52 protein-coding genes and 1 pseudogene (1 of these 53 only partly in view) are annotated in these 56,127 nt (G+C 61.3%); 20 read left to right on the top strand and 33 right to left on the bottom strand.

Annotation, left to right across the window (positions count from 1 at the left end; genetic code table 11):
* The 3 genes in view from folX to HDC32_RS31100 are tightly spaced (at most 23 nt apart) and all read left to right on the top strand, a layout consistent with a single transcriptional unit that may run on beyond the window.
* Positions 1 to 356, top strand: the 3' portion of a protein-coding gene (gene folX, locus HDC32_RS31110; RefSeq protein ID WP_003194073.1) for a dihydroneopterin triphosphate 2'-epimerase. It extends 16 nt beyond the left edge of the window; 356 of the gene's 372 nt are visible here — the last part of the coding sequence; its start codon lies beyond the left edge, outside the window; it ends in the stop codon at positions 354 to 356.
* Positions 357 to 379: 23 nt separating this feature from the next.
* Complete coding sequence (locus HDC32_RS31105; RefSeq protein WP_139237772.1) at positions 380 to 676, top strand: DUF1244 domain-containing protein; 297 nt, start codon at positions 380 to 382, stop codon at positions 674 to 676.
* Positions 669 to 1,010, top strand: coding sequence for a HopJ type III effector protein (locus HDC32_RS31100; protein ID WP_131700250.1), 342 nt, complete (start codon positions 669 to 671; stop codon positions 1,008 to 1,010). The genes HDC32_RS31105 and HDC32_RS31100 overlap by 8 nt, the downstream gene beginning before the upstream one ends.
* 60 nt (positions 1,011 to 1,070) lie before the next feature.
* On the opposite strand, the gene trxB is transcribed toward HDC32_RS31100, so the two are convergent.
* Positions 1,071 to 2,033 carry a thioredoxin-disulfide reductase gene (gene trxB, locus HDC32_RS31095; RefSeq protein ID WP_003194076.1) on the bottom strand — a complete coding sequence of 321 codons (963 nt, stop codon included), beginning with the start codon at positions 2,031 to 2,033 and terminating at the stop codon, positions 1,071 to 1,073.
* A 294-nt stretch (positions 2,034 to 2,327) separates the two neighbouring features.
* On the opposite strand from trxB, the gene cysZ reads away from it, so the two are divergent.
* The gene (gene cysZ, locus HDC32_RS31090) at positions 2,328 to 3,092 is read left to right on the top strand and encodes a sulfate transporter CysZ (RefSeq protein ID WP_131700249.1); all 765 of its coding nucleotides are present in this window, start codon (positions 2,328 to 2,330) and stop codon (positions 3,090 to 3,092) included.
* 54 nt (positions 3,093 to 3,146) lie between these two features.
* Positions 3,147 to 4,349, top strand: coding sequence for a glycosyltransferase family 1 protein (locus HDC32_RS31085; protein ID WP_184746629.1), 1,203 nt, complete (start codon positions 3,147 to 3,149; stop codon positions 4,347 to 4,349).
* On the opposite strand, the gene HDC32_RS31080 is transcribed toward HDC32_RS31085, so the two are convergent.
* The 7 genes from HDC32_RS31080 to rplU form a co-directional block, all read right to left on the bottom strand.
* Positions 4,318 to 5,421: an NADH:flavin oxidoreductase gene (locus HDC32_RS31080; protein WP_131700247.1), complete on the bottom strand. Its 1,104-nt coding sequence runs from the start codon at positions 5,419 to 5,421 to the stop codon at positions 4,318 to 4,320. The two genes, HDC32_RS31085 and HDC32_RS31080, sit on opposite strands and share 32 nt — an antisense overlap.
* 195 nt (positions 5,422 to 5,616) lie before the next feature.
* A complete protein-coding gene (locus HDC32_RS31075; protein ID WP_027607649.1) occupies positions 5,617 to 6,099 on the bottom strand; it encodes a glutathione peroxidase in 483 nt (160 codons plus the stop codon).
* Between the two features lie 101 nt (positions 6,100 to 6,200).
* Positions 6,201 to 6,665: a CreA family protein gene (locus tag HDC32_RS31070; protein WP_131700246.1), complete on the bottom strand. Its 465-nt coding sequence runs from the start codon at positions 6,663 to 6,665 to the stop codon at positions 6,201 to 6,203.
* A 16-nt stretch (positions 6,666 to 6,681) separates the two neighbouring features.
* Entirely contained in the window at positions 6,682 to 7,800 is a 1,119-nt protein-coding gene (gene proB / locus HDC32_RS31065; RefSeq protein WP_026013771.1) for a glutamate 5-kinase, read from the bottom strand.
* Between the two features lie 109 nt (positions 7,801 to 7,909).
* Positions 7,910 to 9,133: an Obg family GTPase CgtA gene (gene cgtA / locus HDC32_RS31060; protein WP_015885843.1), complete on the bottom strand. Its 1,224-nt coding sequence runs from the start codon at positions 9,131 to 9,133 to the stop codon at positions 7,910 to 7,912.
* A 194-nt stretch (positions 9,134 to 9,327) separates the two neighbouring features.
* Positions 9,328 to 9,585: a 50S ribosomal protein L27 gene (rpmA, locus tag HDC32_RS31055; protein ID WP_003176049.1), complete on the bottom strand. Its 258-nt coding sequence runs from the start codon at positions 9,583 to 9,585 to the stop codon at positions 9,328 to 9,330.
* Positions 9,586 to 9,619: 34 nt separating this feature from the next.
* Positions 9,620 to 9,934: a 50S ribosomal protein L21 gene (rplU, locus tag HDC32_RS31050; RefSeq protein WP_003176051.1), complete on the bottom strand. Its 315-nt coding sequence runs from the start codon at positions 9,932 to 9,934 to the stop codon at positions 9,620 to 9,622.
* Between the two features lie 239 nt (positions 9,935 to 10,173).
* Here rplU and HDC32_RS31045 point away from each other — a divergent pair, with 239 nt between their 5' ends.
* The 3 genes from HDC32_RS31045 to HDC32_RS31035 all read left to right on the top strand — a co-directional run bounded on the left by HDC32_RS31045 (position 10,174) and on the right by HDC32_RS31035 (position 12,035).
* Positions 10,174 to 11,142 carry a polyprenyl synthetase family protein gene (locus HDC32_RS31045; protein WP_053132020.1) on the top strand — a complete coding sequence of 323 codons (969 nt, stop codon included), beginning with the start codon at positions 10,174 to 10,176 and terminating at the stop codon, positions 11,140 to 11,142.
* A 134-nt stretch (positions 11,143 to 11,276) separates the two neighbouring features.
* Complete coding sequence (locus HDC32_RS31040; protein ID WP_003230858.1) at positions 11,277 to 11,618, top strand: zinc ribbon domain-containing protein YjdM; 342 nt, start codon at positions 11,277 to 11,279, stop codon at positions 11,616 to 11,618.
* Positions 11,619 to 11,777: 159 nt separating this feature from the next.
* Positions 11,778 to 12,035: a hypothetical protein gene (locus HDC32_RS31035; RefSeq protein WP_057724031.1), complete on the top strand. Its 258-nt coding sequence runs from the start codon at positions 11,778 to 11,780 to the stop codon at positions 12,033 to 12,035.
* A 135-nt stretch (positions 12,036 to 12,170) separates the two neighbouring features.
* Here the strand turns inward: HDC32_RS31035 and HDC32_RS31030 are convergent, their stop codons facing one another.
* Positions 12,171 to 12,788 (bottom strand): FKBP-type peptidyl-prolyl cis-trans isomerase, encoded by a 618-nt coding sequence (locus HDC32_RS31030; RefSeq protein WP_003176055.1) that lies wholly within the window; start codon positions 12,786 to 12,788, stop codon positions 12,171 to 12,173.
* A 262-nt stretch (positions 12,789 to 13,050) separates the two neighbouring features.
* Between HDC32_RS31030 and HDC32_RS32640 the strand changes: the two are divergent.
* Together HDC32_RS32640 and HDC32_RS32635 are read left to right on the top strand one after the other, a co-directional pair.
* Positions 13,051 to 14,115, top strand: a pseudogene (locus HDC32_RS32640) (methyl-accepting chemotaxis protein); the annotation flags it as partial.
* On the top strand, positions 14,107 to 14,970 hold the full coding sequence (locus tag HDC32_RS32635; protein WP_370671263.1) for a methyl-accepting chemotaxis protein: 864 nt from the start codon (positions 14,107 to 14,109) through the stop codon (positions 14,968 to 14,970). The pseudogene HDC32_RS32640 and the gene HDC32_RS32635, both read left to right, overlap by 9 nt.
* A gap of 639 nt (positions 14,971 to 15,609) precedes the next feature.
* Here the strand turns inward: HDC32_RS32635 and HDC32_RS31020 are convergent.
* Genes HDC32_RS31020 through HDC32_RS31005 form a run of 4 tightly spaced genes read right to left on the bottom strand, consistent with a single transcriptional unit; the run spans position 15,610 to position 19,695 of the window.
* Entirely contained in the window at positions 15,610 to 15,978 is a 369-nt protein-coding gene (locus HDC32_RS31020) for a glyoxalase superfamily protein (RefSeq protein WP_131700244.1), read from the bottom strand.
* 29 nt (positions 15,979 to 16,007) lie between these two features.
* Positions 16,008 to 17,471: an N-acyl-D-amino-acid deacylase family protein gene (locus HDC32_RS31015; protein WP_131700243.1), complete on the bottom strand. Its 1,464-nt coding sequence runs from the start codon at positions 17,469 to 17,471 to the stop codon at positions 16,008 to 16,010.
* A 1-nt stretch (position 17,472) separates the two neighbouring features.
* The gene (locus tag HDC32_RS31010; RefSeq protein ID WP_065925967.1) at positions 17,473 to 18,333 is read right to left on the bottom strand and encodes a MurR/RpiR family transcriptional regulator; all 861 of its coding nucleotides are present in this window, start codon (positions 18,331 to 18,333) and stop codon (positions 17,473 to 17,475) included.
* 12 nt (positions 18,334 to 18,345) lie between these two features.
* Positions 18,346 to 19,695: a gluconate:H+ symporter gene (locus tag HDC32_RS31005; protein WP_256243895.1), complete on the bottom strand. Its 1,350-nt coding sequence runs from the start codon at positions 19,693 to 19,695 to the stop codon at positions 18,346 to 18,348.
* Between the two features lie 247 nt (positions 19,696 to 19,942).
* Between HDC32_RS31005 and HDC32_RS31000 the strand changes: the two genes are divergently transcribed.
* The gene (locus HDC32_RS31000; protein WP_184746627.1) at positions 19,943 to 20,323 is read left to right on the top strand and encodes a lysozyme inhibitor LprI family protein; all 381 of its coding nucleotides are present in this window, start codon (positions 19,943 to 19,945) and stop codon (positions 20,321 to 20,323) included.
* Positions 20,324 to 20,326: 3 nt separating this feature from the next.
* Here HDC32_RS31000 and HDC32_RS30995 read toward each other — a convergent pair whose 3' ends face one another.
* The 4 genes from HDC32_RS30995 to HDC32_RS30980 form a co-directional block, all read right to left on the bottom strand.
* Positions 20,327 to 21,772 (bottom strand): SulP family inorganic anion transporter, encoded by a 1,446-nt coding sequence (locus HDC32_RS30995; protein WP_145338515.1) that lies wholly within the window; start codon positions 21,770 to 21,772, stop codon positions 20,327 to 20,329.
* 210 nt (positions 21,773 to 21,982) lie between these two features.
* Complete coding sequence (locus HDC32_RS30990) at positions 21,983 to 22,876, bottom strand: NAD-dependent epimerase/dehydratase family protein (protein WP_184746625.1); 894 nt, start codon at positions 22,874 to 22,876, stop codon at positions 21,983 to 21,985.
* A 103-nt stretch (positions 22,877 to 22,979) separates the two neighbouring features.
* On the bottom strand, positions 22,980 to 23,876 hold the full coding sequence (locus tag HDC32_RS30985) for a LysR family transcriptional regulator (RefSeq protein WP_167656689.1): 897 nt from the start codon (positions 23,874 to 23,876) through the stop codon (positions 22,980 to 22,982).
* A gap of 46 nt (positions 23,877 to 23,922) precedes the next feature.
* Positions 23,923 to 24,687 carry a sulfite exporter TauE/SafE family protein gene (locus HDC32_RS30980; RefSeq protein WP_184746622.1) on the bottom strand — a complete coding sequence of 255 codons (765 nt, stop codon included), beginning with the start codon at positions 24,685 to 24,687 and terminating at the stop codon, positions 23,923 to 23,925.
* Positions 24,688 to 24,797: 110 nt separating this feature from the next.
* Here HDC32_RS30980 and HDC32_RS30975 point away from each other — a divergent pair, with 110 nt between their 5' ends.
* A complete protein-coding gene (locus tag HDC32_RS30975; protein WP_184746620.1) occupies positions 24,798 to 25,694 on the top strand; it encodes a LysR substrate-binding domain-containing protein in 897 nt (298 codons plus the stop codon).
* On the opposite strand, the gene HDC32_RS30970 is transcribed toward HDC32_RS30975, so the two are convergent.
* Together HDC32_RS30970 and kynU are read right to left on the bottom strand one after the other, a co-directional pair.
* Positions 25,640 to 27,046: an amino acid permease gene (locus HDC32_RS30970; RefSeq protein ID WP_167656691.1), complete on the bottom strand. Its 1,407-nt coding sequence runs from the start codon at positions 27,044 to 27,046 to the stop codon at positions 25,640 to 25,642. The genes HDC32_RS30975 and HDC32_RS30970 overlap by 55 nt on opposite strands.
* A gap of 164 nt (positions 27,047 to 27,210) precedes the next feature.
* A complete protein-coding gene (gene kynU, locus HDC32_RS30965; protein WP_184746618.1) occupies positions 27,211 to 28,461 on the bottom strand; it encodes a kynureninase in 1,251 nt (416 codons plus the stop codon).
* A gap of 144 nt (positions 28,462 to 28,605) precedes the next feature.
* Between kynU and HDC32_RS30960 the strand changes: the two genes are divergently transcribed.
* Entirely contained in the window at positions 28,606 to 29,079 is a 474-nt protein-coding gene (locus tag HDC32_RS30960; RefSeq protein WP_003176072.1) for an Lrp/AsnC family transcriptional regulator, read from the top strand.
* A gap of 79 nt (positions 29,080 to 29,158) precedes the next feature.
* Here HDC32_RS30960 and catA read toward each other — a convergent pair whose 3' ends face one another.
* The 3 genes from catA to HDC32_RS30945 are packed head-to-tail and all read right to left on the bottom strand — an operon-like array spanning position 29,159 to position 31,559.
* Positions 29,159 to 30,088, bottom strand: a complete 930-nt coding sequence (gene catA, locus HDC32_RS30955) for a catechol 1,2-dioxygenase (RefSeq protein ID WP_167656693.1) — start codon at positions 30,086 to 30,088, stop codon at positions 29,159 to 29,161.
* Positions 30,089 to 30,129: 41 nt separating this feature from the next.
* Positions 30,130 to 30,420, bottom strand: coding sequence for a muconolactone Delta-isomerase (gene catC / locus HDC32_RS30950; RefSeq protein ID WP_131700233.1), 291 nt, complete (start codon positions 30,418 to 30,420; stop codon positions 30,130 to 30,132).
* A gap of 11 nt (positions 30,421 to 30,431) precedes the next feature.
* Positions 30,432 to 31,559 (bottom strand): muconate cycloisomerase family protein, encoded by a 1,128-nt coding sequence (locus HDC32_RS30945; protein WP_184746616.1) that lies wholly within the window; start codon positions 31,557 to 31,559, stop codon positions 30,432 to 30,434.
* Between the two features lie 114 nt (positions 31,560 to 31,673).
* On the opposite strand from HDC32_RS30945, the gene HDC32_RS30940 reads away from it, so the two are divergent.
* Positions 31,674 to 32,549, top strand: coding sequence for a LysR family transcriptional regulator (locus HDC32_RS30940; RefSeq protein ID WP_131700231.1), 876 nt, complete (start codon positions 31,674 to 31,676; stop codon positions 32,547 to 32,549).
* Positions 32,550 to 32,579: 30 nt separating this feature from the next.
* On the opposite strand, the gene HDC32_RS30935 is transcribed toward HDC32_RS30940, so the two are convergent.
* Positions 32,580 to 33,572: a helix-turn-helix domain-containing protein gene (locus HDC32_RS30935; RefSeq protein ID WP_131700230.1), complete on the bottom strand. Its 993-nt coding sequence runs from the start codon at positions 33,570 to 33,572 to the stop codon at positions 32,580 to 32,582.
* A gap of 311 nt (positions 33,573 to 33,883) precedes the next feature.
* Here HDC32_RS30935 and antA point away from each other — a divergent pair, with 311 nt between their 5' ends.
* The 4 genes from antA to HDC32_RS30915 all read left to right on the top strand — a co-directional run bounded on the left by antA (position 33,884) and on the right by HDC32_RS30915 (position 38,302).
* Positions 33,884 to 35,275, top strand: coding sequence for an anthranilate 1,2-dioxygenase large subunit (gene antA / locus HDC32_RS30930; protein WP_131700229.1), 1,392 nt, complete (start codon positions 33,884 to 33,886; stop codon positions 35,273 to 35,275).
* The gene (gene antB / locus HDC32_RS30925; protein ID WP_053131958.1) at positions 35,275 to 35,766 is read left to right on the top strand and encodes an anthranilate 1,2-dioxygenase small subunit; all 492 of its coding nucleotides are present in this window, start codon (positions 35,275 to 35,277) and stop codon (positions 35,764 to 35,766) included. Before antA ends, antB begins: the two co-directional genes overlap by 1 nt.
* A 67-nt stretch (positions 35,767 to 35,833) precedes the next feature.
* Positions 35,834 to 36,841 carry an anthranilate 1,2-dioxygenase electron transfer component AntC gene (gene antC, locus HDC32_RS30920; RefSeq protein ID WP_145338521.1) on the top strand — a complete coding sequence of 336 codons (1,008 nt, stop codon included), beginning with the start codon at positions 35,834 to 35,836 and terminating at the stop codon, positions 36,839 to 36,841.
* A gap of 57 nt (positions 36,842 to 36,898) precedes the next feature.
* Positions 36,899 to 38,302: an amino acid permease gene (locus tag HDC32_RS30915; protein ID WP_184746614.1), complete on the top strand. Its 1,404-nt coding sequence runs from the start codon at positions 36,899 to 36,901 to the stop codon at positions 38,300 to 38,302.
* Between the two features lie 106 nt (positions 38,303 to 38,408).
* On the opposite strand, the gene kynA is transcribed toward HDC32_RS30915, so the two are convergent.
* The gene (gene kynA, locus HDC32_RS30910) at positions 38,409 to 39,266 is read right to left on the bottom strand and encodes a tryptophan 2,3-dioxygenase (protein ID WP_184746612.1); all 858 of its coding nucleotides are present in this window, start codon (positions 39,264 to 39,266) and stop codon (positions 38,409 to 38,411) included.
* Positions 39,263 to 39,913, bottom strand: a complete 651-nt coding sequence (kynB, locus tag HDC32_RS30905; RefSeq protein WP_167656697.1) for an arylformamidase — start codon at positions 39,911 to 39,913, stop codon at positions 39,263 to 39,265. Before kynB ends, kynA begins: the two co-directional genes overlap by 4 nt.
* A 384-nt stretch (positions 39,914 to 40,297) precedes the next feature.
* On the opposite strand from kynB, the gene HDC32_RS30900 reads away from it, so the two are divergent.
* Positions 40,298 to 40,642: a cupin domain-containing protein gene (locus HDC32_RS30900; RefSeq protein WP_003230905.1), complete on the top strand. Its 345-nt coding sequence runs from the start codon at positions 40,298 to 40,300 to the stop codon at positions 40,640 to 40,642.
* A gap of 81 nt (positions 40,643 to 40,723) precedes the next feature.
* On the opposite strand, the gene mmsB is transcribed toward HDC32_RS30900, so the two are convergent.
* Positions 40,724 to 41,611: a 3-hydroxyisobutyrate dehydrogenase gene (gene mmsB, locus HDC32_RS30895; protein ID WP_184746610.1), complete on the bottom strand. Its 888-nt coding sequence runs from the start codon at positions 41,609 to 41,611 to the stop codon at positions 40,724 to 40,726.
* 14 nt (positions 41,612 to 41,625) lie between these two features.
* Positions 41,626 to 43,143 carry a CoA-acylating methylmalonate-semialdehyde dehydrogenase gene (locus tag HDC32_RS30890; protein WP_131700223.1) on the bottom strand — a complete coding sequence of 506 codons (1,518 nt, stop codon included), beginning with the start codon at positions 43,141 to 43,143 and terminating at the stop codon, positions 41,626 to 41,628.
* 131 nt (positions 43,144 to 43,274) lie between these two features.
* On the opposite strand from HDC32_RS30890, the gene HDC32_RS30885 reads away from it, so the two are divergent.
* Positions 43,275 to 44,222 (top strand): LysR family transcriptional regulator, encoded by a 948-nt coding sequence (locus HDC32_RS30885; protein ID WP_053134031.1) that lies wholly within the window; start codon positions 43,275 to 43,277, stop codon positions 44,220 to 44,222.
* Between the two features lie 164 nt (positions 44,223 to 44,386).
* On the opposite strand, the gene HDC32_RS30880 is transcribed toward HDC32_RS30885, so the two are convergent.
* From HDC32_RS30880 to recC, 6 genes are read right to left on the bottom strand one after another with little or no spacing between them, the layout of a single operon-like run.
* A complete protein-coding gene (locus HDC32_RS30880) occupies positions 44,387 to 44,878 on the bottom strand; it encodes an OmpA family protein (protein WP_145338526.1) in 492 nt (163 codons plus the stop codon).
* Positions 44,879 to 44,882: 4 nt separating this feature from the next.
* Positions 44,883 to 46,145, bottom strand: a complete 1,263-nt coding sequence (locus tag HDC32_RS30875; protein ID WP_184746607.1) for a diguanylate cyclase domain-containing protein — start codon at positions 46,143 to 46,145, stop codon at positions 44,883 to 44,885.
* A complete protein-coding gene (locus tag HDC32_RS30870; protein WP_184746598.1) occupies positions 46,142 to 46,708 on the bottom strand; it encodes a YfiR family protein in 567 nt (188 codons plus the stop codon). The genes HDC32_RS30875 and HDC32_RS30870 overlap by 4 nt, the downstream gene beginning before the upstream one ends.
* Positions 46,709 to 46,720: 12 nt before the next feature.
* Positions 46,721 to 48,826 (bottom strand): exodeoxyribonuclease V subunit alpha, encoded by a 2,106-nt coding sequence (recD, locus tag HDC32_RS30865; protein ID WP_184746596.1) that lies wholly within the window; start codon positions 48,824 to 48,826, stop codon positions 46,721 to 46,723.
* Positions 48,823 to 52,497 carry an exodeoxyribonuclease V subunit beta gene (gene recB / locus HDC32_RS30860; protein ID WP_184746594.1) on the bottom strand — a complete coding sequence of 1,225 codons (3,675 nt, stop codon included), beginning with the start codon at positions 52,495 to 52,497 and terminating at the stop codon, positions 48,823 to 48,825. The genes recD and recB overlap by 4 nt, the downstream gene beginning before the upstream one ends.
* Complete coding sequence (gene recC / locus HDC32_RS30855; protein ID WP_184746592.1) at positions 52,494 to 55,943, bottom strand: exodeoxyribonuclease V subunit gamma; 3,450 nt, start codon at positions 55,941 to 55,943, stop codon at positions 52,494 to 52,496. Before recC ends, recB begins: the two co-directional genes overlap by 4 nt.
* Positions 55,944 to 56,127 lie beyond the last annotated feature (184 nt).

Here is a 56,127-nt window from a genome sequence, read left to right as displayed (position 1 = left end):
CAGGCATGGCGCGCATCCGGGTCAAGGACCTGTGCCTGCGCACCTTCATCGGTATCAATGAGGACGAAATCCTCAACAAGCAGGATGTGCTGATCAACCTGACCATCCTGTATGCCGCCCAGGAAGCCGTGCGCGACAACGACATCGACCACGCGCTGAACTACCGCACCATCACCAAGGCCATCATCGCCCACGTGGAAGGCAACCGCTTTGCCTTGCTGGAGCGCCTGACCCAGGAACTGCTGGACCTGGTGATGAGCAACGAATCGGTGCTGTACGCCGAAGTCGAAGTGGATAAGCCCCATGCCCTGCGCTTTGCCGAGTCGGTGTCGATTACCCTGGCGGCCAGCCGCTAACCCCTGAATTGTCAGTGAGCCCTATGAACGATCAACAACGCCTCGAACTCGAAGCCGCCGCCTTCCGCCGGCTGGTGGCGCATCTGGACAGCCGCAAGGATGTGCAGAACATTGACCTGATGAACCTCGCCGGCTTCTGCCGCAACTGCCTGTCCAAGTGGTACAAGGCCGAGGCCGACGAGCGCCAGATCGAGCTGAGCCTCGATGACGCCCGCGAAGTGGTGTACGGCATGCCGTATGCCGAGTGGAAAGCCCAATACCAGCAAGAAGCCAGCGCCGAGCAGCAGGCGGCGTTCGCCAAAGGAAAACCCCATGACTGATTTGAACACCCTGCGCGCCAGCCTCAACAGCGGCACGCATGTTTTTGCCGACACCCTGGCGTTTGTCGCTGCCGGTTACGATTACCAGCCGCAAGCTTTCACCAATGGCGATGTGGAAAACGCTGCCGGGCAAAACGAAGGTTCGTGCAAGACCCTGGGCTTGGCGCTGTTGGAAGGCTTGAGCGACCAGGAAGCGCTGTTGGCGTTTGGTGAGCATTACCGCTCGGTGGTGGCGACGCCTGAGGGCAGTGACCATGGCAATATCCGGGCGTTGATTGCCCATGGGTTGGCAGGTGTGACATTCACCGCCCAGCCACTGACTCGCAAATCCTGAGTCAGTTAAATTGCACGCATAAAAAACCGGCCTCGCAGCCGGTTTTTTTATTTCAACAATTTAGAAGGAAGCGTCCTTCAAACCGTCGAGGTAACGCTCGGCGTCCAAGGCCGCCATGCAACCGGCGCCGGCCGAAGTGATGGCCTGGCGGTAGACGTGGTCGGCCACGTCGCCGGCAGCGAAGATGCCTTCGATGTTGGTCGCGGTAGCGTTGCCTTCACGGCCGCCTTGCACCACCAGGTAACCGTCTTTAGCTTCCAGCACGCCTTCGAACAACGAGGTGTTCGGGGTGTGACCGATGGCGATGAACACGCCGTCGACTTTCAGCTCGTCGAAGCTGCCATCGTTGTTTTTCAGGCGGGCACCGGTCACGCCCATGTTGTCGCCCAGGACTTCGTCCAGGGTGGCGTTGAGCTTGAGGATGATCTTGCCCTCAGCCACACGGGCGTGGAGCTTGTCGATCAGGATCTTCTCGGCGCGGAAAGTCTCGCGGCGGTGAACCAGGGTCACGGTGCTGGCGATGTTGGCCAGGTACAGCGCCTCTTCCACGGCAGTGTTGCCACCACCGACCACGGCGACCGGCTTGTTGCGGTAGAAGAAACCGTCACAGGTGGCGCAAGCGGAAACGCCTTTGCCCATGAACGCTTCTTCCGATGGCAGGCCTAGGTAGCGAGCACTGGCGCCGGTGGCGATGATCAGCGCGTCACAGGTGTAGACGCCGCTGTCGCCGGTCAGGCTGTAAGGCTTCTTGGAGAAGTCGACCTTGTTGATGTGATCAAACACGATCTCGGTTTCAAAGCGCTCGGCGTGTTCTTTCATGCGCTCCATCAGCACCGGACCGGTCAGGCCGTGGACATCACCCGGCCAGTTGTCGACTTCAGTGGTGGTGGTCAACTGACCGCCCGCCTGCATGCCGGTGATCAGCAGCGGCTTGAGGTTGGCCCGGGCAGCGTAGACGGCAGCGCTGTAACCGGCAGGGCCGGAACCGAGAATAATCACTCGCGAATGACGGGTATCAGACATGACTCACTCCTATCGACCGCCCGGACTACAAGACGGCTGGAATAAAAAAGGGACCACGAAGCACTTGGGGAAGGCTTTAACTCGCAGGCCCTGAAAAATAATGGGTGCAGCGTATCGAGGGGGGCAAGATTAAGGAAATACGGAATAACAATCCAGCTCATAGGTGGTCTCTATGCAGTCAGGCCGATTAATCGACGCCTTTGTTACCGTTGATGTCGTCACACCGACCACGCTTTCGCCTTGAAGGCAAAGCCGGTAAGGTCGGCGCGTTCGTCATCCTGCTCGGAGTTCTCCATGCCCGCCCCTGCCCTTTCCGGCCCGCAATACCTGCGCGAAGGCCTCAGACTGGTGCTAAGCCCCGGCCTGCGCCTGTTTGTGCTGCTGCCGCTGGCAATCAACCTGGTGCTGTTCGTCGGCTTGATCTATTTTGCCGGCCATCAGTTCAGCCTGTGGGTCGACCACTTGATGCCGACCCTGCCCGGCTGGCTGAGCTTTCTGAATTACCTGCTATGGCCGCTGTTTGTGGTGCTGGTGGTGCTGATGGTGTTTTTCACTTTCACCATGCTCGCCAATATCATCGCGGCACCGTTCAACGGCTTTCTCTCCGAGAAAGTGGAAGTGGTGGTACGTGGCACTGATGACTTCCCGGCATTCAGTTGGGGCGAGCTGATTGAAATGGTCCCGCGTACCCTGGCCCGGGAAATGCGCAAGCTGGGCTACTTCCTGCCTCGGGCCATCGGCCTGTTTATCCTGTCGTTCATTCCGGTGGTCAACCTGATCGCCGCGCCGCTGTGGTTGCTGTTCGGCGTGTGGATGATGGCGATCCAATACATCGACTACCCGGCGGATAACCACAAGCTGGGCTGGAACGAAATGCTCGCCTGGCTGCGCCAGAAACGCTGGCAGAGCATGAGTTTCGGCGGCATTGTTTACCTGGTGCTGCTGGTGCCGGTGGTCAACCTCCTGATGATGCCGGCCGCAGTGGCTGGGGCGACGTTGTTCTGGGTGCGTGAACAGGGCGCTGAGGCGATGGCGACGTCGAAAGTGGTCAAGTCATAAATCCATCATCTGCATGACACAATGGCGACATGGCCCATAGCGACACTGTGGGTCATGACGACAGCTTCGCTTCACATCACCCTGATCACCGAAACCTTCCCGCCAGAGATCAACGGGGTGGCCAATACCCTTGGCCGCCTGTGCGAAGGTTTACGCGCGCGCGGCCATCAGGTCGAGCTGGTACGCCCGCGCCAGGGCGCCGACGAGAGCCGGCCCAGCGATGATGGTTTACTGCTCTGCCGTGGCTGGCCGCTGCCGGGTTACCCCGGCCTGCAATGGGGCCAGTCGTCGATGCACAAGTTGCTGCGCCGCTGGACCCGCCAGCGCCCGGACGTGCTGTATATCGCCACTGAAGGGCCGCTGGGGCTGTCGGCGCTGCGGGCGGCGCGGCGTTTGGGCATCAGCGTGGTCAGCGGGTTTCATACCAATTTCCAGCAGTACTCCAACCAGTACGGCTTGAGCCTGTTGAGCCGCATGGTCACGCACTACCTGCGTTGGTTTCATAACCGCTCGAGCTTGACCCTGGTGCCCAGCGCCAGCCAGCGTCTGGAACTGGAGCGCAGGCATTTCGAGCGCCTGGGGATGCTGGCGCGCGGAGTGGATAGCCAACTGTTCCACCCGGCCAAGCGCGACAATGCCCTGCGCGAAAGCTGGGGCCTGGAAAACGACGATATTGCCGTACTGCACGTGGGGCGCCTGGCCCAGGAGAAAAACCTCGGGCTGCTCAAGCGATGCTTTGATGGGCTGCAGGCTACTTATCCACAGCGTCGGCTGAAGCTGATCATCGTCGGTGATGGCCCGCAACGCCCGATGCTTGAGCGCGACCTGCCCGAGGCGGTGTTCTGCGGCACCCAACGCGGTGAAGAACTGGCCAGGCATTACGCATCAGGGGACTTGTTCCTGTTCCCCAGCCTGACCGAAACCTTCGGCAATGTGGTGCTGGAGGCAATGGCCTCTGGCCTGGGCGTGGTGGCGTACGACCAGGCCGCCGCCACCCAGCATATTCGCCATGGCTACAACGGCGTGCTGGCGATGCCGGGAGATGAAAACGCATTTTGCGATGCTGCTACCTGGCTGCTGGAAGAGCGCGAGACCTTGCGCAGGGCCCGACTGAATGCTCGCCAGCATGCCAGTCGCCAGGGCTGGCCGGCGATTATCGAGCAATTCGAGCGCCAGTTACGCGGTGTGTGCGAGGACGGGCAACCGGTGCCCGTCCTGGCGCCGCTTACACCAGGGTCGTCAACGCCTCACGACTGAACGGCAGAATGTCGCCTTCGCGGCCTTCACGCACCTTCACGGCCCAGTCCGGATCTACCAGCAGCGCACGGCCCACAGCAACCAGATCAAACTCGTTGTTATTCAACCGCTCCAGCAGTTTCTCCAGGCTGGCCGGTTGTGCAACCTTGTCGGTGTTGACCATAAACTGCAGGAATTCGCCATCCAGGCCGACACTGCCCACGGTGATCGTCGGTTTGCCAGTGAGTTGGCGGGTCCAGCCGGCGAGGTTGAGGTCGGAGCCTTCGAACTCCGGCTCCCAGAAGCGACGGGTAGAGCAGTGGAAAATATCCACACCTGCCTCAGACAGCGGCTTGAGGAACTCACCCAATGCCTCGGGGGTTTGCACCAGGCGCGCGGTGTAGTCCTGCTGTTTCCACTGGGAGAAACGCAAGATGATCGGGAAGTCCGGGCCGACCGCAGCGCGGGTGGCCTGGATCAGTTCGATGGCAAAGCGCGAGCGGTTGGCCAGGTTGCCGCCGTATTCGTCGGTGCGCTGGTTGCTGCCTTCCCAGAAGAACTGGTCAACCAGATAGCCATGGGCGCCATGGATTTCCACACCGTCCATGCCGATGCGCTGGGCATCCTTGGCGGCTTGGGCGAATGCGGCGATCACCTCCTTGATGTCCTGGGAGGTCATGCCGTGGACCACCACGTTGCCATCCTTGAGTTTTTCCATCGGGCCGTAGGCCGGCACACTGGCGTCAGGCTCGGTACCGATGCGGCGCACACTGCCCACGTGCCAGAGCTGCGGAACAATCTTGCCACCTTCGGCGTGCACGGCATCTACGACCTTCTTCCAGCCGGCCAGCGCCGCCTCGCCGTAGAAATGCGGGACATTCGGGTAGCCGTTGGAGGCTGGGTGACCGACCACGGTGCCTTCGGTAATGATCAGGCCCACGCCGGCAGCGGCTCGGCGGCGGTAGTACTCGATGACCTTGGAATTCGGCACGCCACCCGGGGAAAACGAACGGGTCATCGGCGCCATGACCACACGGGTCGACAGCTGCAGTGCACCGAGCTGGAACGGTTTGAACAAGGCTTGGACAGGCATGGGAGCACTCCACGGAAGACGAGGTTTATGATGTGGATAATATGGGGGAGTGCAGCGTGCTGAATAGCACTATTGATTTGGGTGATTAAGGGGTATGAAGGTAGCGGGTAGCTGCAATTTTAAAGCTGCAAGAGGACCCTTTGTGCTTCTACTTGCAGCTTCAAGCTTAGAACTTGAAGCTGCACCGGCAGGTGTTCAACTCAGGGCTTTTTCGATGGCCTGGACGACCGTCGGATCATCCGGTGCAGTACGCGGCGAGAATCGCGCGAGGACCCGGCCATCCTTGCCCAGCAGGAATTTCTCGAAATTCCAGGTGATATCCCCAGGAAACTCCGCGCCCTCGCCCGCCAGCAAACGGTACAGTTGGTGACGCTCAGGACCGTTCACATCGAGTTTGCTGCCCAGGGGGAAGGTCACGCCGTAGTTCAGGCTGCAGAACTCGCGGATTTCTTCCTCGGTGCCCGGTTCCTGGCCTGCAAACTGGTTGCACGGCAAGCCAAGCACGGTAAATCCCTGGTCCTTGTACTGCTGATAAAGGTTTTCCAACGCCGCGTACTGCGGGGTCAAGCCACATTTGGAGGCGACATTGACCACCAGCACAACGTGCCCCTTGAAGGGCGCCAACGGCAGCTCTTGTCCGTCCAAAGCTTTGAGTTTCAGGTCGTGGAAAGCACTCATGACGAACTCCAGATTTTCCATGTACTTTGCGTTGCAGCGCTTCGAGATTACAACCCGCAAGCCTGCAATCATAGACGCCGATTGCAAAATCCGCCTGCGAATTACTGAGCGGTCGGCCACGGCAGAACAGGAATCGCCGTCACCGCATTCTGCGGGCTGCCTTCGATCAAGCGGTCGCTGTAGACCAGGTACACCAGGGTATTGCGCTTCTTGTCGAGGAAGCGCACCACCTGCATGGTCTTGAACACCAGCGAGGTGCGCTCCTTGAACACTTCGTCGCCGTCCTTGAGTTCGCCCTTGAAGCGGATCGGGCCGACCTGGCGGCAAGCGATAGATGCTTCAGCACGGTCTTCGGCCAGGCCCAGGCCGCCTTTCACGCCGCCGGTCTTGGCGCGCGACAAATAGCAGGTCACGCCGTCGACCTTGGGGTCATCGAACGCTTCGACCACAATCCGGTCGTTGGGGCCGACAAACTTGAACACCGTCGACACCTGGCCAATTTCTTCGGCCGAAGCCAGCAGCGGCATGGCCAGCAGCAGGCCGAGCAATCCCTTCATCACGCGCATCGTGTATTCCCTTTGTTTAGACCAGGATCAGGTTATCGCGGTGAACCAGTTCCGGTTCTGCCATGTAACCCAATAGTCCGACAATCGCGTCAGACGATTGTCCAATGATTTTCTGCGCTTCCAGGGCACTGTAGTTGGCCAGGCCGCGGGCGATCTCACGACCGTCGGGCGCTACGCACACAACCATCTCGCCACGGCGAAAGCTGCCCTGCACCAACTTGACGCCCACCGGCAGCAGGCTCTTGTTGCCTTGAGACAACGCCGACACCGCGCCATCGTCGAGCACCAGGGTGCCACGGGTTTGCAGGTGCCCGGCCAGCCATTGCTTGCGCGCCGCGAGCATGCCGCGCTCGGGCGACAGCAACGTACCGATGCGCTCACCGGCCTTGAGGCGATCCAACACACGCTCCAGGCGCCCACCGACGATGATGGTGTGAGCCCCGGAACGTGCGGCCAAGCGTGCTGCGCGCAGCTTGGTCTGCATGCCGCCACGGCCCAGGGCACCGCCAACGCTGCCGGCCACGGCGTCGAGCGCCGGGTCATCGGCGCGCGCTTCGTAGATCAGTTGGGCATCGGGGTTATTGCGTGGGTCGGCGTCGAACATGCCGTCGCGGTCGGTGAGGATCACCAGCAGGTCGGCCTCCACCAGGTTGGCCACCAGCGCGGCCAGGGTGTCGTTGTCGCCGAAACGAATTTCGTCGGTGACCACGGTGTCATTCTCGTTGATCACCGGGATAACCTTGAGCTCCACCAGCGCACGCAAAGTACTGCGGGCGTTTAGGTAGCGCTTACGGTCGGACAGGTCATCGTGGGTCAGCAGGATCTGCGCCGTATGACGGCCGTGCTCTGCAAAGCTGGACTCCCAGGCTTGCACCAGGCCCATCTGACCGATGGCGGCGGCGGCTTGCAGTTCGTGCATCGCGCTGGGTCGCGCGGTCCAACCGAGGCGGCTCATCCCGGCGGCAACCGCCCCGGACGACACCAGCACCAACTCCACACCCGCCTCATGCAAGGCCACCATCTGCTCGACCCAGACGCTCATGGCTGCGCGATCCAGGCCTTTGCCGTCTGCCGTCAGCAGCGCACTTCCGATCTTTACGACCCAGCGCTGCGCACCTGTCACTTTGCTCCGCATCATCTTCAACCTTAGATTGAGGGCCACGCGACCCAGCGCCGCCCATAACGTTATACCCGGATACCAAAACGCCGCTCCAGGGAGCGGCGTTCAAGTTTATCGCAACGGATCAGTCGCGCACGTAAATGATTTCCGGACCGTCTTCATCATCCACGTCTTCTTCGTCCCAATCATCGTCGCCGATGTCATGGACCGACTTCACGCCGCTGCGGCGCAGGGCACGCTGGTCGTCCAGGGCTTGCAACTGGGCACGGGCTTCGTCTTCGATCTGCTGGTCGAGTTCGGCGAGTTCGGCCTTGAATACCGGGTCGGCCGCCAGGCGGTCGGCGCGGTCTTCCAGGTAGCGCATGATGTCGCGGGTCAGGCGCTCGGTGCCTTCTTTGGCGATGGCCGAGATCACGTAGACAGGACCCGTCCACTCCAGGCGATCGACGATTTCCTTGACGCGCTCCTCGTGCTCTTCCTCGAGGATCTGGTCGCACTTGTTCAGCACCAACCAGCGATCACGCTCGGCCAGGGCCGGGCTGAACTTGGTCAGCTCGCTGACGATCACTTCGGCGGCGTCCGGTGCACTGGTGTCATCCAATGGCGCCATGTCGACGAGGTGCAGCAGCAAACGGGTACGGGACAAATGCTTGAGGAAGCGAATCCCCAGGCCTGCGCCGTCGGAAGCGCCTTCGATCAGGCCGGGAATGTCGGCGATCACGAAGCTTTTCCAGCGGTCGACGCTGACCACGCCCAGGTTTGGCACCAGGGTGGTGAACGGGTAGTCGGCGACTTTCGGCTTGGCGGCCGATACCGAGCGGATGAAGGTACTCTTGCCGGCGTTCGGCAGGCCCAGCAGGCCCACGTCAGCCAGTACTTTCATTTCCAGCTTCAGGTCGCGCTGCTCGCCCGGCTTGCCCGGCGTGGTCTGGCGCGGCGCACGGTTGGTACTGGACTTGAATCGGGTGTTACCCAGACCGTGCCAGCCGCCCTGGACAACCATCAGCTTCTGGCCGGCCTTGGTCAGGTCGCCGATCACTTCCTGGGTCGCGGAGTCGATGATCGTGGTGCCGACCGGTACACGCAGTACCAGGTCTTCGCCTTTTTTACCGGTGCAGTCGGTGCTGCCGCCGTTGGAGCCACGCTCGGCATCGAAGTGCCGGGTGTAACGGTAGTCGACCAGGGTGTTGAGGTTTTCGTCGGCCATCATGTAGATGGAACCGCCATCACCGCCGTCACCGCCGTTGGGGCCACCGTTTTCGATGAATTTTTCGCGACGGAAACTCATGCAACCGTTACCGCCGTCGCCTGCTTTTACTCGGATGGAAACTTCATCAACGAACTTCATAACAAAACGCCTCTCGCCGCACGGACGAGCTTAAGAAACCAAGACATAAGACTCTTGCAAAAATGAGCGCAGCGACCTCAATCAACAGCCGCAAATCCAGCTGCTCGAGCCCATTACAAACAGCTTTGCAAGAGACTCACTCCACAAACGAAAAAGCCCCGTCGCAAGACAGGGCTTTTCCAGCGATCGCGCAATTAAGCGGCGACAACGCTCACGTAACGGCGGTTGAACGCGCCTTTTACTTCAAACTTGATCACGCCTTCGATTTTCGCGAAGAGGGTGTGATCTTTACCCATGCCAACACCGTAACCGGCGTGGAATTGGGTGCCGCGCTGACGCACGATGATGTTGCCCGGAATGATTTTCTGGCCGCCATACATCTTCACGCCAAGGCGTTTGGCTTCTGAGTCGCGACCGTTACGGGTACTACCACCAGCTTTTTTGTGTGCCATGAGTCAATTCTCCTAGTGAGGAATTAGGCTGAAATTAAGCCTGAATACCGGTGATTTTGATCTCGGTGTACCACTGGCGGTGGCCCATACGCTTCATGTGGTGCTTACGACGACGGAACTTGATGATGCGGACTTTATCGTGACGACCTTGGGAGATCACTTCAGCCACAACGGTAGCGCCAGCAACAACTGGAGCGCCGATGTTCACGTCATCGCCATTGGCGACCAACAGAACGCGATCAAAGGTAACGGATTCGCCGGTAGCGATTTCCAGTTTTTCGATCTTCAGGTATTCACCTGGGGCGACCTTGTATTGCTTGCCACCAGTAACAATTACTGCGTACGACATGGTATTTCTCCGATAATCCTGCTCACCCAGCGCTTTATAAGAAGAGGTATTGGCTGGCATGGCTGCATGGGATGGACGTCCCGAATGCAATTGCGTAAGGCAGGTGCTGCCCAGGAAGTTCAGGGTGCGCGATTGTACGCAAGGTAAATGGGTGTTGCAAGTGGCTGTCTATCGCGCCTTGACACTACGGGGTCAGGGTCCTAGCATGCCGCGCAACCCTTCTGGAGCGACTGTCGCTGATGCAACCCCAAGCTTTCTACCGCGCGGTCGCGGACGATTTTAGCGCCGTCGACGGCATCATCAAGCAGCAGCTGACGTCTAAGGTGCCGCTGGTCTCAAAAATTGGCGACTACATTACGTCGGCAGGCGGTAAACGCCTGCGTCCTTTATTAGTGCTGCTGTGTGGCAAGGCCCTGGGCCGCGAAGGCGATGACCTGCGCCTGCTGGCTGCCACCATCGAATTCCTGCACACCGCCACCCTGCTGCATGACGACGTGGTCGACATGTCCGGCATGCGCCGTGGCCGCGAGACCGCCAATGCGATGTGGGGCAATGCCCCGAGCGTGCTGGTCGGCGACTTCCTGTACTCGCGCTCGTTCGAAATGATGGTCGAGCTGGGCTCGATGCCGGTGATGAAGATTCTTTCCCAGGCCACGCGCATCATCGCTGAAGGCGAAGTGCTGCAGCTGTCCAAGGTCCGCGACGCCAGCACCACCGAAGAAACCTATATGGAAGTGATTCGCGGTAAGACCGCGATGCTCTTCGAAGCCTCCACACACAGTGCCGCCGCGCTCTGTGGCGCGACCGCCGAACAGGCCGAAGCCCTGCGTACCTTTGGCGACCATCTGGGCGTGGCGTTCCAACTGGTGGACGACCTGCTCGACTACCGCGGCGATGCAGAGACCCTGGGCAAGAACGTCGGTGACGACCTGGCCGAAGGCAAACCGACCTTGCCGCTGATCTACACCATGCGCGAAGGCACGCCGGAACAGGCGGCCCTGGTGCGCAAGGCGATCCAGAAAGGCGGGATCGAGGACCTGGAAAGCATCCGTGAGGCTGTGGAAGCCTCGGGCTCGCTGGACTACACCGCGCAACTGGCACGTGACTACGTGGCCCGTGCGATCAAGTGCCTGGAAGCCCTTCCGGCCAGCGAGTACCGGGATGCCTTGGTTGAGCTGAGTGAATTTGCGGTCGCGCGGACGCACTAGGTCCTACCTGCAAACGCATACCCATGTGGGATGGGGGCTTGCCCCCCCCACATTCGGATTTGATAAAACCTGCAAGACCACAATTCCCTATATAATGTGCGACTTTTAGCCATCCTGACCGTTAAGGAGCTTTAGTGAGCACGTTGCCACCCTGCCCGAAATGCAATTCCGAATACACCTACGAAGACGGCGCCCAGCTGATCTGCCCGGAATGCGCCCATGAGTGGTCCGCCAATGGCGAGGCCGAAGTGGCCGGCGATGAAACCGTGAAGAAAGACTCTGTGGGCAACGTCCTGCAGGACGGCGACACCATCACCGTGATCAAAGACCTCAAGGTCAAGGGTACGTCCTTGGTCGTGAAGGTCGGCACCAAGGTCAAGAACATCCGCCTGTGCGACGGCGACCACGATATCGATTGCAAGATCGACGGTATCGGCCCGATGAAACTCAAGTCCGAATTCGTGCGCAAAGTCTGAACCTGCTGCATCCATCCCGCGCCCGCGCGGGATGGCGTTTTGCCCTCCCCGTTGACCCCTCTCAATATCCACACAGAAAAACCAGGAAACTGCCAATAGGCACTTGCTATTCTACGAATAAGAATTATTCTCATTGAAACCCATCAAGGAGATGCAACCATGACTTATTTGATAGATGCCTGGCTCGACCGCCCACACCCTTACCTACGCATCCTCCATCGGGAAACCGGTGAAGTCTGTGCTGTGCTGGAAGAAGAAGCGTTGAATGAGCTGCAGGACCAGGGCGACCTGGACGTCAACGGCCTGAGTTCGAGTGAACCTGGAGTACTGAAGGAGGTTGTGCGCAATCTGTTTCTGTTCTGCTATGCCCGAGCGTTGCGCCCGGCCACGGAGCTCAGTGGCAAGTTCCATCCATGAGAAAACCAGCAAAACACTGTAGGAGCGAGCTTGCTCGCGAAGACCGCATAAACAACGCGCTCATCCAGGATGCCCGCGTCATCGTTGACGTTTTTCGCGAGCAAGCTCGCTCCTACAGGTAATCAAAAGCAGGTCTTACAGAACGTCGAGCAGTTCGACGTCAAATACCAGCACGCTGTGCGGCGGAATGCTGCCAACGCCTTGAGCGCCATAAGCCAACTCGCTCGGCACGTACAGGCGCCATTTGCTGCCGGCATTCATCAGTTGCAGGGCTTCGGTCCAGCCGGCGATCACGCCGCCCACCGGGAATTCTGCAGGCTGGCCACGCTCGTAGGAGCTGTCGAACACAGTGCCGTCGATCAGGGTGCCGTGGTAGTGGGTGCGAACCTGGTCTTCACGGGTCGGCTTGGCGCCGTCACCGGCGGTCAGCACTTCAAATTGCAGGCCGGAAGCCAGGGTGGTGATGCCATCACGCTTGGCGTTTTCAGCCAGGAAAGCCAGGCCAGCGCCTGCAGCCGCTTCAGCCTTGGCAGCCGCTTCGGCTTGCATGATTTCGCGAATGACCTTGAAGCTGGCAGCCATTTGCTCTTGATCAACACGGCTTGGTTTGCCGGCGAACGCGTCGGTCAGGCCAGCCAGGATCGCATCCAGGCTCACACCTGGCGGTGGGTTGTCGCGCAGTTGGTCGCCCAACTGACGGCCGATACCGTAGCTGACGCGGGTTTCGTCGGTGGACAGATTAACTTCGGACATGAAGAGGCTCCGCTATAGGGCAGCGCTGAAAACACCGGTTTCCCGCACCGCCCAGAACTAAAAGGGCCAGCAGACTAGCACACAAGACCTGCTCGTGATGAGCCCTGCACGGCAGCGCGGCACCGGGATCGCGACCCTTCGTCGCACACGCAATAAAAGCACTTCAGATTCACAGCCCGTCGCCGATACAGCGCTACACACTTTGGCTGGCTCAAATAACAACACCGTCCAGCAGACAGACATCACCTTTGCGGAGCATTAGATGAACAGCTGGTTCGGTAACATCAGCGTCAACCTCAAACTGGGCCTGGGCTTCGGCCTGGTACTGGTCCTCACCTCGATCCTGGCCCTCACCGGCTGGACCAGCCTGGGCGGTCTGATCGACCGCAGTAACTGGATGAGCGACATCACCCAGCTCAATGCCTCACTGACCAAACTGCGTATCGTGCGTCTGCAATACATGCTGGCCAACGGCGACGAAGCCGTGGCACAAAACGTACAGACCAACCTGGACGCCTTTACTGCCCAGCAACAGAAACTCCTGAACAGCTTCAAGAGCCCGGAAAACGTCAAGCTGCTCAACGAGCAGAAAGCCATCATCACGGCTTATCAGCAATCCCTGAACAAAATGCGCGAGGCTTACCGAAACGGTAATGCCTCTCGCCAAGTGATGGGCGACAAGGCCGATATCGCCAATGCCCAAATCGACGCGCTGGACGCCAGCGTGAGGCAAATGCCCGACAGCGCGGAGCACCTTGCACAGTTCCAGGCCGTGGCCGACGCCAAGATGCAGTTCCAGTTGGCCCGCTACGAAGTGCGCGGCTACACCGGCAACGTCAACCCGGACACCGAAGCCCGCGCTGCCGCACAAATCGAAAAAGCCATCAGTGGCTTGAAAGGCCTCAGCGCCGCCTTCGGCGCCAGCCAGCAAAGCGCCCTGAGCTCCTTGGAAACCGCCCTTGGCGCCTATCGCAGCGCCGTGCAGAACTACAAGGCCGCCAACGCCAATATCGTGGCTGCCCGTGCCGAAATGACCACCCAAGGCGCCGATATCGTCACGATCAGTGACAAGCTGTACGACATCCAGCTGGATCGTCGCGACGCTGAAAGCGCCCAGGCCCGCAGCCTGCAGTTGATCAGCACCTTGCTGGCACTGCTGGTCGGTATCATTGCGGCACTGGTGATCACCCGCCAGATCACGCGTCCACTGCAGGAAACCCTGGCCGTGGTTGAACGCATCGCTTCCGGCGACCTGAGCCACAATATCCAGGTCACCCGTCGCGATGAGCTGGGCGTATTGCAACAAGGTATTCAGCGCATGGGCACGACCCTGCGTGAATTGATCAGCGGTATTCGCGACGGCGTGACCCAGATCGCCAGCGCCGCCGAAGAGTTGTCGGCCGTCACCGAGCAGACCAGCGCCGGCGTGAACAGCCAGAAAATCGAGACCGATCAGGTCGCCACGGCGATGCACGAAATGACCGCCACCGTGCAGGAAGTCGCACGCAACGCCGAGCAAGCCTCTCTGGCCGCCGCCGATGCTGACGGCCAAGCCCGCGCAGGCGACAAAGTGGTGGCTGAGGCCATCGCCCAGATCGAACGCCTGGCCGCCGAAGTAGAACGTTCCACCGATGCCATGGCGCACCTGCAACAAGAGAGCAACAAGATCGGCAGCGTGATGGACGTGATCAAGGCCGTTGCCGAACAGACCAACCTGCTCGCGCTCAACGCAGCGATCGAAGCGGCGCGTGCCGGTGAAGCCGGTCGCGGCTTTGCCGTGGTCGCCGACGAAGTACGCGGCCTGGCCCAGCGCACGCAGAAGTCCACCGAGGAAATCGAAGGCCTGGTCGCCGGTTTGCAGAACGGCACCCAGCAAGTTGCCAACGTAATGAACAACAGCCGCAGCCTCACCGACAGCAGTGTCGAACTGACGCGCAAGGCCGGAGTGTCACTGGAAAACATCACCCGCACGGTGTCGAACATCCAGTCCATGAACCAACAGATCGCCGCCGCCGCCGAACAGCAAAGCGCCGTGGCCGAAGAGATCAGCCGCAGCATCGTGAATGTGCGTGATGTGTCCGAGCAGACCGCCACCGCGAGCGACGAGACGGCAAAATCGAGCGTGGAACTGGCACGTTTGGGTAGCCAGTTGCAGCAGATGGTCAGTCACTTCCGGGTTTAAGAAACCAAAAAGCCGCTTCGGTATTAACCGAAGCGGCTCCACTTCTCAGACCTTACAGGTCATCGAAGCTGTCCCGCAGGAATGTCCACACGTGATAAACACGTACGGCATTCACTACGAGGTTCCATGTACGTCGTGCAAACTTAGACATACTCGGCCCTCCGTGAGTTGGGCCTTACCTCCAGCACACTTACCGGAACACGTGAGCCTTTGGATGCGGGTCAACGCTTCCTGTGAGGCGGCCGGGCTTTGGTTCCTCCCGCATGAATCCGGCACGGATTACTAGCCCGTGGCGTTCGGTCCATAATTCCGCGCGCATACCCAGCCACCTACAAAACGACATACTTGGAACGGGGGTGATACTAATCAACATCCGAATCAAAGGTGTGACAGGCGACGATAAACCTGCTGGAAAGATCAACTGATATGTTGCAAATTTTTGCCACCAACTCTAAATAGAAATAAAGTCGACAGATAAAAAGCAACGCCCCTCGTCAAGCCTTGCGCGAGACGATAACCGGCATTAGTATCCCTTAGGCGGGTCAGCGCTTCCTGTAAGAATGCAACCCCAGCCACTAACTGGGGTTGCAAAAAAAAACCGCCTACCAAGGCGGTTTTTTATTGCCTGCGATTTGCCGCTCAGCCCTCGCCTTCCTCAACAAACACCACGCGATTCCCAAACGGATCCTTGATGCTCATCTCCCGCGATCCCCAAGGCGTTTCCTCAACCCCAGGCTTGGCGTAACGGTAATCCTTGCCCAGCAACTGCTGCTGGTACGCATCCACCCCTTGCGCCTGGATCCGCACCGCCGTGCCCGGAGAGGCGTCGCCATGATGCTCGGACAGGTGCAGCACGCAATCGCCCAGCGACACCTGCAGATACAGTGGATAATTCGCCTCGAAGCGGTGCTGCCAATCGACCTTGAAGCCCAGGAAGTCGACGTAGAATTCCAGCGCCTTGGCCTCATCGAAAATCCGCAGGATGGGGGTGACTTTTCCTAAGTGCATGGCAATCGCTCCGTGTATGAAAGCGCCCACTATAGAGTCGAAAACCCACCACGCAAATCCCCACTGCGCGCCAGGAACCGCCCCGGTCGCTGACCGTTCGCCTGGCCATCGCTGTAGCTCAACACGCCGTTGACCCACACGCCATCAATGCCTTGCGCTGCCCGCTGTGGTTCATTGAAGTCCGCCACATCGCGCACCCGCACAGGGTCGAACAACACCAGGTCGGCCCAGTGCCCTTCGCGAATTTCGCCCCGCTCGGATAACCCAAAACGCGCTGCCGACAAGCCGGTCATCTTGTGCACGGCGGTGTGCAACGGGAACAAGCCGACATCCCGGCTGAAATGCCCCAGCACCCGTGGGAACGCGCCCCATAAGCGAGGATGCGGAAACGGATCTTCAGGCAAGCCATCCGACCCCACCATCGACAACGGATGCGCGAGGATACGTCGCACATCCGCTTCATCCATCCCGTAGTACACCGCCCCCGCAGGTTGCAGACGACGGGCGGCGTCCATCAGGGAGACGTCCCATTCGCCAGCGATGTCCTGCAAGTCGCGCCCCCCCACTTCAGGGTGCGGCGTCGACCAGGTGATCGTGATACGAAACGCGTCGGTCACCTGCTTGAGGTCCAGGGTAGAAGAACTGGCCGCATAGGGATAACAATCACACCCCACCGGGCGGGTTTTCGCCGCCGATTCCAACGCTGCCAACAGCTGCGGACTACGCCCCCAGTTCCCCGCTCCCGCACATTTGAGGTGGGAAATAATCACCGGTACCTGTGAGTGCCGGCCGATCAGAAAAGCCTCGTCCATCGCCTCCAGCACCGGTTCGAATTCGCTGCGCAAATGGGTGGTGTACACCGCACCGAAGGCCGTGAGTTCTTCACTCAGTTGCAGCACCTCATCGGTCTCGGCATTGAACGCGCTGGCGTAGGCCAGGCCTGTGGATAAACCGAGGGCGCCGGCCTCAAGACTCTCGTGCAACTGCACACGCATGGCGACGATTTCATCCGGTGTGGCGGTGCGATGCAGATCGTCCATGTGGTTACTGCGCAGCGCCGTGTGGCCGATCAATGCTGCGACATTGACCGCTGGATGAGCACGTTCAACGGCGCTGCGATAGTCGCTGAAACGGGGATAAACAAACGCCGCAGCGCTGCCCAACAAGTTCATCGGGTCGGGCGGATCGCTGCGTAAACTCACCGGTGAGGCGCTGATGCCACAGTTGCCGACAATCACCGTGGTCACACCCTGGCTGAGCTTGGGCAGCATCTGCGGCTGGCGGATGACCACCGTGTCGTCGTGGGTGTGCACGTCGATAAAGCCCGGCGCCAGCACACGGCCTGTCGCATCGATTTCATGCACGGCCGCCGCCGTCGACAAGTCGCCGATCGTCTCGATGCGCCCGTCACGCAGCCCCACATCGGCGACATAACCCGGGGTGTTGCTGCCATCGATGATCAGCGCCTGGCGAATCAGCGTGTCGTACGTCATATCAATCTCCAAGCGGCAGGCTGTCAGGGCCGCCGCGATAATCGTCGAGGGCCAGCTTGATCCGGCGCAGGCGTTCCTGGTTGTCGTCGGGCAGGGCCAGCGCCAGTTCGGTGGCGAGCAGGTCGATGGCCAGCAGCATGCCGTAACGCGCCGCCGTGGGTTTGTAGATAAAACTGGTTTCCGCCGGTTGCAGCGGCAGCAACACATCCGCCAACTGCGCCAGGGGTGAGTCGGCAAGAGTGATGGCGACGATGCGCGCGTCGTAGTTGCGTGCCAGCGCCACCACATCGAGCAACTCGGGGGTAAGGCCGGTGAGCGAGCAGACGATCAGCGCGTGTTCCGGCCCCAGGGTTGCAGCTGTGACGCGCATCATCACCGGGTCGTGGCTGGCGGCAATCGGATAGCCCAGGCGTACCAGGCGCACCTGCAGTTCATCGCTGCACAAGCTCGATGGCCCGCCCATGCCAAACGCGTGGATCATCCGCGCCTTACCCAGCAGGTTGACCGCATCGACAAAACTGGCCTGGTTGAAACCGGACAAGTGCTGGCGCAACGTCGCTTCGATGTCGCCGAGAATCTGCCGATGAAACGCCGACTGTTCAGGCAACCCCGCCGGGTCCAGGAAGCGGCTGCCGACGCCGCTGGCCTGGGCCAGTTGCAGGCGCAGATCGCGCAAGTCCCGGCAACCGACACTGCGGGCAAAGCGCGACAAGGTGGCGGTACTGACCTCGGCCCGTTGGGACAGCTCTTCCAGGCTGGCCGAGGCGGCAAAGCCCACATCCTCCAGCATCAGCCTGGCGATACGCCCTTCGCCGGCGCTGAAGGAATCCTGGCGGGCGCGGATCTGGTAGAGGATGTCCATGGGGGCTCCGGGTTACAAAATACAGGACAGGCCGTAAGTCAGACCGAAGGCAACCACAGAGATCAGCGTCTCCAATACGGTCCAGGTCTTGAAGGTCTGGATCACCGTCATATTGAAGTATTCCTTGATCAGCCAGAAGCCGCCGTCGTTAACGTGGGAAAAGATCACCGAACCCGCGCCAGTGGCCAGCACCAGCAATTCCGGGTGTGGATAACCCAGGCCCAGGGCGACCGGGGCCACCACGCCCGAAGCCGTAGTCATGGCCACCGTGGCTGAGCCCGTCGCAATCCGCATCAACGCAGCGAACAGCCAGCCCATCACCAGCGGTGACAGGTGGAAGGCATGCGCCAGGCCTAGAATTTCGTTGGTAACGCCAGCGTCCACCAATATCCGGTTCAAACCGCCACCCGCGCCCACCAGCAAGGTGATGCTCGCGGTCGGCGCCAGGCATTCATTGGTGAACCTGAGGATCGACTCGCGGTTGAAGCCCTGCGCCAGGCCCAGGGTCCAGAAACTCACCAGGGTCGCCACCAGCAGCGCGATCACCGAGTTACCGATAAACAGCAGGAACTGGTTGAAGCCCGTACCCGGGGTGGAAATCACGTTGGCCCAGCCACCGATCATCATCAACACCACCGGCAACAGGATAGTGCCCATGGTCAGGGCAAAGCTCGGCAAACGCTCGCGAGGTTCACGCTCGATAAACTGGCGTTCCAGCGGGTTTTCCGCCGGCAGGTGAATACGCGGCACGATGAATTTGGCGTACAGCGGGCCGGCAATGATCGCCGTCGGAATACCGATGAGAATCGCATAGAGCACGGTCTGCCCCACCGACGCGTTATACGCCAGCACGGCCATCATCGCCGCTGGGTGCGGCGGCACCAACGCATGCACCACCGACAGGCCGGCGACCATCGGCAGGCCGACCATCAGGATCGACACCCCCACGCGCCGCGCCACGGTAAAAGCGATCGGCACCAGCAGCACAAAGCCCACCTCGAAAAACAGCGGCAGCCCCACCAGGAACGCGATGCATACCATGGCCCAATGGGCATTACGTTCGCCGAAACGGTTGATCAGCGTGCGGGCCACCTGCTCGGCGCCACCGGACTCGGCCATCATCTTGCCGAGCATGGTGCCCAGCGCCACCACCAGGGCGATATGCCCCAGGGTTTTGCCGACGCCGGCCTCGTAGGAACCCATGATGGTGTCTGCCGGCATCCCGGCCATCAGCGCCAGGCCGATGGACACCAGGGTGATGACGATAAACGGGTTGAGCCGGTAACGTGCGATCAGCACGATCAAAGCAATGATGGCGATGGCAGCGTATGCCAACAGCCCGAAGCCCGGTGATGCGGCCATGCGGTACTCCTCGGAAAGGGTCACGTCGAATGGGTTGTGAAACTCATAAATCATTACCGAGGCGTATTTTCAAACTGTATGAAAGTAACTTTCGCTTACGGATAAGCGCTGTCGCGTTGGGATAAGCCCAAGGGCCGTGTATGAAAATTCGAGGGATGTTCTTACATCAAGATCAGAGAAGGCTGGAAACTCGACGAATAAGCTTGAGTCATAGAATGCACACCCACTGATGCCAGGAAAATCGACTATGACTCGCACGACACTCGCCGCCGGCGCCTTGCTTCTCGCCATGTGCGGCACTGCCGCCGCCGCCGACAACCCGGCCCTGAAAAAATGCATGGACGGCGCCAATACCACTGCCGACATGGTCAGTTGCAACGTCAAGGAAACCAAGGGGCAAGACGCGCGCTTGAACAAAGCCTACAAAACCGCCCTCGCCGCCCAGGAAGGCACACGCAAACAGCAACTGCAGGACCTGCAGCGCCTGTGGATCAAATACCGTGACGCCAATTGCGCCTTCGCCGGCTCCGCCACCGGCGGCACCATCGACCAGGTCAACGGCACCGGCTGCGTGTTGGACATGACACAGACCCGCGCCCAGGAATTGGAAGACCTGGTCGGGCCGTAAAAATCAGTCGTGGTGAACCTTGGCACGCTTGAGCAACTGCTTGCAGCGCTCAGACAAATGCAGCACCCGCAGATGCTTGCCAGCTTTGCTGTAGCGCTCGCGCAGGGTCATCAGCGCGGCAATCGCCGAGTAGTCGACAAAGCTCAGGTGACGGCAATCCAACGTCACCTGGGCGGGGTCGTTGGCCGGATCGAACTGGTTCAGGAACGGCGTAGTCGAGGCAAAAAACAAGGTGCCGTGCAGGCGATAGAGCTTGCTGCCATCCGCTTCCAGATGCTCATCGGCATACAGCTCACGGGCCTGTTGCCAGGCAAAGTTCAGTGCTGCGATCACGATGCCGCACAGCACGGCGGTGGCCAGGTCGGTGAACACCGTGATCACGGTCACCGCGATAATCACCAGCACATCATTGAGCGGCACCTTGTTGATCACCCGCAGGGACGCCCAGGCGAAGGTCTGCTGCGACACCACAAACATCACCCCGACCAGCGCCGCCAGCGGGATCCGCTCGATCAGCGGTGACAGAAACAGAATAAACAGCAGGATCATCACCCCGGCGAACACCCCGGAGAAACGCCCGCGCCCGCCGGAGCTGAGGTTGATCACGGTTTGCCCGATCATTGCGCAACCGCCCATGCCGCCGAACAGGCCCGAGAGCATATTCGCCGCGCCCAAGGCCACGCTCTCGCGGTCGGGGTAGCCACGGGTCTCGGTGATTTCGTCGGTGAGGTTCAGGGTCAGCAGGGTTTCCAGCAGGCCTACCATGGCCATCAGGAATGCATAGGGGGCGATGATGCCGAGGGTTTCCAGGGTCCAGGGGATCTGCGGCAGCGCGAAGGTCGGCAGGCCGCCGGCGATGTGGGCCATGTCGCCGAGGGTACGGGTCGGCAGGCCGAGCAGGTACACGGCCAGGCCCACGCCAAGGATCGCCACCAGGGCCGGCGGCACCGCACGGGTGATGCGCGGCAGCAGGTAGACGATGGCCATGGTCACCAGCACCAGGCCGGTCATCACGTACAACGGCGTACCACTGAGCCAGCTTTCACCGCTCTTGAAATGCTCCAACTGGGCCAGGGCAATGATGATCGCCAGGCCGTTGACGAACCCCAGCATCACCGGGTGCGGCACCATGCGCACCAGCTTGCCCAGGCGCAACAGGCCGAACGCGACCATGATCAGCCCGCCCAGCAGCACCGTGGCGAGCAGGTATTCCACGCCGTGCTGCACCACCAGCGCGACGATCACCACCGCCATCGAGCCTGCCGCCCCGGACACCATGCCGGGCCGGCCGCCGAACAAGGCGGTAAGGGTGCAAATGATAAAGGCGCCGTAGAGCCCCATCAGCGGGTTGAGGTGAGCCACCAGGGCAAAGGCGATGCATTCGGGCAGCAGCGCAAAGGACGTGGTGAGGCCGGCCAAGGCATCGGCGCGTAGGCGGGTGAGGTTCATGAGGTACCAGGGCATTGCGGGGGATAAGGCGGGGAATGGTACGGAATTGAGCCCGGTGGGGCCAGTCTGAAAGATCGAGTGGCCCCAATCGGGGGCAAGTCGAATCGTCCCACCGCCCCTCCCACACTTGACTGCATTCCAGCGTTGGAACTCAGTCAAATGTGGGAGGGGGCTTGCTCCCGATAGCAGCACCTGGGTTTCAAGCGAACATCACACCATCTCGTCGCGAATCCACTCCACCACCGACGTACGCTTCGGCACCCAGCCCAGCAACTCGCGGGCATGCTTGCCGCGCACGCGGCTGTTGGAGCCCAGGCCATAGTTGGCCATTTCATAGCCCCACTCGGCTTCAGCCTCGGCCAATGGCCAATCCTGTGGCTGGCCCAGGTTCAGGGCGTGGGCGATAGCCGTGGTCATGTCGATAAACGAGGCCTCGCCGCTTTCCACAAAGTAGAAAGTGCCCGGCACGTTCCTGGTCAGTGCCAGCAGGTACAGCGCCACCACGTCGTCAATGTGCACGTTGGACCAGATGTTCTGCCCGGTGCCGACATGGCGCACCACACCGCTCTTGCGTGCCTGCTTGAGCAAGCGCGGCAGTTGCACGCTGTCGCGCTTCACGCCAAGACTGTGGCCGTAGATCAGGGTGTTGCAGATCACCGCCGAATTCACCCCGTCTTTGGCCGCTGCCAGGATCAGGTTGTCGATGGCCACGCGGGCAGCCTTGTCGACGGTCGGCTCCGGCAAGCTGTCTTCGAAGTAGATGACATCGCTGGCCTTACCGCCCGAGGCATCCCCCACGATGCTCGAACCGCTGGTGTGCAGGAATGGCTTGTTCGAGCCTTTCAGCGCGGCCAGCAGGGTTTCCACCGCAGCGCGATGGTCGCTGCTCGCGGCATTGATCACCGCATCGGCTTTCTGCGCTTGCTCGGTCAACACAGCAACATCGTCGAGGGTGCCGATCACCGGGTTGATGCCCAGGGCAGTCATTTCAGCCGCTTGCTCTGCGCTGCGTACCAGGCCAGTAACGGTGTGACCGGCCTTGACCAGGCCAGTGGCGATGGAACCGCCGATAAAACCGGCTGCGCCGGTAATGAATACGTTCATGGAGAGTGCTCCTGACGGGGTAAGTGATGGGTCCATTGTTACGGACTCATCCCTGACGAATAAGCCCGTACCGCCCAATTCACTCTTGCGTGACGGTCACGAATCAGCAGGCATACCGCGCCAGCTTGGCCTGGATAAAGTCCAGGAAGCACTGGATGCGCAGCGCCAATTGCGAGTTGCGGTAGAACACCGCATGGATGGGTTGGCGATACCCACTGTTGAACGCCTCCAGCACCGGCACCAGGCGTCCGGCATTGATGTCTTCGGAGGTCATGAAGTTCGACAGGCAGCAAATGCCCTGCCCTTCCAACGCCAACTGGCGCAGGGTTTCACCACTGGACGCGGCCACGCTGGGCTGGATCAGCCAGCGGTCGCCTTCCACATGGCGCAGCGGCCAATGGTTGAGGGTTTCGGTCTGGGTAAAGCCCAGCAAGGTGTGGTCAGCCAACTCGGCGACCGTCGTCGGCGTGCCGTACTGCTTGAGGTAGTCGGGGCTGGCGAGGATATGCAGCGGCGACCAGCCGAGGGAGCGCGCATGCAGGGTGGAGTCGGCCAGGGCACCGATGCGAATCGCAATATCGGTGCTCTGCTCCAGCAGGTCGATGATCAGGTCATCGCTGTTCAACTCCAGCTGAATCTGCGGGTACAAACGGCGGAATTCTGCGATATAGGGCACGATCCCATGCAGCATGAACGGCACGGCGGCATTGATGCGCAGCCGCCCGGCGGGGTTTTTCTGGCGTGACGACAGGCGCTCTTCCAGCGCGTCCATCTGCGCCAGGATCAGCTTGGCCTGCTCGAAGAAGTACTTGCCCTCCTCGGTCAGGTCCATGCGCCGCGTGGTGCGGTTGATCAGTGTGGTTTCAAGCTTGGCTTCCAGGCGCGACAGGGTGCGACTGACCGCCGACGGCGTCTGCCCGACCTGCTCCGCGGCAGCGGAAATCGAGCCGCACTCAATCACGCTGACGAAAATCTGTAGCTCATCGGATCGGGCTTTCACGGGCGGTCCTCGTTATCGGTTCACAGCAGCTTACACCGCAGCGCCCTCAACCACTGATCAACAAATGCCCGCCCAGCAGCGCCATGCCGATAAAAAACACCCGCTTGAACAGCACCGCACTGATGCGCTGGCGCACCACCTGGCCGAGCCACATGCCCAGCAGCGACGGCACCAGCGCCAGCAACGATGCATTGATTTCGCCACCGCCCAACGTGCCGCGCCAGGCCAAACCGGCGGCCAGCGCCAGGGTCGACACGGTGAACGACAGCCCCAACGCCTGCACCAGTTGATCGCGGTTCAAACCCAGCGCCTGCAGGTACGGCACGGCCGGAATCACAAACACACCGGTGGCCGAGGTGATGATGCCGGTGATCAGCCCGCACAACGGGCCCAGCCAGCGCTCGGTTTGAGCCTTGACCTTGAACGTGGGCAGGAACAGTCCGCTCAGTGCATACACCAGCAACGCCGCGCCCAGTGCGCGCACCACCCATTGCCCGCCGTCCATCCCCAGCCACAACGTGCCCAGCCCGGTGCCGAGGAAAATCAGCAGCAACATCGGCCATAGCCGCTTGAGCAAAGCACTCAGGTGCCCGCCGAATGCCAATTGCCACAGGTTGGTGACCGTCGAAGGAATGATCAGCAACGCCGCAGCCTGCGCCGGCAGCATAGCCAGGCCGAGCATGCCCATGGCTACGGTGGGCAGGCCCAGGCCGATGACGCCCTTGACCGTACCGGCCAGCAGGAAGGTGCCGATCACCAGCAAGGTAAGGGCGGGGCCGAGGTTTTGGTAAAACGCGAGGAAGGTGTTCATGGGCCGAGTGTGCGACTTTTCGATGCGCCCGAAAATTCGCCATATACTGAGGCAGCCTCTTGTTTTGCGTGAGGCTGACGATGCCAGTCCAGTCACCCGAGCAACCAGCCATGCACTTTGACCTGATCGACCTGCGCCTCTACCTGCACATCCTCGACACCGGCAATATCACCGCCGGCGCGGCCCGCAGCCATTTATCCCTGGCCGCCGCCAGTGCACGCATCCGGGCGATGGAAGCCTCGTTGGGCATCGAGTTTCTCGACAGAGGGCGTCGAGGCGTCACCCCCACACCGGCGGGAAAGGCCTTGGCCCGTCACGCTCGCCTGTTGTTGCAACAAGCCGATCACCTGCAACAGGACCTCGCGGAATACGCCAACGGCGTCAAAGGCCAGGTGCGCCTGCTGTGCAATACCACCGCACTCAGCGAATACCTGCCGGAACTGCTTGCGGACTTTCTGCGCGAACACCCCAACCTCGATATCGACCTGCAGGAATTGCCCAGCCTGCGCATTACCCAGGCCTTGCGCCAGGGTACGGCGGAGCTGGGGATCATCTCCGACGCCGTGGACACCCACGGCTTGCAGACCCTGCCGTTTCGCGACGACCCACTGGTGCTGATCATGCCGCGCGACCATCCCCTGGCAGGCGGCAAGGTGAGTTTTGTCGACAGCCTGCAATTCGACTTCGTGGGCTTGAGCGCCGCCAGCGCACTCTCGGTGTACCTGGAAGAACAGGCACTGCACGCGGGCTTTCGTGTGCAGACGCGCATCCGCGCCGAGGGTTTTGACGGGCTGATGCGCATGGTCGCCCGCGGCGCCGGCCTGGGCATCGTGCCCCAGGCGGCGTTGGCGCGCTGGCCAGCGCCACATCCCTTCACCGCCCAACCGTTGCAGGAAGAGTGGGCTCGGCGAACGCTGCTGTTATGCGCGCGCTCGTTCGAACACTTGCCGGGTTACGCCAGGGCCTTGTTCGACGCCTTGGCCCTACCCTTGCGGAAAAACCCGTAATACACCGCCGACAGGATCAGCAGGAACGGCACGCCAAACACCAGGGTCATCTTGAACGCCTCGGTGAAGTACGTGGTGATCATCACCGCCCCCATCAGTACCAGGCCCAGTAACGTGCTGTAGGGAAACAGGCGCAACTGGAACGACAGCTTCGCGCCGCCATGACGCTTGCGATAGCGCCGGAAGAACAGGTGCGTGAGGAAGATCATGAACCAGGTGAAGATCGCGCCAAACATCGAGATCGCCATCATCAGGGTGAACGAGCTTTGCGGGTACACCACGTTCAACAGCGTCGCCAGGGCGATGCCCGAGCTGGACAACAGCAAGGCATTCAGCGGAATGCCGCTCTTGCTCAACGCGCCCATGGACTTGGGCGCAAAGCCAGCGCGGGACAGACTGAACATCATGCGCGTGGTGATGTAGAGCTGGCTGTTCATCGCCGACAACGCCGCGATCAGGATCACGAAATTCATCACCCCGGTGGCGCCGGGAATGCCGATGGTCTGCATCACCGTGACGAACGGGCTCTGGGTCTGGCCGGCCTGGTTCCACGGCACGATGGCGAGCATCAGCGCCAGGGTCAGCAGGTAAAACACCACCAGCCGCACGATGGTCGCGCGAAAGGCTTTCTTCACGGCCTGCTCCGGGTCCGCCGCTTCACCGGCAGCCACGGCGATCATCTCGACGCTCAAGTAGCTGAAGATCGACACGATCACCGCTATCCACATGCCGCTCAGGCCATGGGGGAAGAAGCCATCGTGGGCCGTGTAGTGCTGCACGCCATAGTCCGGATTGCCGGAGCCGAACACCACGTACACCGCAAGGATGATGAAGCCGACGATGGCGCTGATCTTGATCGTCGAAAACCAGTATTCGAAGTGGCCGAACGTCTTGACGCTGATGGCGTTGAGCAGGATGAGCACGCTGGAAAACGATACGATCCATACCCACTCCGGCACGTTGGCGAACCAGTACTTCATGTACATCGCCACCGCCGTGACCTCGGCGCCCACCGCCAGCACAATCGCCGCCCAGTAGGCATAACGCACCAGGAACCCGGCCAGCGGGCTGATGTAGAACTCGGCATAGGCGCCAAAAGAACCCGAGGTGGAGTGGGCCACCGTCATCTCCGCCAGGCAGCCCATCAGCAACAAGGTGATCAACGCGCCGATCGCGTAGCTCACCAGCACGCTGGGCCCGGCATAGCCGATGGCATAGGCGCTGCCCATGAACAGCCCGGTGCCGATGGCGCCACCGATAGCGATCATGCTCATCTGGCCGGAAGTGAGCTGGCGCCTCAGGCCCAGTTCGCGGTGGGTGATATCGGCAAAGCCGTTGTCTGGCGTGGTCACGTGGTGTGCCCCTTTATTATTGTGGTTGCACTATCTAACGGTTGTCACAGGTCCCCTGTGGGAGGGGGCTTGCCCCCGATGGCGGTGTATCAACCTGCAAATCCGGCGACTGACACACTGTTATCGGGGGCAAGCCCCCTCCCACATTTTGATCTGCGTTATCTTCAGGTGACGCTCTGGCGGACCTTGAATTGCGGCTGGTCCCAAGTGTTGTTATCGAGAATCTCACCGAGGATTTCCACCGCATCCCACACCTCGGTAAAGCTCGTGTACAGCGGCGTAAACCCAAAGCGCATGATGCGCGGCTCGCGGTAATCACCGATCACACCCCGGGCGATCAGGGCCTGGATCACCGCATATCCCTCAGGGTGTTCGAAACTCACATGGCTGCCACGCCGGGCGTGCTCACGCGGAGTGATCAGCACGAGGTTATGGGCGGCGCAGCGGCTTTCGACCAGCTCGATAAACAGGTCGGTCAACGCCAGGGATTTGCTGCGCAGGCGGGCCATATCGGTCTGTTCAAAAATCTCCAGGCCGCATTCCACCATCGCCAGCGAAGTGATCGGCTGGGTGCCGCACAGGTAGCGGGCGATGCCGGCGCTCGGCGCGTAGCTGGATTCCATGGCGAACTGCCGGGTATGCCCGAACCAGCCCGACAGCGGCTGGTGCACCAGGTCCACCAGGGTCGGGCTGACCCATACGAACGCCTGGGAGCCCGGGCCGCCATTGAGGTATTTGTAGGTGCAGCCAATCGCATAGTCGGCACCGGCCCCGTGCAGGTCGATCGGCACCGCGCCCGCCGAATGCGCCAGGTCCCAGATGCTCAGCGCGCCGCATTCATGGCTCAAGGCAGTGAGCGCCTGCATGTCGTACATGTAGCCGGTCTTGTAGTTGACGTGGGTAAGCATCACCACCGCCACATCCCCGTCGATGGCCTCGGGCAGTTCATCCGGGCTGTTGACCAGGCGCAGGGAATAGCCCTGTTGCAGCAACTCGGCGAGGCCTTGGGCGATGTACAAATCGGTGGGGAAGTTGCTCGCTTCGCTGACGATCACCTTGCGCGCAGGCTCCCGTTGGCGCTGCACGCTCAAGGCGGCACTGAGCACCTTGAACAGGTTGATCGAGGTGGTGTCGGTGATCACCACCTCACCGTCGCGCGCACCAATCAGCGGTGCCAGGCGGTTGCCCAGGCACTGGGACAAGTCGGCCCAGCCGGCGCTGTTCCAACTGCGGATCAAGCCATTGCCCCACTCTTGCACGATGACCGCCTGCGCCCGCTCCAGCGCCGCCACTGGACGCGCGCCGAGGGAGTTGCCGTCCAGGTAGATAACGTCCTGGGGCAAGGCGAACTGGTGACGTAGCGGCGCCAGCGGGTCCTGGGTGTCAAGGGCTTGGCAATGGCTGCGAGGGGTCATGGGGTGTCCTGGTTTTTATAAGTGAGGATGCAGCAAATAATGAACGAAGATTTAGAGAATTTTCGTGCAAAGTGGTGGGTAACAGGCTAATTAAGCTGTAGGAAATTCGACTAATAACCGAAAATACGCGGATTTATTCTAATCATGATTCTCGACGCCACCGACCTTCGCCTCCTGCATTTCCTGCAACAGGATGGCCGTATCAGCAATCAGGAACTGGCGGAAAAAGTCGCGTTGTCGCCCTCTGCCTGCCTGCGCCGTTTACGCCTGCTGGAAAGCGAAGGGATTATCAGCGGCTACCGCGCGGTGTTGAATGCCGAGCAACTGGGGATTGAACTGGAGGCCATCGTCCACCTGTCATTGCGCCAGGATGTGGAGGATTGGCATGAGACGTTTATCAAGAAGGTGCAGGGCTGGCCGGAAGTGGCCAGCGCCTACGTGATCACCGGCGCCAGCAATTATGTACTGCGCGTGCAGGCGCGCAACCTCAAGCACTTTTCGGACTTTATCGTGAACCACCTGAACCGCACGGCGGGGGTGATGGATATCCGCTCGGAAATTGTGTTGCAGAAGATCAAGGATCGGGATGAGGTGCTTGATCTGGTTGTTCGCAAATAGGAGCAGCACCATCGCTCGAATGTGGGAGGGGCGGTGCGACGATTCGACTTGCCCCCTCCCACATTTTTGACCGTGTTGATCAATCCTCCAACGCACGAACCCGCTGCATGCGTTTTTGCTCTACCGGCGCTGCCGCGGCCTGCAACTCAAAGTCAAAATCAATCTGCGCAAACCGCCCTTCCACGCCAAACTCCCGCGCCAGTTGCGGATCGTCGCTGAAGCGAATCTCGGCAATCAACTCATCCCGCGTCGCGTAGGCAAAATCATCATGCAGGTACGGGTCATCCGACAGGTTGATCTGCGTGGTCAGGTGCCGGTACCCCGGCGCCGAGATGAAGAAGTGGATATGCGCCGGCCGCTGGCCGTGACGCCCCAGTTGATCGAGCAACTGCTGGGTCGGCCCGGTCGGCGGGCAGCCATAGCCCGAGGGCACGATGCTGCGAAAGCGGTAGTTGCCCTGGGCGTCGGTCTCGATGCGGCGGCGCAGGTTGAATTCGGATTGCGTCGGGTCGAACCACGAATAGGTGCCACCGGTATTGGCCTGCCACACATCGACAATCGCCCCCGCCAACGGCTTGCCCTCGGTGTCGCGCACTTGCCCGCGCATAAACAGCGGCACCGCCTCGTCCTTGCCATCGTCCAGCCGCGCCTCGTACTTCGACAGCGGCGCGCCGGCCACATACAGCGGGCCTTCGATGGTGCGCGGGGTACCGCCGGATTTGCCGGCTTCCTCATCGGCGGCGTCCATCAGCATGTCCAGGTAATGCTCCAGACCGAGCCCGGCGGCGAGCAGTCCGGCCTCCTGGTTTTTGCCCAATTCATTGAGGTAGTTGACCGCCTTCCAGAACTCTTCCGGGGTCACTTCCAGGTCTTCGATAATGTTTACCGTATCGCGCAGGATCCGGTAGATCAGCGCCTTGGTGCGCGGGTTGCCGCCGTCAGTGAGGTTGCCGCTGGCTTCTTCGAGAAACTGTTGGGCATGGGCAGTCTGGGACAGTCGGATGGACATGGTGCATTCCTCATCTTGTAGTTATCAGGGTGAAAACCGGCCTAGCGGTCGTCCGCATGGATCGACGAAGGGTGCCGGCACAAGGCGTTCACTTCGATGGCCATGTAGGGGTAAAGCGGCAGTTGCATCAGCAGGTCATGCAGTTCTTGCACACTGTCGACGTCGAATACGCTGTAGTTGGCGTAGAGCCCGGCGATGCGCCACAAGTGGCGCCATTTGCCTTGCTCTTGTAAACGTCGAGCCAGGGCTTTTTCGTCGGCCTTGAGGCTGGCGGCGCGCTCGGGGTTCATGTCGACGGGCAGGTTCACGGTCATTTTTACGTGGAACAACATGGCGGCGCCTCTTAGTGTTTGTCACGACGGAAGAACGCCAGACGCTCTTCATCGATGGCCAGGCCCAGGCCCGGCAAATGGGAGACATGCAGCTGGAAGTCGCGGTACAGCGGCGGCTCGGTAAGGATGTCTTCGGTCAGCAACAGCGGGCCGAACAACTCGGTGCCCCACGCCAGTTTGTCCACCGTAAGGAAGGCATGCGCCGACGCCAGGGTGCCGATCCCCCCTTCCAGCATCGTGCCGCCGTACAGGCCGATACCGGCTGCCTCGGCAATCGCAGCGGTGCGCAATACCGCGCGGGGGCCGCCGTTCTTGGCGATCTTCAGGGCGAACACCGAGGCCGCGCCTTCACGGGCCAGGTTGAAGGCATCTTCGACACACTCGATGGATTCGTCAGCCATGATCGGCGCCGGGCTCGACAGGTTGAGCCGGGCCATGCCCCCACGGTTATTGCGCGAGATCGGCTGCTCGATCAGGTCGATGCCGTTGTCGCCGAGCACCTTGCACGCACGCAGGGCCACGGCCTCGTCCCAGGCCTGGTTGACGTCGACGCGCACGCTGGCACGCTCGCCCAGGGCCTTTTTGATCGCGATGACATGGGCTAGGTCATGGCCAACTTCACCGGCACCGATCTTCAACTTGAAGATGCGGTGGCGGCGCAGGTCGAGCATCTTTTCGGCCTCGGCAATGTCCTGGGCGGTATTGCCGCTGGCGAGTGTCCAGGCCACCGGCAACGCATCGCGCACACGCCCACCGAGCAGTTCGCTGACGGGCAGGTTCAGGCGCTTGCCGTGGGCGTCGAGCAAGGCGCTTTCGATACCGGATTTGGCAAAGGTGTTGCCGCGAATGCTGCGCTCCAGGCGCAACATGGCAGCGTTGATATTGCTGGCGTCCTGGCCGATCAGCAGTGGCGCGAAGTGACGGTCGATGTTGACCTTGATGCTGTCGGGGCTCTCGTTACCGTAGCTCAGGCCACCGATGGTGGTGGATTCACCGATGCCTTCGATGCCGTCGGCGCAGCGCACGCGGATGATCACCAGGGTCTGGTTTTGCATGGTGTGCATCGCCAGTTTGTGCGGGCGAAGGGTGGGAAGGTCGACGATAATGGTCTCGATCGACTCGATGGCGCGAATCGGCATGGCAATACCCGTTGGGTTATTTATAGATTTACGTCGATTCTGTTCCGCATTTTTCCTGGCTTCCAATATAGAATTAGTCTCAAGCAATACCCTCAAGGTATGAAAGGAGCCGTTATGGAACTGCGTCATCTGCGCTACTTCCAGGTGTTGGGGCAGACCCTCAACTTCACCCGTGCCGCCGAACGCCTGCACATCGCCCAGCCGCCGTTGAGCCGGCAGATCCAGCAATTGGAAGAGGAATTGGGTGTGATTCTGCTGGAGCGTGGCCGACCGCTGCGGCTGACCGAGGCCGGGCGGTTTTTCTATGAACACGCCAATGTATTGCTCGAGCAGTTGAACAAAGTCTGCGACAACACGCGACGCATCGGCCAGGGCGAGAAGACCTGGCTGGGCATCGGGTTTGCCCCATCGACCTTGTATGGCGTGCTGCCGGAATTGATTCGGCGGCTGCGCAACCATGAGGCGTTGGAGCTGGAGTTGGGGTTGTCGGAAATGACCACCTTGCAGCAGGTCGAGGCGCTCAAGGCCGGGCGTATCGATGTGGGTTTCGGGCGCATTCGTATCGACGACCCGGCCATCGTCCAGCGCGTGCTGGTGGAGGATCGGTTGGTCGCCGTGCTGCCCGCCGGCCACCCCTTGTTGGGCGCCCCCGCGACCCTCGCCCAACTGGCCGCCGAGCCGTTTGTGCTCTACCCCGGCAACCCGCGCCCCAGCTATGCCGACCATGTGATCGCGCTGTTCGACGCCCACGGCCTGAGCCTCAAGGTGGCGCAGTGGACCAACGAATTGCAGACCGCCATCGGCCTGGTCGGTGCGGGCATGGGCGTGACGCTGGTGCCGGCATCGGTGCAGGTGCTGCATCGCGCGGATATTGGCTACACGCCGGTTGTAGAAGCGACGGCGACCTCGCCGATCATTCTGAGCCGACGGGTGAATGATCAGTCGCCAGGGCTTAGTCATTGCCTGCAGTTGGTTGAAGAACTGATCTGAAACCCTCCCACATGTTGATCTTCATCAGGTTCAAGTACTGCGCATACGCTTGCGCTGCAACGTCTGGCTGGGGGACTCATCGAACAGTTTTCGATACTCCGCCGAGAACCGCCCCAGGTGGGTAAAGCCCCAGCCCAGGGCGATCTCGGAGATGGTGCGGATTGAACCGTGCTCAAGGATTTCCTGGCGCACTGCATTCAGCCGATGCTTCTTCAGGTAGGCCATGGGCGACAGGGCGAAGTACTTGCGAAACGCATCGAACAGCTTGAACCGCGACACGCCGGCAGCGGCTTCCAGGTCTTCGAGGTGCAGCGCCTCGCGGGCGTTGGCGTGAATGTATTGGCGCGCACGGATCAGGTAATGGGGCAGTTTCACCCCCAGCACGTCACGCAGTTCTTCCGAGTAGTTGTTCGGCTGGGCGAGGATCAGGCCCTTGATCAGCGAGCTTTCCAGGTCACGGGTAAACGCCGCCTGCTCATACAACTCACTGCTGCCTTCCAGCTCGGCGATGAAATAACGCGCCATGCGCCACCACGACGCCGAAGCGCCCTCCACCGCATCCATCACCGGTTCAAATTGCAGCGGCGCTTCGATAGGCCGTTGCAGCAAGCCTTCCAGCGATTCGCTCATCGCCGCCCGGGTGATCACCACCTGCAACTTGCGGCAGTCACCGGAAATCGCCAGCACCTGGTGCTCGTTGGGCGCGATGATCACGCCCTGATCGCGGTTGGAACCCAGGCACTCACCGTTCTTGCTCAACGCCTGTTCGCCCACCAGCGGCAGGCTCACGCTGTAGCTGCTGAAGTGCTCGGCGTCTTCGATATCGATGGTCACGTCGGTGCCGTATTCGATCACCCCCAGGGTGGTGGCGCGGGACTTGAACACGTTGGCACTGTGATGAAAGCGCAGGCGCTCGGGCGTGGCCGTCGCCAGGCGATGGGGCCCGCAAATGCCGGACATCCAGCTGCGGGCGCCTTCGAGGTCGAAGCGTTGAATATGAATATCGCGTGTCTGGCTACTCATCAGGGTGCACCCACGGCGGTTAGGCTGTTGCGCGCTCTGGCGGCGCGTCGTTGTGGTTCCACAGCAAGTTCTACGCCACGCCGGCCCGATTGCAACCGGGTGGATAGCAACCGCCAACTATGTGGATAAACCGCAGGTGTTGACGCCCTTTGCCTCGCCAGACGGTAGCGCGTCGCGTCACCGCCCGCACCGCCGTGGGTATTTGCTGCCCAACTTTGCGGCCCACCTTCCCCCATTAAGTGGATAGCCCGCCACCTTGTCGCAGCCTCTTAATGGCTCACCTGTTTAGCCATGATCAAAAGGTGCCTCCCATGAGTGGTGCAAGAAGCGTCGAGCAATGGAAAAGCTTTATCGAAAGCTGCCTGGATTTTCGTCCGGCAGACGCAGTGTTCCGTATCGCCCGCGACATGTTTACCGAGCCCGAGCTGTTCGACCTGGAGATGGAGCTGATCTTCGAGAAGAACTGGATCTACGCCTGCCACGAAAGCGAACTGGCCAATCATCACGACTTCGTGACGATGCGTGCCGGGCGCCAGCCGATGATCATCACCCGCGATGGCGAGGGCCGGCTCAATGCGCTGGTCAACGCCTGCCAGCATCGCGGCACCACCCTCACCCGGGTCGGCAAGGGCAACCAGTCGACCTTCACCTGCCCGTTCCACGCCTGGTGCTACAAGAGCGATGGCCGGCTGGTGAAGGTCAAGGCGCCGGGGGAATATCCGGAAGGTTTCGACAAGGCGACACGCGGCCTGAAAAAGGCGCGCATCGACAGCTACAAGGGCTTTGTCTTCATCAGCCTGGATGTGAATGGCCGTGACAGCCTGGAAGACTTCCTCGGCGACGCCAAAGTGTTCTTCGACATGATGGTCGCGCAGTCTGCCACCGGTGAGTTGGAGGTGCTGCCGGGCAAGTCTGCCTACACCTACGACGGCAACTGGAAACTGCAAAACGAAAACGGCCTGGACGGGTATCACGTCAGCACCGTGCACTACAACTACGTGGCCACGGTGCAGCATCGCCAGCAGGTGAATACCGAGAACGGCACCGGGTCCGCCAGCACCCTGGACTACAGCAAGCTCGGCGCCGGCGACGCCAACACCGATGACGGTTGGTTCGCCTTCAACAATGGCCACAGCGTGTTGTTCAGCGACATGCCCAACCCCAGCGTGCGCTCCGGCTACGCCACCATCATGCCGCGCCTGGTGCAAGAGCACGGCCAGCAGAAGGCCGAGTGGATGATGCACCGCCTGCGCAACCTGAATATCTACCCGAGCCTGTTCTTCCTCGACCAGATCAGCTCGCAGTTGCGCATCATCCGCCCGGTGGCGTGGAACAAGACCGAGATCATCAGCCAGTGCCTGGGGGTGAAGGGCGAATCCGACGCCGACCGCGAAAACCGTATTCGCCAGTTCGAGGACTTCTTCAACGTCTCGGGCATGGGTACGCCGGACGACCTCGTGGAGTTTCGCGAAGCCCAGCGTGGTTTCCAGGGCCGCCTGGAACGCTGGAGCGATATTTCACGCGGCAGCCATCGCTGGGAAACCGGGCCAACGCCGAACAGCGAGGCCATCGGCATCCAACCGGCCATGACCGGCACCGAGTTCACCCATGAAGGCCTGTACGTCAACCAGCACCGCAACTGGCAGCAGTTCCTGCTCCAGGGCCTGGATCAACAAGCGCTGAAACTGCGGGAGGTGAAATGATGAATGCGCCATTGCAGTACCGGATCGAGCAGTTTTTCTACCGTAAATCCGAGCTGTGCGACGCCCAGGACTGGGACGCCTATGTGCAGTTGTTCGACCCGCAGAGCGAATTTCACCTGCCGCAATGGGACTCGGAGCACGTCTACACCCGCGACCCCAAGCGTGAGATGTCACTGATCTATTACGCCAACCGTTCGGGCCTGGAAGACCGCGTGTTCCGCCTGCGCACCGGCAAAGCGGCGTCTGCCACACCGATGCCGCGCACCTTGCACCTGATCAACAACGTGCGCATCGCCGAGCAGGCGGATGGCACGTTGGAGGTCCGGTTGAACTGGCACACGCTGTTCTATCGGCTGGCGACTTCGGAGCAGTTCTACGGGCATGCCACCTATCGCCTCAAGCCCCATGGCGACAGCTGGCTGATCACCCGCAAGCATGCGCTGCTGCTTAACGACACCATCAATTCGGTGCTGGATTTCTATCACCTATGAACACGCCTTTGTGGCGAGCGGGCTTGCCACAGGTTGTGCGCACGTCATCAATATGCGGAGCCCCTACATGAATCACAAAGTGGCCTTCAGTTTTGCCGACGGCAAGACTCTGTTTTTTCCGGTGGGCGCGAATGAAATCCTGTTGGATGCGGCACTGCGCAATGGCATCAAGATCCCCCTGGATTGCCGCGAAGGCGTGTGCGGCACCTGCCAGGGCCGGTGCGAGTCGGGGGATTACACCCAGGACTATGTGGACGAGGAAGCCCTCTCCAGCCTCGACCTTCAACAGCGCAAGATGCTCAGTTGCCAGACCCGAGTGAAGTCCGACGCGGCGTTCTACTTCGACTTTGATTCAAGCCTGTGCAATGCGCCGGGGCCGGTGCAGGTGCGCGGCACGGTGAGCGAGGTGCAGCAGGTGTCGGCCAGTACGGCGATCTTGACGGTGCGGTTGGACGCGTCGCTGGATTTTCTACCGGGTCAATATGCGCGCATCTCGGTGCCCGGCACGGACGGTTGGCGCTCCTACTCTTTCGCCAACCTGCCGGGCAATCAGCTGCAGTTCCTGATCCGCCTGCTGCCGGATGGGGTGATGAGCAACTACCTGCGTGACCGTTGCCACGTCGGCGATGCGTTGCTGATCGAGGCGCCGCTGGGTGCGTTCTACCTGCGTCATGTCAGCAAACCGTTGGTGCTGGTGGCCGGCGGTACCGGATTGTCAGCCTTGCTCGGCATGCTCGATGAACTGGCCGCCACGGGCTGCGAGCAGCCCGTGCACCTGTATTACGGCGTGCGCGGGGCTGAGGATTTATGCGAAGCGCAGCGTATCCATCAATACGCCTCGAAAATCCCCGGTTTTCGCTACACCGAAGTGCTGAGCGCACCGTCGCCCGAGTGGCCTGGCAAGCGCGGCTACCTCACCGACCATTTCGACCTGGCCGAATTGCGCGACGGATTGGCGGATATGTACGTGTGCGGCCCCCCTCCGATGGTCGAATCCATCCAACAATGGCTGGCGGATCAGGCACTTGATGGCGTTCAGCTGTATTACGAAAAGTTTACGCAGAGTAATATCTGACGCCTCAGCACTTCTGAGGGGTTCTACCCCGAGAAAAACAAGTAGAAGGGAACGTTAATGGCGGATGACATGGTTAACCCGGTAGGCCTCAAGCGTGGCCTGAAGAACCGGCATATTCAGTTGATCGCCTTGGGCGGGGCGATTGGCACGGGGCTGTTCCTCGGTTCGGCCGGGGTACTCAAGTCGGCAGGGCCGTCGATGATCCTGGGCTACGCGATTGCCGGTTTCATCGCGTTCCTGATCATGCGCCAGCTCGGCGAGATGATCGTCGAAGAACCGGTGGCCGGCTCGTTCAGCCACTTCGCCCACAAATACTGGGGCGGTTACGCGGGCTTCCTGGCCGGCTGGAACTACTGGGTACTCTACGTGCTGGTGGGCATGGCCGAGCTGACCGCCGTGGGCAAGTACATCCAGTTCTGGTGGCCGGAGATCCCGACCTGGGTCAGCGCACTGGTGTTCTTTGTCGCGGTGAATCTGATCAACACCCTGAACGTTAAATTCTTTGGTGAGACCGAGTTCTGGTTTGCGATCATCAAGGTGGTGGCGATTGTCGGCATGATCGTGCTCGGCTGCTACCTGCTGTTCAGCGGCACCGGCGGCCCGCAAGCGTCCATCAGCAACCTGTGGAGCCACGGAGGGTTCTTCCCGAATGGCGGCATGGGGCTGTTGATGTCCATGGCCTTCATCATGTTCTCGTTCGGCGGCCTGGAGCTGGTGGGTATCACCGCTGCCGAGGCCAGCGAGCCACGCAAGGTGATCCCGAAAGCGATCAACCAGGTGGTGTACCGGATCCTGATTTTCTACGTCGGCGCATTGACCGTGCTGCTGTCGCTGTACCCATGGGATCAACTCCTGCAAACCCTCGGCGCGTCGGGCGATGCCTACAGCGGCAGCCCGTTTGTGCAGATCTTCTCGCTGATCGGCAACGACACCGCCGCCCACATCCTCAACTTCGTGGTGCTGACCGCGGCGCTGTCGGTGTACAACAGCGGCGTGTACTGCAACAGCCGCATGCTGTTCGGCCTGGCCGAGCAAGGTGATGCGCCAAAAGCGCTGATGAAGCTCAACAAGCAAGGCGTACCACTGCGGGCCCTGGCGATCTCGGCGTTGGTGACGATGCTGTGCGTGGTGGTCAACTACGTGGCGCCGAAGAGTGCGCTGGAGTTGCTGTTTGCGCTGGTGGTTGCCTCGCTGATGATCAACTGGGCGCTGATCAGCATCACCCACATCAAGTTCCGCAAAGCCATGGGTGAGCAAGGTGTGACGCCGTCGTTCAAGACCTTCTGGTTCCCGTTCAGCAACTACCTGTGCCTGGCGTTCATGCTGATGATCATCAGCGTGATGCTGGCGATCCCGGGCATTCGCGAGTCGGTGTATGCGATGCCGGTTTGGGTGGGGATTATCTATGTGGCCTACCGGTTGCGAGTGAGTAAGACGAAAGCGGTCGCCGCTGCGCAGTAATATCCATGTGGGAGGGGGCTTGCCCCCGATAGCAGTGTGTCAGTCACTTATGTGTCCACTGACCCTCCGCCATCGGGGGGCAAGCCCCTCCCACATTTGATTGCGTTTACAGCGTGGAGCGCACTCGCCACAGCTCGGGGAACAGCACGGTGTCGAGCATCTTGCGCAGGTAACCCACGCCCTCGGTGCCGCCGGTGCCGGGTTGGAAGCCGATAATCCGCTCCACCGTGGTCACATGCCGGAAGCGCCATTGGCGGAACGAATCTTCCAGGTCGATAAACTTCTCGGCCAACTGGTACAAGTCCCAATACCGGCTCGGGTCGCGATACACCTCGCGCCACGCCGCCTCCACCGACTCATCGTGAACGGTCGCCGCCGTCGGGTCGCGCTCGGCGCGCTTGGGGTCAATCGCCAGGCCCGCCTTGGCCATCAGGTTCACCGCTTCGTCATACAGCGACGGCGTGGCAATCGCTACCTGCAACGCCTGCAACAATTCAGGCCGATGGGCATGGGGCCGCAGCAGCGCCGCGCTCTTGTTGCCGAGGATAAATTCGATCTCGCGGTACTGGAACGACTGGAACCCGGACGACTGTCCCAGGAACGGGCGAATCGCCTTGTATTCCGACGGCGTCATGGTCGCCAGCACGGCCCAAGCGTGCACCAGTTGATCGAAGATCCGCGATACCCGCGCCAGCATCTTGAACGCCGGCGGCAATTCGCCCAGGCGCACGTGTTCGCGGGCGGCCTTGAGTTCGTGGAGCATCAGTTTCATCCACAGCTCGGAGGTCTGGTGCTGGATGATGAAGAGAATTTCGTTGTGGTCCGGCGACAGCGGGTGCTGGGCGCTGAGGACTTTGCCCAAGTCCAGGTAGTCGCCATAGCTCATGGACTCGGAAAAATTCAGTTCGGCGTTATGCCATTCTTCCGGTGGCTGGTAGTCGGCAGAGAAAGGACATTGGCTCATCGCGAGGGCTCCTTGAGCGGACGGAGAATGGCACGGACCGGGCTGGCGTCCAGGTTGGCGAAACGCAGCGGCAGGGCGATCAGTTCGTAGTCGCCCTCCGGTACGTCGTCGAGCACGATGCCTTCGAGGATCGCCATGCCATGCCGCGCCACGGCGTTGTGGGCATCCATGGTCTTGGACTGTTGCGGGTCCAGGGAGGGCGTGTCGATACCGATCAGGCGCACCCCCAGGCTGGCCAGCCGTTCAATGGTCTGCGGGGCGATGGCGGTGAAGTTCGAATCCCATTCGGTCAGCGGTGCTTGTGGATAAGTACGCAACAGCACGCGCTCGGGCAAGTTATCCACACGCCCTTCCAACTGATGCGGCTGTACCAGCGCGCCGCTGTCCAGGCAATGCAGCACCCGGCACGGGCCCATGTACACGTCCAGCGACACCTCGCCAATCGGTGCACCGTCCGCGCTGTAATGCAGCGGCGCATCCACATGGGCGCCGGTGTGCGGCGACAAGGTAATGCGCCCGACATTCACCGGGCACTCCGGGCCGAACTGCCACACACGCTCTTCCTGGAACGGCGTATCGCCCGGCCAGGTCGGGGTCGCCGTGCTCAAGGGCGGGCTGATGTCCCACCACGTTTTTATTGGGTTCATTTAAAGGCTCTCGGCGGTTACTGGGGTGAATGATACGAGGGCCAGACGTGAATTTTCTTGCGAATTCCTGCGTAAAGCGGGAAATCTTTCGCACTTACTGCGAGGAAATGGCCTATTTACGCTCAGAAGTATTGCCTGGCCACAGTGGAGCTGCCACCAAGGATTAATGTGGGAGGGGGCTTGCCCCCGATAGCTGTGTGTCAGTCACTTATGTGTCCACTGACCCTCCGCCATCGGGGGCAAGCCCCCTCCCACATTGACTGCACACGGCCAGAGGAGTCGCATTCACCTGCGCTTCTGGGCATCCCGATGTCGAGTTCAGACCACTGGCGCAACGCCCAAGGCCTTAGGGTGCATCTTTCCATTCCCTGCCTCGGAGTCATCATGTCCAAGCCCATCACCGTATTGCGCGACACCCATCCCCTGCCGGTCCTGGATGCCTGCAAATGGGAAAAGCTCGAAGGCGACCCGCACACCGTCAACCTCAACGCCTACACCAGCGAAGACGGCAGCAAGATCATGGGCACCTGGATCTGCACCCCGGGCAAGTGGTACGTGGAATACGTGAAGTGGGAATACTGCCACTTCCAGGAAGGCTACTGCGTGATCACCCCTGAGGGGATGGAGCCGATCCATCTGCGCGCTGGGGATATTTTCGTGGTGGAACCGGGGATGAAGGGGACATGGGAAGTGGTTGAGACGGTGCGTAAGTATTTTGTGTTTGCTTGAGTCGCTTCCAAAGCGGGCAATTTGACGTTGTTGTGGCGAGCGGGGCCAGCCCGATCGCCACAGTAAGCCTCCATTACAAGGTTATTTGGGTTTGCGATAGCTGTTGATAATCGCCGAGAAGTCCTTGCCCCCTTCCCCACGCTGACTCATCGATTGGTATAACTGCTGGGCCACGGCACCGAGGATCACCGGTTGCTTGGCCTGGCGAGCGGCCTCGGTGGCCAGGCCCAGGTCCTTGAGCATCAAATCGGCGCCGAACCCACCGGTATAACCACGGGACGACGGCGCAGTTTCGATCACGCCCGGCCAGGGGTTGTAGGTGTCGGAACTCCAGCAGCGCCCGGTGGAGCTGTTGATAATGCCGGCCAGCACCTGGGTGTCGATGCCCAGCGCGTCCCCCAAGGCCATGGCTTCGCTGACGCCGACCATGCTGATGCCCAACAGCAGGTTGTTGCAGATCTTGGCGATTTGCCCGGTGCCCACATCGCCGCAATGCACGATGTTGCGGCCCATCTGCGCCAGCACCGGTTGCAGGGTGGCGAACAGTTCCGGGGTGGCGCCGACCATGAAGGTCAGGGTGCCCGCCTGGGCGCCGCCCGTGCCGCCGGAGACCGGTGCATCGGCCATCACCACGCCTTGCTTGGCGGCAGCAGCGGCGACATCGCGCGCGGTCTGCGGGTCGATGGTGCTGCAGTCCACTGCGGGCACGCCGTTGCCGATCCCGGCCAATACACCGTCTTCATTCAGCCAGACACTGCGCACATGGGCGGCGGCCGGCAGCATGGTAATCACCAGCTCGGCGCCTTGGGCAGCGTCACGCGGCGAGCTGCTGATGCGGCCGCCCAGCTCGGCGAGTTCCTTGAGCACCGTCTGGTTCAGGTCGAACAGGTTCAGCGCATGGCCGGCCTTGATCAGGTTGCGGGCCATGGGCGCGCCCATGTTGCCCAAGCCGATAAATGCAATCTTCATGGTCGTCTCCCGAATCAGCGCAGGTTGATGGTGGTGTTGACGCCATCGTTGACCGTGTCGTCGTCGAACCAGCGGCTGGTGACGGTTTTGGTCTGGGTGTAGAACTGCACCACTTGCTTGCCGTACGGGCCGAGGTCGCCGAGCTTGGAGCCACGGGAACCGGTGAAGCTGAAGAACGGCACCGGCACCGGGATCGGGATGTTGATGCCGACCTGGCCCACATCGATTTCGCTCTGGAATTTACGCGCCGCCGCCCCGCTCTGGGTGAACAGGCCGGTGCCGTTGCCGAAGGGGTTGGCGTTGACCAGCGCAATGGCCTGGTCGAGGGTGTCGACTTCCAGCACCACCAGCACCGGGCCGAAGATTTCCTGGGTGTAGATCTGCATATCGGTTGTCACACCCGAGAACAGGGTCGGGCCGACGAAGTTGCCTTGCTCGAAGCCCGGCACCTGGATGTCGCGGCCATCCAGCTCAAGCTTGGCGCCTTCTTTCACGCCGCTTTCGATCAGCTCCAGGATGCGGGCCTTGGCGCGCTTGGAGATCACCGGGCCGACATCCGTGCCCGCTTCGCTGCCGGCGTTGACCTTGAGCTTTTGCGCCAGCGCTTTCAGATCCGGCAGCCATTGCTTGGCTGCGCCCACCAGCACCACCACCGAGGTGGCCATGCAACGCTGGCCCGCCGCGCCGAAACCGGCACCGACCAGGGCATTGAGGGTGTGTTCGCGGTTCGCATCCGGCAGCACCACGGCGTGGTTCTTGGCGCCCATCATCGACTGCACGCGCTTGCCGTGCTTGCCCGCCAAGTCGTAGACGTGAGTACCGACAGCGGTCGAGCCGACGAAGGACACGGCCTTGATGTCTTTATGGGTGCACAGCGCATCCACCACATCCTTGCCGCCGTGCACCACGTTGAGCACACCCGCCGGTACGCCCGCTTCCAGCGCCAGCTCCACCAGCAGCAGGGTCGACAGCGGGTCTTGTTCGGACGGCTTGAGGACGAAGGTGTTACCGCAGGCGATGGCCATCGGGAACATCCACAGCGGAATCATCGCCGGGAAGTTGAACGGGGTAATGCCGGCACACACGCCGATGGGTTGGCGCAGGGTGTAGGTATCAACACCACCGGCGACGTTCTCGGCGAACTCGCCCATTTGCAGGGTGCCGATGGAACAGGCGTGCTCCACCACTTCCAGGCCACGGAAAATATCGCCCTCGGCATCGGCAATGGTCTTGCCCTGCTCGGCGCTGAGGACCACGGCGATGCGCTTGGAGTGCTCACGGATCAAGGCTTGCAGCTTGAGCATGATGCGCATGCGCGCGCCGATGGGCGTCAGCTTCCAGGTCTGGAAGGCTTGATGGGCGGCGTCGATGGCAGCATTGACTTCATCGGCCGTGGCGAACGGGACTTTGGCCAGCACTTGCTGGGTGGCCGGGTTGACGATGTCTTGCCAATGGGTGGTCTTGGACTCGACCCACTCACCATTGATCAGCAACTTGACCTGTTGCACGGAAATATCGGCAGATGCGTTCATGTGGTCTCCAACTCTTATATTTATGCAGAGACAAGGCGCGTAAACCGCCTTGAGAAATGAGGCGTTCGGACTGTTTTTGGAGTATAGATGTGCAAATCTCTAATAAGAACGCACATAAAAGCCGGTCCAATATGCAAAAAAACATCACATCGCTGGGTTCCCTGAACTGGGATGACCTGAAGTTTTTCCTGGAAGTGGCCCGCACCCGCAAGGCCAGCGTCGCGGCCAAGCGCCTGGCGGTGGACTACACCACCGTGTCGCGGCGCATCAGCTCATTGGAAGTGTCGCTCGGTACCCTGCTGTTCGAAAAGTCCCGGACCAACGGCTTCGTCCTCACCCCCGAAGGCCAGCGTTTGCTGGGGTATGCCGAGTCCATTGAAAGCACCCTGCACATGGCCTGCGAGCAGGTGTCCGGCTCCGGCGTGGCGCTGTCCGGCCATGTGCGCATGGGCTGCACCGAAGGCTTCGGCAGCTTCTTCGTCACCCCGCAGTTGAGCCACTTCGTCGACACCTACCCGGCCATCTCGGTCGACATCCTGCCGCTGCCCCACTTCATCAGCCTGTCCAAGCGCGAAGCCGACATCGTCATCGCCCTGGAACGCCCGGAACACGGGCCCTACGTGTGCTGCAAACTGTGCGACTACAAACTGCAGCTGTACGCGACCCAGGAATACCTCGACCAACACCCGCCCATCCAGCGCCCGGCCGATTTGGCCGAGCATCCGTTTATCAGCTATGTGGATGATTTGGCCTTCAGTTCGGAGCTGCTGTACCTGGCCAACGTCGTGCCCGGCGCCAGCGCCAGCCTGCGCAGTACCAGCGTGATTGCGCAATACGTGGCGGCGCAGCAAGGGCGGTCGATGGCGATCTTGCCGTGCTTTCTGGCGGCGCAGGATCCACGGTTGCTGCCGGTGCTGGGGGAGCAGATTTCAATCACTCGTCAGTTTTGGATGTATTGCCGTGAGGATCTGAGGAAGTTGAAGCGGATTACGTTGCTGTGGGATTACATCCGCGAGGTGACGGAGCAGAACCAGGGGTTGTTGATGGGGGAGACAAGGGAGATTCGGTTTGCGGATTAAAGGGCTGGGCTGCGCGGTGTCTCTGAGAGATGGGCAAGGCCGTGGTGGGTGACTTGACGCAGGCGATGACGCCGGGCAGTTAAGCGAACATCGTTCAAATGTGGGAGGGGGCAAGCCCCCTCCCACATTTTGATTGGATTTCAGATTGAAATCGGACTGCCGGCTCAGTCCGCAATCACCACAATCGCCACCCGTCGATTCTCGGTACGCCCTTCCGCTGTGTCGTTGGTGGCCACGGGTTTACTGCTGCCCAGCCCACGCAGCTGGATGTTGTCTTCTTTCATGCCCACGCCTTGCAGCACCGTCGCCACGCTTTGGGCGCGGCGCAGGGACAGTTGCTGGTTGTAGGTCTCTGTGCCCGAGGCGTCGGTGTGGCCGTCGATGCGTACACGCTCGATGCCTACGTCCAGCAGGGCCTTGCCGATGCGTTGGACGATGTCGGTGCTGGGTTGGTTAAGGGTTTCGACGTCACTGCCAAACAGCACTTTACCGGACAGGCCGAACGCCCAGCCGTCATCGGTAAGCTCGAAGCCCTGTTGCTTGAGGACGGCGACTTGCGCCGGGGTCAGGCCTTTGGAGGGTACCGTCTGGCAGCCGCCAAGGGCGAGCAACGCCACCAGCAGGGTGATAAAGATAAAACGCGCGGTAGAGAACAAGGGATCAGCTCCTGTGTTGAACGTTGACGACGGGGCTCTCCGACTCCGCCGTTTGCTGGCCGCCCGACGACAAACGTTTGGCCTGGTACATCGCCGCATCGGCGGCATTGAGCAAGGTGCCAGGTGTGACGCCATGCTCGGGGTAGAGGGCGATACCAATACTGAGGGAGGTCAACACCTGGGTGTCGCCAGGCACCGCAATCGGCATGTCCATGCTGGCGATGATTTTGTCGGCGATGCGCTGGGCGTCTTCCACCTTGTGCAGCGGCGCCAGCAGGATGGCGAACTCGTCACCGCCCAGGCGCGCCACCAGGTCATCTTCACGCAATTGCGCACGCACGCGCTCGGCGACGGCCACCAGCACGGCATCACCTGCGGCATGACCGAAGCTGTCATTGATCTCTTTGAAACGGTCGCTGTCGAGGTACAGCACGGCCACCTGTTCCTTGGCTTTGGCGGCGCTGCGCAGCGCGCGAATCAGGCGGCCTTCGAAGTATGCGCGGTTGGGCAGACCGGTAAGGCTGTCGTGGTTGGCCTTGTGGGCGAGGGTTTCGTTTTCGCTTTGCAGGTGGTTTTGCCAGGCTTGCATCTCGCCGAGCAAGGCATTGAAGTCGCTGCCCAGGCTGTCGAGTTCGGCGATGCGGGCCGGCGGCACGCGGCGGTCAAAGTCGCGCTCGCTGCGGGCGGCGTGGGCCACGGCGGCGAGGCTTTGCAGCGGCTCCGTAATGCCGCGCAACAGACGCCGCGCCAAGTGCAGGGCAACCCAGGCGCTGAGGGCGGTGCAGATCAGGATCCCCGCCAGGCCGCTGAGCAGGAAGCGCAACAGGCTGCCGCCGTGGCCGGTCAGGTGAATGCTGCCGATGGTGCGCCCCTGATGGAGGATCGGCTGGATGATGGGCTGTTCGAGCAAGGCGTGCGCCAGTTCCAGTTCTACCCGCGACAGCATCCCGGTTTCCGGGCGCGTCCAATACGACAACAGCTTGCCACTGGCATCGAATACTTCGGCCTCGGCGACTTCCTCGGTTGAAGCGATAAGGCTGAGAGCTTCGGTGGCTGCGGCGCTGTCATTGAACACCACCGCCGCCTCCACGGTGTAGTTGATGGAGCGGGCGATCAGGTGCAGGTTATGTTCGGCATAGACCCGTAGCGCCAATACGCCGAGCAGGGTCAGGGACACACTGGCCAGGGTCACCGCCATCAGCGCGAGGATCAGGTGCCCTCGGCCGATGACGGAACGCAGGGTAGGTCGTACGTTCACCGCTTTCATGAGGCGGGCGCCCGGCGCCGGGACAGTTGCAACACGCTGGGATGAATGCGCACGCCGCTGCGCGCCACCGAGTCGAGGTTGACCTCAAACGACACTTGCTCATCCCCCACCTGCAGGCAGAACAGGCTGCCCACGGTGCACTGGTCGCCGCCTTCGCTGATGCTGAGCACCGGGTGGCCGATCAATGAGGCAAACAGGCGGCTGCGTTCGTCATTGCTGAGTTTGCCGATGTACACGGCGTCGCAGGCGTTGACGATATCGGGATGGTCGGCCAGCAGGCGCCGCACCACGACCGGACGGCCGGTGGCCTGGATGGTGCCTTTGATCAGGTCGTCGGTGTATTGGGTCGGGCCGACGATGCACAGGCGCAGTTGCTCAGGCTCTACTGGCCAGCGGGCATAGCTGAGGATACCGAGTACCACCTGGGTGACCGCCTGGGCGCGCTGGTCAGCCGGGCCTGGGGCCTCGGCAAATACGCGGGGCGCCAGCAGGCATAGAACCGCCACCAGCAGCAGGCGTCTCCAGCTCAAACTACGCCCTGTGGGCGAGACGGCCACGTTCATGCAGCGATTCTCTCAGGTGTTTTCGGGGTGATGCCGCAACGATAGCACAGCATCAGATAGTTCTGACTCCTGACCCAACTCCAGCATCAACCCACTCAAGCGTTTGACCTTGCGTCGCACGGCCTCTTCAAACACGCCGCCACGGGGTTCGATCAGGCTGAACCAGCGCTTGGCGCGAGTGATGCCGGTGTAGATCAACTCTTTGGTGAGCACCGGGTTCAGCGCGTCCGGCAGGATCAGTGCAGTGTGGGTGAACTCCGAACCCTGGGATTTGTGCACGGTCATGGCGTACACGGTTTCCAAATCATTGAGACGGCTGGGCAGTACAAATCGCACGCCACCCTGGCCATCGTTACGTGGGAAAGCAACGCGCAACACCTGGGGCCCGCCATCACTTTCAGGCAGTTTGAGGGCAATGCCGATGTCGCCGTTCATCAAGCCCAGGCCGTAATCGTTGCGGGTCATCAACACCGGGCGGCCTTCGTACCATTGCTCGTCCCCCTCGATCAGCCGCACTTTGCGCAAGGCGGCCGTGATGCGCAGGTTCAGCCCTTCCACACCCCAAGGGCCCTTGCGCACGGCGCAGAGCAGTTGGAACGCATCAAAGGCTTGCAGCAGTTGTTGGGCCCAGTGGGTCCAGGCGGGGTCGTCACGCGGGGTGTCGACGGCGGGCCGCGCGCTGTGCAGCAGGTTGAGGTAATAGCGATAACCCTGGGCGCCGTCGCCCTGCCCGTCCAGCACCAGGCGCTCCAGGGCGTGGTCGTGCTCGCCTTTGAGGCTAAGGCAGAACAGGTCACTGTGGCTGCGCGCGGCCAGCAGCTTGCGCGCCTCGTCGGCGTTTTGCTGGTTGACCCAGCGCGCCAGTTGGCCGATGCCGCTGCCTTCGCCGAACCGGCGCGAATAGCGCAGCATCACCACTTGCTGCGCCAGGGGATGGCTGCCCTCGAGGTCTTCGTGCAGGCCACTGGCGCTGAGGTCTTCGCCGCTGACGGTTTGCAGCCATTGGCGGGTGTGGGGGCTGTACCAGCCGGCTTCGGCGTCGCGGCACAAATCACCGAGTACGGCGCCGGCCTCTACCGAGGCGAGTTGGTCCTTGTCGCCCAGCAACACCAAGCGGGCATGGGGCGGTAATGCGTCCAGCAGGTTAGCCATCATTTCCAGATCGATCATCGAGGCTTCGTCCACCACCAGCACATCCAGGGGCAACGGATTGCCAAGGTGATGGCGGAAGTGCCGAGTGCCCGGACGGCTGCCCAGCAGGCGGTGAACCGTGGTGACCTGGGTCGGGATCTTTTCCTTCACACTTTGCGGCACTGTCAGCGACAGTACTTGCTGACTGATGGATTCGGTCAAACGCGCGGCGGCTTTACCGGTCGGCGCGGCCAAGCGGATGCGCAACGGGCTGCCGGACTCTACGGCCGGCGCCTGCAACAGCGCGAGCAGGCGCACCACAGTGGTGGTCTTGCCGGTGCCGGGGCCGCCGGTGACGATGCTGAATGCACCGCGGGTGGCCAGGGCGCAGGCGAGTTTCTGCCAGTCGATCACGCCATCGGGCGCCGGCTGGTCAAACAAGCTATTCAAGCGCTGGGGTAAATCGGCGGCGACGCTTTCCTGGGTGGCGAGACGCAGGCGCAGGGCAGTGTCGATGCGCCGTTCGTAGGTCCAGTAGCGGCGCAGGTACAGGCGTTTGCCCGACAGTACCAAGGGACGACTGTGTGCCGATTCGCTGCCGTCCACCGCCAGGGCGACCAACGGGCTGGCGGCCAGTACATGACACCAATGGGCACCGTCGAGGCCGTCGAGCAATTGCGACGGCAGCAGCATGGCGCCGGTTTGCAGGTCGCCTTCGGGCGGCAAGGACAGGGCAAAATCCGGCGCTTTGAGGGTTTCGAACAGGTCCAGGCACACATGGCCGTGGCCCAGTTGATGGCTGGTCAGCGCCGCCGCCAGTAACACCAAAGGGTCGGCCTGCGGATCGAGTTCGTGCAGGAAGCCCACGAAGGCCTTGTCCAACGCCCGTAGCCAACCACGCTCAACCCAACGCTCCAGCAGGTGCACCAGGTCGGCGGCGCGGCTCAAAGGCGCTAACGCCTCAAGCGGTAACGGCGACAGGCTCATAACAACACTCCTTGTTCCCAGGCGGGCTCAGCCTTGGGCGGGATGGGCTTGCCCTGGAACAGCAGGTCCAGGCTTTCGATCAGCTCCCGTGGCGGCCGGGTGAAAAACGCCCCTCGGCTGACAGCCTGGGTGCCGCGCAGGAACAGGTACAGCGCGCCGCCGACATGACGGTCGTAGTCGTAGTCCGGCAGGCGTGCCTTGAGTTGACGATGCAGCGCGAGCAGGTAAAGCACGTATTGCAGGTCGTACCGATGCTCGATGATCGACTGTTCCATGGCGTCTTGGGTGTAGGCCGAATCGTCAGGGCCGAGCCAGTTGGATTTGTAGTCAGCCACGTAGTAGCGGCCATCGTGTTCGAAGGTCAGGTCGATAAAACCCTTGAACATGCCGTTGAGCAGCACCGGTTCGGCAGAGACACGGGACACACCGTTGTGGGTGTACTGGCACACCAGCTTGTCGAGGGCGAGCACGTCGACTTTATGACTGGCGAACCAGAACTCCATTTCGATCTGGTAGTGCTGCAAGCTGCTCAGGGCGATCTGGTCGTTATCCACCGACAGCGGCGTGTGCAGCAGATGGCCCAGCCACTCGCTGAGGGTGACGATCCAGCCTTCCCAGTTACGGCGATTGCAGCGCGCGCCTACGGCTTGTTCGATCGCTTGCGAGGTCACGTTGAAGCCTTCTTCCCCGGCCCACTCCAGTAGACCGTGAAGGAAGGTGCCGGGGTTCGGACCACGTGGGAAACGGTGAATGTCTGCGCCGGACGCTGCCACTTCACGCGGTGCGTCGGGATCGAGGCGTTCGTCATCGAACAGCTTTTGCGCCTGTGGGCTTTCGGGCGCTTCGAGGTGGGCGACGCTCATGCTGTCGCCAATGCGCAAGGCACTGTAGGACGCGATCCACCAGTTCTCGGCGGCCTTGCGTTTAGGTAACAAGGGCGCGAGCAAGTTGGCGGTGTTGCGCGGCGGGTGGAACAGGGTGTCTTGGGCGTCGGGCACAGGGACGTAGTGGATGGCCGGACAGCCGTCCTGCAGATCCAGCAGCCAACGCGCGAGGCCGGCGGATTCGCTCAACGAAGCACCCGCGCCGAGCAAGTAACCCAGCGCCGACAGGTGCAATACCGAGCTGTTGCTGTTGCCGCGCTTGAGGTCGGCAACGCCGAGCCAGCAGGCGTGTTTGGCGCGGGTCAGGGCCACGTAGAACAAACGCAGGTCTTCGGCCAGGCGCTCATCGTCGGCCTGGGCGATCAACTCGGCGGTCGGGCGCAGGCTGACGTGGGATTTGCCGTGTTCATCGTGGTAATGCAGCGGCAGGCGACTGCCGTCGACCGGCTTGGCCGAGCAGATGAAAGGCAGAAAGACCAGGTCGTATTCCAGGCCCTTGGATTTGTGAATGGTCACGACCTTGACCAGTTGCTCATCACTTTCCAGGCGCAGGATTTGCTCTTCACCGGCTTGACCGGACAACGCGAGGTGTTCGGCCAGGTGGCGGATCAACGCCTGTTCACCGTCCAGTTCCGACGCGGCTTGTTGCAACAACTCGCTGAGGTGCAACAGGTTGGTCAGCACACGTTCGCCGTCGCTGCGGGCAATCAGGGTTTGCGGCAGTTTGAAGTCGTGCAGCAGGCGACGCAGCATCGGCAGCACGCCTTGGGTGCGCCAGATCGCGCGGTAGCCACGGAACTGCATCACGCGGCTTTCCCACGCCAGTTCGTCCTGGTTCAGACGCTCCAGTTCCGGCAGTGACAGGTTCAAGGTGACGCAAGCCAGGGCAGCCCGTAGCGGCCGCTCGACATCCGGCTCGGCACAGGCCTTGAGCCAGGCGAGCAGATCGTGGGCTTCCTGGGCGGCGAAGACAGAGTCCTTGTCCGACAGGTACACGCTACGCACGCCACGGGCGGCCAACTCGGCGCGCACGGCTTGGGCTTCCTTGCCGTCGCGCACGAGGATGGCGATGTCCGACGGCAGTACGCCTTTGAAGCTGTCGTCCGGTTGCAGGAAACCAGCCGTACCTTGCTGCCCGCCGTTGAGCAACTCGACAATCTGCGAGGCACAGGCGCCAGCCAGTTGCTGACGGTACACCGCGTTGGAAACCGGCTGGTCGGTGGCCAGGTGCCAAAGGTTCATCGCCGGCAACGTTTGGCCGTCGACCTGCAGTCTTTCCTTGCGGCCTTGTGACAGCACCGGGTGGAACGGCACCGGGTTGTCGCCATTCGACTCCCGGAACAGGAACGCGCCCCGACCCGTTTCCGCCCGCTGGAACACATGGTTCACTGCCTCGACCATCGCATGGCTGGAACGGAAGTTGGTGCCCAGGGTGTGGTGACGGCCGATCGTGGATTTACGCGCGCGCAAGTAGGTGTAGATATCGGCGCCACGGAAGGCGTAGATCGCTTGCTTGGGGTCACCGATCAGGAACAGGCCGCTGTCGAGGTGGTTCTCTTCAATGCGGTAGATGCTGTCGAAGATGCTGTATTGCACCGGGTCGGTGTCCTGGAACTCGTCGATCAGGGCCACCGGGAACTGCTCGCGGATCACACTGGCCAGGCGCTCGCCGCCATCGGCTTGCAGGGCAGCGTTGAGGCGAATCAGCATGTCGTCAAAGCCCATTTCGGCACGACGGCGTTTTTCTTCTTCGAAGCGCTTACCCACCCAACCGGCAGCGTGTTGCAACACGGCAGCGTCGGGGGTTGGCAGCGCGTCGAGGGCGGCTTTAAGGCCGGCCATGGCGTCGATGCCGGGGTGTTGCGGCGGGTCGCCCTTCCAGGCTTCGGCCATGCCGTCGGGAGTGAGGCGGGTGAAGCCGGTGCCGATGTCCAACTGTTCCAGGGTTTCGTCAACGGCCCAAGCGCTGATCTTTTCGAACCAGGGCTCGAAGTAACGCGCTTGCATCTTGCGGCCGTCGACGGCTTTGGCGGCCACCGCTTGCAGGCAGATTTCGCGCAACTCGGCGGCCCATTGTTGCCAGGGAGCCTTGATGTTTATCAATGCTTCGCGGCGTTCTTGCAGGCAAGCGTTGATCAACTCGGCGGGTTCGCGGGTTTCATCCGGCGACCGTTCGCTGCCGAACAGTGCGCGCACGCGTGGCATCAACGCCGCGGGGCCACCCCAGTTGCTACGCACCCAGTTGAGTGCATCGTCATGCATGGGGTAGCAGAACAACCGCCAGTAATCGCGCAACACTTCGCCCAGCAGGTCGCTGTGGTCGGTTTCCAGGGTCTGGGTGAACAGGCTGCCGCTGTCGAACGCGTGTTCGCGCAGCATGCGCTGGCACCAACTGTGAATTGTGGAAACCGCCGCTTCATCCATCCACTGGGCAGCGATGTCCAGGCGGTTGGCGCAGGCGGGCCATTGCTCGGGGAGGTATTGCGCACGCAGGTCGGCGATCAGCGCGTCGGGCTGTTCAATCTCCTCGCGGAAGAAACGCGCGGCTTCGGCCAGGCGAATGCGGATGCGCTCACGCAGCTCTTTGGTAGCGGCATCGGTAAAGGTGACCACGAGGATTTGCGGCGGCAGCAGTTCACGCCCGAAACCGGACTCATCGCCACCGTGGCCCAGTACCAGACGCAGGTACAAGGCGGAGATGGTGAAGGTTTTGCCAGTGCCGGCGCTGGCTTCAATCAGCTGGCTGCCATGCAACGGGAAGGCCAGGGCCAAGGGTTTGCTGCTCATGCGCCGGCCTCCTCGCCTGTGAGTGATCGCCATGGGGCGTTGATGAGCGGTCGATACAAGGTTTCGCACCAGCCTTCGAACTCTTCGCTGGCGACCAGGGCGGCGTAATCGGGGAACTGTCGGGTGAGCGCCGGGGTTTCGCGGCGCTCGCCATCGGTGGTCAGGCCGTCGCCTTCATAGGCTTTGCTCGCGGCTGCGTGGGCTTTGACCGGATCGGTTTGGCTGAGCCAGGCGAAAGCGGTCTTGACGGCTACCGGGAGCGGTTCTCTCATGCCGCTGTGCCAGGCCAGCAGCAGGTTGCCGAGGATTTCCCGGGCGATGGGCTTATCCAGCGGGGCCAGTAGCAACGTATCGTCGCTGGCCACCAGCCCTGTGCTCAACGACAGGCCGCAGGCGCAGGCCACCACATGATTGACCCAAGGACGTATCAGGCGATGCCATTTGCGTGTTTTGATCGATCCGATGCTATTGGGGATGGTGGTGACACTTAGCAATCCACCGTCACTGCGGCGATGCAGGCCGCTGATCCAGCCTTCCAGCGCTATACCTTGATGCTCGAAACTGATCGGTTCTGCAGCGGTGTGTGGCGTTGGCCAGAGAGCCAGCAAGTGCTGGTAGCGTTGCAACAAATCAGGCAGGGGCTCAATGAGTTCGTTGCGCAGGCACTCGCCGAAACCGACCATCGGCAACAGGCCACTGCCTTGCAACCGCAGGGCCTGGGCGTTAAGGGCCTGGTCGAGGTGCTCGGGTTGGGACAGCGCAGCGTTCAACAGGCTATCGCTCAGGCTGTAGCGTTGCAGCGCGTCAAGCACGAAGGGTTCTTCATCGGCCAAGGGCACTTCGGCGGCTTCGAAGAACACTTTCAGACGCTGGCTGAAGAAGTGTTTGACCGGGTTGCGCAGGAAATCCTGTAACTGGCCGAGGCTCAGGGGCTCCTCCTGTTGGTGCTGCGCCAGTTGGTCTTCCTGTGTAACGGCATCCGGGGCGGCGTGGAGTAACTGCCATTCGCGGGCGTAGCTGAACAGCGGATCACCTTCGTGGAAGTAGCGGGCGCTGAAGGGTTGGAGCGGGTGTTCCTGGGTCATCGCGTCCAGCAGCGGTGTTTCCTGTGCGTTGTGCCAGCCGCTGGCGATATGGTCCCGCAGTTGGCCGATGAGTACAGAGGCCGGGCGCTCGCTGTTATCGCGGATGCTACGGCCGACCCAGCTTATATAGAGCTGGTCGCGGGCGGACAGCAGGGCTTCGAGCAGCAGGTAACGGTCGTCTTCGCGGCGCGAACGGTCGCCGGGACGGTAGTCGCTGCCCATCAGGTCGAAATCCAGCGGTGGTTGGGCGCGTGGGTAGTCGCCGTCGTTCATGCCGAGCAGGCAGACGAGTTTGAAGGGGATGGCGCGCATGGGCATCAGGGTGCAGAAATTGACAGCTCCGGCGAGAAAGCGCTGGGACAGACGGCCTTGGTCCAGGCCGGCCAGCCAGGCTTCGCGGACTACAGTAAGCGGTAACTCATCCTGCAGGCCGACGGACTCGCAGGTTTCCAACCAGGTTTCCCTGAGTTGCTCGAGCTGACCCAAGAGGTAGTCGTCGTGCTCGCTGCTGGGTAGGAAGAAGAGTTGCATCAGGCGTTGCAGACGTTCGCCCCATTCGTGGGGCGCTGCGGGTTGTGACAGTGCTTGATGGGCATCGCTGAGCGCATCGAGTAGAGCGACCAGCGGGCCGATCAAGGCCGCATCAAGTCCGCCGATTTCGTCGTAAGGCTCAATGCCTTCGCAGGCCGCACCGGTGCCGACGGCATAGCCTAGAAGCATACGGCGAAGGCCAAATCGCCAGCTGTTTTGTTCCAGCTTACTCGGCAAGCCGAGTCCCGCACGTTGCTCGGCGTTGAGCCCCCAACGGATACCGGCGCCTTCGATCCAGCGGTGCAGCGTAGGCAGATCGCGCTCCTTGATGGCGAAGCGTTCGCGCAAGGCCGGGACGTCCAGCAGGTCGAGAATCTCGCTGACGGGAAAGCGGCTATCGGGGAGTTTGAGCAGGTGTTCGACGGCGATCAGCAGGGGATCTCGGCCGCGCTGGCCTTGATCGGTCAGGGTGAAGGGGATGAAGCGGGGGTCGATTCTGTCCAGTTGACCGAATACCGCGCGAATATGCGGCGCATAGCTGTCGACGTCGGGGACCATGACGATGATGTCCCTTGGGCGAAGCGTGGGGTCGGCGCTGAAGCGTTGGAGCAGTTGGTCGTGGAGAATCTCGACTTCGCGTTGGGCGCTGTGGGCAATGTGGAAGCGGATGGATGTATCACGCTCTAGATCGACAGCGGGCCATAGTTCGCGAGTCTCGTTGAGTGGGCGCAGTTCGAGGATATCGTCCTGAAGCTGGTTGAGCAGTGTGGTGGGTTCGCTGTCGCTGAACAGGTCGATTCGACCATCGCGGAAAGCGGCGCGGTAGCTGTTGGGATCGTCGTAACTGTCCAGCAGGCTGATGTAGTCGCGACCTTGTTTGCCCCAGGCGGCCAGCAGCGGATGGGCGTGCTGGTGCAGGGTTTGTGGATCGATGGTAACGGGCATGCCGGCTTTGCGCGCCTGGCGTTTGTATTCGTTACGCAGCAGGTCTTTGTCGGCCACGATGTCGGACCAATGGTGGCGACACGGGTTGTGCACACACAGCAGGACTTGACTGAAACGGGACAGACCGGCCAGCGCTTCGAGCGCTTGGGCGGGCAAGGAAGAAATGCCGAAGACAATCACCCGAGAAGGTAGCCCCTTTGGTGCTTGCTCAAGGGCATTGATACGTTCGATGAAACGCTGGTGCACGCCGGCGCGGCTTTCGGCCATGCCTTCTTCACCTACGTCCAACAACAGCGCACGCCATAACTCGGCTTGCCAGCAGTTGGCAGGGTTGAGGGGCTTGGGCTCGCCTCGGCCGTTGCGCAATTGGTGGCGACCGGCAGCCCAGTCTTCCAGCCAGTCAGCGCGGTAAACCTGGTATTGGTCGAACAGGTCTGCCAGGCGTTCCGCCAGTTGGTAGCGTTTGCGCAGGTCAGAGTCGTGGGTCAAGAAGCGCTGCAACGGCTCGAAGTGCTGTTGATCGATGAGTTCCGGGAGCAGGCGCATCAGACGCCAAGTGAGCGGGGCTTTATCGAGCAGGGATTTTGGAGGGATTTCGTCACGTCCCAGGACCATGCGATAGAGCTGCCACATGAAGCTGCCGGGGAGCTGTACATCAATGGCTGCGGCGATTCCGCAGCCACCCATATCGTCGTCTTCCGGGTCTTCAGCCAAGGCCAGTTTGAGCCACTGAGCAATGCCGTTGCTTTGTACCAGGGCGATTTCGTTTTCCAGGGGCGCCAGGGGATAACGGCGCATCCAACTCACCACCAGGCTGCGCAGTTCGTCCAAGCGGTTGCCGTGAACCACCATGAATCCAGCGCTGAGGGACGTCGCATCCGGCATAACGGCTTCCTTGGGAAAAGCAAAATCGAGGGCATGGACTTTAGCACTGAAGGCCACCCCGAGGCGCCTCTTCGCACTTTTCGACCGCCCAAAACAAAACCCCATCTGCTTTCGCAAATGGGGTTTCGGAATTTAATCTTGACGATGACCTACTCTCACATGGGGAAACCCCACACTACCATCG

The organism is Pseudomonas sp. JAI120 (assembly GCF_014207255.1).
In the GTDB taxonomy this organism is placed as follows: domain Bacteria; phylum Pseudomonadota; class Gammaproteobacteria; order Pseudomonadales; family Pseudomonadaceae; genus Aquipseudomonas.
The sequence above is the reverse complement of the archived record's forward strand: the minus strand, read 5'-3'. Positions and strand labels throughout refer to the sequence as shown.

Excerpts from the sequence above, each read along its gene's own strand:
- rpmA (WP_003176049.1), bottom strand. The coding sequence starts at position 9,585 with ATGGCACACAAAAAAGCTGGTGGTAGTACCCGTAACGGTCGCGACTCA.
- HDC32_RS30975 (WP_184746620.1), top strand. The coding sequence starts at position 24,798 with ATGCACTTTGACCTGATCGACCTGCGCCTCTACCTGCACATCCTCGAC.
- cysZ (WP_131700249.1), top strand. The coding sequence starts at position 2,328 with ATGCCCGCCCCTGCCCTTTCCGGCCCGCAATACCTGCGCGAAGGCCTC.
- cgtA (WP_015885843.1), bottom strand. The coding sequence starts at position 9,133 with ATGAAGTTCGTTGATGAAGTTTCCATCCGAGTAAAAGCAGGCGACGGC.
- HDC32_RS30900 (WP_003230905.1), top strand. The coding sequence starts at position 40,298 with ATGTCCAAGCCCATCACCGTATTGCGCGACACCCATCCCCTGCCGGTC.
- HDC32_RS30940 (WP_131700231.1), top strand. The coding sequence starts at position 31,674 with ATGGAACTGCGTCATCTGCGCTACTTCCAGGTGTTGGGGCAGACCCTC.
- HDC32_RS30935 (WP_131700230.1), bottom strand. The coding sequence starts at position 33,572 with ATGAGTAGCCAGACACGCGATATTCATATTCAACGCTTCGACCTCGAA.
- HDC32_RS31010 (WP_065925967.1), bottom strand. The coding sequence starts at position 18,333 with ATGGACATCCTCTACCAGATCCGCGCCCGCCAGGATTCCTTCAGCGCC.
- HDC32_RS31080 (WP_131700247.1), bottom strand. The coding sequence starts at position 5,421 with ATGCCTGTCCAAGCCTTGTTCAAACCGTTCCAGCTCGGTGCACTGCAG.
- HDC32_RS31030 (WP_003176055.1), bottom strand. The coding sequence starts at position 12,788 with ATGTCCGAAGTTAATCTGTCCACCGACGAAACCCGCGTCAGCTACGGT.
- HDC32_RS31075 (WP_027607649.1), bottom strand. The coding sequence starts at position 6,099 with ATGAGTGCTTTCCACGACCTGAAACTCAAAGCTTTGGACGGACAAGAG.
- HDC32_RS31015 (WP_131700243.1), bottom strand. The coding sequence starts at position 17,471 with ATGACGTACGACACGCTGATTCGCCAGGCGCTGATCATCGATGGCAGC.
- HDC32_RS30945 (WP_184746616.1), bottom strand. The coding sequence starts at position 31,559 with ATGCCGATTCGCGCCATCGAGTCGATCGAGACCATTATCGTCGACCTT.
- recD (WP_184746596.1), bottom strand. The coding sequence starts at position 48,826 with ATGAGCCTGTCGCCGTTACCGCTTGAGGCGTTAGCGCCTTTGAGCCGC.
- recC (WP_184746592.1), bottom strand. The coding sequence starts at position 55,943 with ATGCCGGATGCGACGTCCCTCAGCGCTGGATTCATGGTGGTTCACGGC.
- mmsB (WP_184746610.1), bottom strand. The coding sequence starts at position 41,611 with ATGAAGATTGCATTTATCGGCTTGGGCAACATGGGCGCGCCCATGGCC.
- HDC32_RS31105 (WP_139237772.1), top strand. The coding sequence starts at position 380 with ATGAACGATCAACAACGCCTCGAACTCGAAGCCGCCGCCTTCCGCCGG.
- antC (WP_145338521.1), top strand. The coding sequence starts at position 35,834 with ATGAATCACAAAGTGGCCTTCAGTTTTGCCGACGGCAAGACTCTGTTT.
- HDC32_RS31035 (WP_057724031.1), top strand. The coding sequence starts at position 11,778 with ATGACTTATTTGATAGATGCCTGGCTCGACCGCCCACACCCTTACCTA.
- HDC32_RS30870 (WP_184746598.1), bottom strand. The coding sequence starts at position 46,708 with ATGAACGTGGCCGTCTCGCCCACAGGGCGTAGTTTGAGCTGGAGACGC.
- recB (WP_184746594.1), bottom strand. The coding sequence starts at position 52,497 with ATGAGCAGCAAACCCTTGGCCCTGGCCTTCCCGTTGCATGGCAGCCAG.
- HDC32_RS30995 (WP_145338515.1), bottom strand. The coding sequence starts at position 21,772 with ATGAACCTCACCCGCCTACGCGCCGATGCCTTGGCCGGCCTCACCACG.
- HDC32_RS30885 (WP_053134031.1), top strand. The coding sequence starts at position 43,275 with ATGCAAAAAAACATCACATCGCTGGGTTCCCTGAACTGGGATGACCTG.
- kynA (WP_184746612.1), bottom strand. The coding sequence starts at position 39,266 with ATGAGCCAATGTCCTTTCTCTGCCGACTACCAGCCACCGGAAGAATGG.
- catC (WP_131700233.1), bottom strand. The coding sequence starts at position 30,420 with ATGTTGTTCCACGTAAAAATGACCGTGAACCTGCCCGTCGACATGAAC.
- HDC32_RS30990 (WP_184746625.1), bottom strand. The coding sequence starts at position 22,876 with ATGAACGTATTCATTACCGGCGCAGCCGGTTTTATCGGCGGTTCCATC.
- HDC32_RS30875 (WP_184746607.1), bottom strand. The coding sequence starts at position 46,145 with ATGAAAGCGGTGAACGTACGACCTACCCTGCGTTCCGTCATCGGCCGA.
- rplU (WP_003176051.1), bottom strand. The coding sequence starts at position 9,934 with ATGTCGTACGCAGTAATTGTTACTGGTGGCAAGCAATACAAGGTCGCC.
- proB (WP_026013771.1), bottom strand. The coding sequence starts at position 7,800 with ATGCGGAGCAAAGTGACAGGTGCGCAGCGCTGGGTCGTAAAGATCGGA.
- HDC32_RS31045 (WP_053132020.1), top strand. The coding sequence starts at position 10,174 with ATGCAACCCCAAGCTTTCTACCGCGCGGTCGCGGACGATTTTAGCGCC.
- HDC32_RS31005 (WP_256243895.1), bottom strand. The coding sequence starts at position 19,695 with ATGGCCGCATCACCGGGCTTCGGGCTGTTGGCATACGCTGCCATCGCC.
- antA (WP_131700229.1), top strand. The coding sequence starts at position 33,884 with ATGAGTGGTGCAAGAAGCGTCGAGCAATGGAAAAGCTTTATCGAAAGC.
- HDC32_RS30980 (WP_184746622.1), bottom strand. The coding sequence starts at position 24,687 with ATGAACACCTTCCTCGCGTTTTACCAAAACCTCGGCCCCGCCCTTACC.
- HDC32_RS31070 (WP_131700246.1), bottom strand. The coding sequence starts at position 6,665 with ATGCGCGTGATGAAGGGATTGCTCGGCCTGCTGCTGGCCATGCCGCTG.
- HDC32_RS30915 (WP_184746614.1), top strand. The coding sequence starts at position 36,899 with ATGGCGGATGACATGGTTAACCCGGTAGGCCTCAAGCGTGGCCTGAAG.
- HDC32_RS30890 (WP_131700223.1), bottom strand. The coding sequence starts at position 43,143 with ATGAACGCATCTGCCGATATTTCCGTGCAACAGGTCAAGTTGCTGATC.
- antB (WP_053131958.1), top strand. The coding sequence starts at position 35,275 with ATGAATGCGCCATTGCAGTACCGGATCGAGCAGTTTTTCTACCGTAAA.
- HDC32_RS31100 (WP_131700250.1), top strand. The coding sequence starts at position 669 with ATGACTGATTTGAACACCCTGCGCGCCAGCCTCAACAGCGGCACGCAT.
- HDC32_RS31020 (WP_131700244.1), bottom strand. The coding sequence starts at position 15,978 with ATGCACTTAGGAAAAGTCACCCCCATCCTGCGGATTTTCGATGAGGCC.
- HDC32_RS31085 (WP_184746629.1), top strand. The coding sequence starts at position 3,147 with ATGACGACAGCTTCGCTTCACATCACCCTGATCACCGAAACCTTCCCG.
- trxB (WP_003194076.1), bottom strand. The coding sequence starts at position 2,033 with ATGTCTGATACCCGTCATTCGCGAGTGATTATTCTCGGTTCCGGCCCT.
- HDC32_RS32635 (WP_370671263.1), top strand. The coding sequence starts at position 14,107 with ATGGGCACGACCCTGCGTGAATTGATCAGCGGTATTCGCGACGGCGTG.
- HDC32_RS30960 (WP_003176072.1), top strand. The coding sequence starts at position 28,606 with ATGATTCTCGACGCCACCGACCTTCGCCTCCTGCATTTCCTGCAACAG.
- kynU (WP_184746618.1), bottom strand. The coding sequence starts at position 28,461 with ATGACCCCTCGCAGCCATTGCCAAGCCCTTGACACCCAGGACCCGCTG.
- catA (WP_167656693.1), bottom strand. The coding sequence starts at position 30,088 with ATGTCCATCCGACTGTCCCAGACTGCCCATGCCCAACAGTTTCTCGAA.
- kynB (WP_167656697.1), bottom strand. The coding sequence starts at position 39,913 with ATGAACCCAATAAAAACGTGGTGGGACATCAGCCCGCCCTTGAGCACG.
- HDC32_RS31000 (WP_184746627.1), top strand. The coding sequence starts at position 19,943 with ATGACTCGCACGACACTCGCCGCCGGCGCCTTGCTTCTCGCCATGTGC.